55 protein-coding genes and 1 riboswitch (2 of these 56 running past the window's edge) are annotated in these 57,671 nt (G+C 66.8%); of the genes, 31 read left to right on the plus strand and 24 right to left on the minus strand.

Annotation, left to right across the window (positions count from 1 at the left end):
* A protein-coding gene (locus M1248_RS13860; protein ID WP_163728600.1) for a metal-dependent hydrolase crosses the window boundary here: on the minus strand, positions 1-368 show its start. It extends 526 nt beyond the left edge of the window; only the first 368 of its 894 coding nucleotides appear in the window; the start codon lies at positions 366-368; its stop codon lies beyond the left edge, outside the window.
* A gap of 121 nt (positions 369-489) precedes the next feature.
* Between M1248_RS13860 and M1248_RS13865 the strand changes: the two genes are divergently transcribed.
* A complete protein-coding gene (locus tag M1248_RS13865) occupies positions 490-1,335 on the plus strand; it encodes a lysophospholipid acyltransferase family protein (RefSeq protein ID WP_163728598.1) in 846 nt (281 codons plus the stop codon).
* Between the two features lie 55 nt (positions 1,336-1,390).
* Positions 1,391-1,825: an SRPBCC family protein gene (locus tag M1248_RS13870; protein ID WP_163728596.1), complete on the plus strand. Its 435-nt coding sequence runs from the start codon at positions 1,391-1,393 to the stop codon at positions 1,823-1,825.
* Here the strand turns inward: M1248_RS13870 and M1248_RS13875 are convergent.
* The 3 genes from M1248_RS13875 to lysA form a co-directional block, all read right to left on the minus strand.
* Positions 1,822-2,241, minus strand: coding sequence for a hypothetical protein (locus M1248_RS13875; protein WP_163728595.1), 420 nt, complete (start codon positions 2,239-2,241; stop codon positions 1,822-1,824). The two genes, M1248_RS13870 and M1248_RS13875, sit on opposite strands and share 4 nt — an antisense overlap.
* 93 nt (positions 2,242-2,334) lie before the next feature.
* Entirely contained in the window at positions 2,335-4,467 is a 2,133-nt protein-coding gene (gene malQ / locus M1248_RS13880; protein WP_163728593.1) for a 4-alpha-glucanotransferase, read from the minus strand.
* Between the two features lie 19 nt (positions 4,468-4,486).
* Positions 4,487-5,797 (minus strand): diaminopimelate decarboxylase, encoded by a 1,311-nt coding sequence (gene lysA / locus M1248_RS13885; protein WP_317148726.1) that lies wholly within the window; start codon positions 5,795-5,797, stop codon positions 4,487-4,489.
* A 77-nt stretch (positions 5,798-5,874) separates the two neighbouring features.
* Between lysA and M1248_RS13890 the strand changes: the two genes are divergently transcribed.
* Both M1248_RS13890 and M1248_RS13895 read left to right on the plus strand, forming a co-directional pair.
* On the plus strand, positions 5,875-6,492 hold the full coding sequence (locus M1248_RS13890; protein ID WP_163728590.1) for a TetR/AcrR family transcriptional regulator: 618 nt from the start codon (positions 5,875-5,877) through the stop codon (positions 6,490-6,492).
* Positions 6,489-7,442, plus strand: coding sequence for an SDR family NAD(P)-dependent oxidoreductase (locus M1248_RS13895; RefSeq protein WP_163728588.1), 954 nt, complete (start codon positions 6,489-6,491; stop codon positions 7,440-7,442). Before M1248_RS13890 ends, M1248_RS13895 begins: the two co-directional genes overlap by 4 nt.
* Here the strand turns inward: M1248_RS13895 and M1248_RS13900 are convergent.
* Complete coding sequence (locus tag M1248_RS13900; RefSeq protein WP_163728586.1) at positions 7,380-7,676, minus strand: DUF202 domain-containing protein; 297 nt, start codon at positions 7,674-7,676, stop codon at positions 7,380-7,382. The two genes, M1248_RS13895 and M1248_RS13900, sit on opposite strands and share 63 nt — an antisense overlap.
* A 2-nt stretch (positions 7,677-7,678) precedes the next feature.
* Positions 7,679-8,026 carry a YidH family protein gene (locus M1248_RS13905; protein ID WP_163728584.1) on the minus strand — a complete coding sequence of 116 codons (348 nt, stop codon included), beginning with the start codon at positions 8,024-8,026 and terminating at the stop codon, positions 7,679-7,681.
* Positions 8,027-8,069: 43 nt separating this feature from the next.
* On the opposite strand from M1248_RS13905, the gene M1248_RS13910 reads away from it, so the two are divergent.
* Positions 8,070-9,281, plus strand: coding sequence for an MFS transporter (locus tag M1248_RS13910; RefSeq protein WP_163728582.1), 1,212 nt, complete (start codon positions 8,070-8,072; stop codon positions 9,279-9,281).
* On the opposite strand, the gene M1248_RS13915 is transcribed toward M1248_RS13910, so the two are convergent.
* Genes M1248_RS13915 through M1248_RS13930 form a run of 4 tightly spaced genes read right to left on the minus strand, consistent with a single transcriptional unit; the run spans position 9,268 to position 11,547 of the window.
* Positions 9,268-9,588 carry a DMT family transporter gene (locus tag M1248_RS13915; RefSeq protein ID WP_163737196.1) on the minus strand — a complete coding sequence of 107 codons (321 nt, stop codon included), beginning with the start codon at positions 9,586-9,588 and terminating at the stop codon, positions 9,268-9,270. The two genes, M1248_RS13910 and M1248_RS13915, sit on opposite strands and share 14 nt — an antisense overlap.
* Positions 9,588-9,956: a DMT family transporter gene (locus tag M1248_RS13920; protein ID WP_163728580.1), complete on the minus strand. Its 369-nt coding sequence runs from the start codon at positions 9,954-9,956 to the stop codon at positions 9,588-9,590. Before M1248_RS13920 ends, M1248_RS13915 begins: the two co-directional genes overlap by 1 nt.
* A gap of 23 nt (positions 9,957-9,979) precedes the next feature.
* Positions 9,980-10,609, minus strand: coding sequence for a TetR/AcrR family transcriptional regulator (locus M1248_RS13925; protein ID WP_163728578.1), 630 nt, complete (start codon positions 10,607-10,609; stop codon positions 9,980-9,982).
* Complete coding sequence (locus tag M1248_RS13930) at positions 10,606-11,547, minus strand: oxygenase MpaB family protein (protein WP_163728576.1); 942 nt, start codon at positions 11,545-11,547, stop codon at positions 10,606-10,608. The genes M1248_RS13925 and M1248_RS13930 overlap by 4 nt, the downstream gene beginning before the upstream one ends.
* 87 nt (positions 11,548-11,634) lie before the next feature.
* On the opposite strand from M1248_RS13930, the gene M1248_RS13935 reads away from it, so the two are divergent.
* The 6 genes from M1248_RS13935 (at position 11,635) to M1248_RS13960 (ending at position 18,497) form a co-directional block, all read left to right on the plus strand.
* The gene (locus tag M1248_RS13935) at positions 11,635-13,224 is read left to right on the plus strand and encodes a carboxylesterase/lipase family protein (protein WP_163728574.1); all 1,590 of its coding nucleotides are present in this window, start codon (positions 11,635-11,637) and stop codon (positions 13,222-13,224) included.
* 146 nt (positions 13,225-13,370) lie between these two features.
* Positions 13,371-14,252, plus strand: coding sequence for a sterol desaturase family protein (locus M1248_RS13940; protein WP_163737193.1), 882 nt, complete (start codon positions 13,371-13,373; stop codon positions 14,250-14,252).
* A 29-nt stretch (positions 14,253-14,281) separates the two neighbouring features.
* Positions 14,282-14,764 carry a cation:proton antiporter regulatory subunit gene (locus M1248_RS13945; RefSeq protein WP_163685018.1) on the plus strand — a complete coding sequence of 161 codons (483 nt, stop codon included), beginning with the start codon at positions 14,282-14,284 and terminating at the stop codon, positions 14,762-14,764.
* A 3-nt stretch (positions 14,765-14,767) separates the two neighbouring features.
* A complete protein-coding gene (locus tag M1248_RS13950) occupies positions 14,768-15,949 on the plus strand; it encodes a cation:proton antiporter (RefSeq protein WP_163728572.1) in 1,182 nt (393 codons plus the stop codon).
* 260 nt (positions 15,950-16,209) lie between these two features.
* Positions 16,210-17,616, plus strand: a complete 1,407-nt coding sequence (locus tag M1248_RS13955; protein ID WP_317148727.1) for an FAD-dependent oxidoreductase — start codon at positions 16,210-16,212, stop codon at positions 17,614-17,616.
* Positions 17,617-17,813: 197 nt separating this feature from the next.
* Positions 17,814-18,497, plus strand: a complete 684-nt coding sequence (locus M1248_RS13960) for a hypothetical protein (RefSeq protein ID WP_317148728.1) — start codon at positions 17,814-17,816, stop codon at positions 18,495-18,497.
* Here M1248_RS13960 and M1248_RS13965 read toward each other — a convergent pair.
* Positions 18,494-18,934, minus strand: coding sequence for a nitroreductase/quinone reductase family protein (locus M1248_RS13965; protein WP_163728568.1), 441 nt, complete (start codon positions 18,932-18,934; stop codon positions 18,494-18,496). The genes M1248_RS13960 and M1248_RS13965 overlap by 4 nt on opposite strands.
* Before the next feature lie 101 nt (positions 18,935-19,035).
* Here M1248_RS13965 and M1248_RS13970 point away from each other — a divergent pair, with 101 nt between their 5' ends.
* From M1248_RS13970 to M1248_RS13990, 5 genes are read left to right on the plus strand one after another with little or no spacing between them, the layout of a single operon-like run.
* The gene (locus M1248_RS13970; protein WP_163728566.1) at positions 19,036-19,713 is read left to right on the plus strand and encodes a TetR/AcrR family transcriptional regulator; all 678 of its coding nucleotides are present in this window, start codon (positions 19,036-19,038) and stop codon (positions 19,711-19,713) included.
* A 42-nt stretch (positions 19,714-19,755) separates the two neighbouring features.
* Positions 19,756-20,103: an ArsR/SmtB family transcription factor gene (locus M1248_RS13975; protein WP_163728564.1), complete on the plus strand. Its 348-nt coding sequence runs from the start codon at positions 19,756-19,758 to the stop codon at positions 20,101-20,103.
* Positions 20,096-20,734 (plus strand): SRPBCC domain-containing protein, encoded by a 639-nt coding sequence (locus tag M1248_RS13980; protein WP_317148729.1) that lies wholly within the window; start codon positions 20,096-20,098, stop codon positions 20,732-20,734. Before M1248_RS13975 ends, M1248_RS13980 begins: the two co-directional genes overlap by 8 nt.
* A gap of 45 nt (positions 20,735-20,779) precedes the next feature.
* Positions 20,780-21,277: a VOC family protein gene (locus tag M1248_RS13985; RefSeq protein ID WP_317148730.1), complete on the plus strand. Its 498-nt coding sequence runs from the start codon at positions 20,780-20,782 to the stop codon at positions 21,275-21,277.
* On the plus strand, positions 21,274-22,761 hold the full coding sequence (locus M1248_RS13990) for an FAD-binding protein (RefSeq protein ID WP_317148731.1): 1,488 nt from the start codon (positions 21,274-21,276) through the stop codon (positions 22,759-22,761). The genes M1248_RS13985 and M1248_RS13990 overlap by 4 nt, the downstream gene beginning before the upstream one ends.
* On the opposite strand, the gene M1248_RS13995 is transcribed toward M1248_RS13990, so the two are convergent.
* The 3 genes from M1248_RS13995 to M1248_RS14005 all read right to left on the minus strand — a co-directional run bounded on the left by M1248_RS13995 (position 22,758) and on the right by M1248_RS14005 (position 28,306).
* Complete coding sequence (locus M1248_RS13995; RefSeq protein WP_163737188.1) at positions 22,758-24,674, minus strand: ABC transporter ATP-binding protein/permease; 1,917 nt, start codon at positions 24,672-24,674, stop codon at positions 22,758-22,760. The genes M1248_RS13990 and M1248_RS13995 overlap by 4 nt on opposite strands.
* Positions 24,675-24,720: 46 nt before the next feature.
* Entirely contained in the window at positions 24,721-26,631 is a 1,911-nt protein-coding gene (locus M1248_RS14000) for an ABC transporter ATP-binding protein/permease (RefSeq protein ID WP_163728555.1), read from the minus strand.
* Positions 26,632-26,713: 82 nt separating this feature from the next.
* Positions 26,714-28,306, minus strand: coding sequence for an FAD-dependent monooxygenase (locus M1248_RS14005; RefSeq protein ID WP_317148732.1), 1,593 nt, complete (start codon positions 28,304-28,306; stop codon positions 26,714-26,716).
* A gap of 20 nt (positions 28,307-28,326) precedes the next feature.
* Here M1248_RS14005 and M1248_RS14010 point away from each other — a divergent pair, with 20 nt between their 5' ends.
* The 13 genes from M1248_RS14010 to gcvP all read left to right on the plus strand — a co-directional run bounded on the left by M1248_RS14010 (position 28,327) and on the right by gcvP (position 42,574).
* Complete coding sequence (locus tag M1248_RS14010) at positions 28,327-29,985, plus strand: acetolactate synthase (protein WP_163728549.1); 1,659 nt, start codon at positions 28,327-28,329, stop codon at positions 29,983-29,985.
* A 142-nt stretch (positions 29,986-30,127) separates the two neighbouring features.
* On the plus strand, positions 30,128-30,964 hold the full coding sequence (locus M1248_RS14015; protein WP_317148733.1) for a GNAT family N-acetyltransferase: 837 nt from the start codon (positions 30,128-30,130) through the stop codon (positions 30,962-30,964).
* Between the two features lie 43 nt (positions 30,965-31,007).
* Entirely contained in the window at positions 31,008-33,332 is a 2,325-nt protein-coding gene (gene secA2 / locus M1248_RS14020) for an accessory Sec system translocase SecA2 (RefSeq protein ID WP_317148734.1), read from the plus strand.
* Between the two features lie 9 nt (positions 33,333-33,341).
* Complete coding sequence (locus tag M1248_RS14025; protein ID WP_163728540.1) at positions 33,342-33,926, plus strand: CDP-alcohol phosphatidyltransferase family protein; 585 nt, start codon at positions 33,342-33,344, stop codon at positions 33,924-33,926.
* Between the two features lie 16 nt (positions 33,927-33,942).
* Positions 33,943-34,842, plus strand: a complete 900-nt coding sequence (locus M1248_RS14030) for a DUF881 domain-containing protein (RefSeq protein WP_163728538.1) — start codon at positions 33,943-33,945, stop codon at positions 34,840-34,842.
* 21 nt (positions 34,843-34,863) lie between these two features.
* Positions 34,864-35,196 carry a small basic family protein gene (locus M1248_RS14035; RefSeq protein WP_006243660.1) on the plus strand — a complete coding sequence of 111 codons (333 nt, stop codon included), beginning with the start codon at positions 34,864-34,866 and terminating at the stop codon, positions 35,194-35,196.
* 4 nt (positions 35,197-35,200) lie between these two features.
* Positions 35,201-36,022, plus strand: coding sequence for a DUF881 domain-containing protein (locus M1248_RS14040; protein ID WP_163728534.1), 822 nt, complete (start codon positions 35,201-35,203; stop codon positions 36,020-36,022).
* Positions 36,023-36,142: 120 nt separating this feature from the next.
* Positions 36,143-36,538: a glycine cleavage system protein GcvH gene (gene gcvH, locus M1248_RS14045; RefSeq protein WP_083127248.1), complete on the plus strand. Its 396-nt coding sequence runs from the start codon at positions 36,143-36,145 to the stop codon at positions 36,536-36,538.
* Positions 36,539-36,702: 164 nt separating this feature from the next.
* The gene (gene garA / locus M1248_RS14050; protein ID WP_163728531.1) at positions 36,703-37,182 is read left to right on the plus strand and encodes a glycogen accumulation regulator GarA; all 480 of its coding nucleotides are present in this window, start codon (positions 36,703-36,705) and stop codon (positions 37,180-37,182) included.
* Positions 37,183-37,271: 89 nt separating this feature from the next.
* Positions 37,272-38,012, plus strand: coding sequence for a MerR family transcriptional regulator (locus tag M1248_RS14055; protein ID WP_317148735.1), 741 nt, complete (start codon positions 37,272-37,274; stop codon positions 38,010-38,012).
* A 48-nt stretch (positions 38,013-38,060) separates the two neighbouring features.
* A complete protein-coding gene (locus tag M1248_RS14060; RefSeq protein ID WP_006243655.1) occupies positions 38,061-38,555 on the plus strand; it encodes a bifunctional nuclease family protein in 495 nt (164 codons plus the stop codon).
* Positions 38,556-38,784: 229 nt separating this feature from the next.
* Positions 38,785-39,408: a MerR family transcriptional regulator gene (locus tag M1248_RS14065; protein ID WP_006243654.1), complete on the plus strand. Its 624-nt coding sequence runs from the start codon at positions 38,785-38,787 to the stop codon at positions 39,406-39,408.
* A 68-nt stretch (positions 39,409-39,476) separates the two neighbouring features.
* Positions 39,477-39,575, plus strand: a riboswitch (glycine riboswitch).
* 155 nt (positions 39,576-39,730) lie between these two features.
* A complete protein-coding gene (gcvP, locus tag M1248_RS14070; protein WP_163728523.1) occupies positions 39,731-42,574 on the plus strand; it encodes an aminomethyl-transferring glycine dehydrogenase in 2,844 nt (947 codons plus the stop codon).
* Positions 42,575-42,578: 4 nt separating this feature from the next.
* Here gcvP and M1248_RS14075 read toward each other — a convergent pair whose 3' ends face one another.
* The gene (locus M1248_RS14075) at positions 42,579-43,439 is read right to left on the minus strand and encodes a haloalkane dehalogenase (RefSeq protein ID WP_317148736.1); all 861 of its coding nucleotides are present in this window, start codon (positions 43,437-43,439) and stop codon (positions 42,579-42,581) included.
* 41 nt (positions 43,440-43,480) lie between these two features.
* Here M1248_RS14075 and M1248_RS14080 point away from each other — a divergent pair, with 41 nt between their 5' ends.
* Positions 43,481-44,350 carry an alpha/beta hydrolase gene (locus M1248_RS14080; RefSeq protein ID WP_317148737.1) on the plus strand — a complete coding sequence of 290 codons (870 nt, stop codon included), beginning with the start codon at positions 43,481-43,483 and terminating at the stop codon, positions 44,348-44,350.
* Here the strand turns inward: M1248_RS14080 and M1248_RS14085 are convergent.
* The 9 genes from M1248_RS14085 to M1248_RS14125 form a co-directional block, all read right to left on the minus strand.
* Positions 44,347-46,455 (minus strand): substrate-binding domain-containing protein, encoded by a 2,109-nt coding sequence (locus tag M1248_RS14085; protein WP_317148738.1) that lies wholly within the window; start codon positions 46,453-46,455, stop codon positions 44,347-44,349. The two genes, M1248_RS14080 and M1248_RS14085, sit on opposite strands and share 4 nt — an antisense overlap.
* A 38-nt stretch (positions 46,456-46,493) precedes the next feature.
* Positions 46,494-48,716 carry a malate synthase G gene (locus M1248_RS14090; protein ID WP_317148739.1) on the minus strand — a complete coding sequence of 741 codons (2,223 nt, stop codon included), beginning with the start codon at positions 48,714-48,716 and terminating at the stop codon, positions 46,494-46,496.
* Between the two features lie 49 nt (positions 48,717-48,765).
* Positions 48,766-49,725, minus strand: coding sequence for a 3-methyladenine DNA glycosylase (locus tag M1248_RS14095; protein WP_317148789.1), 960 nt, complete (start codon positions 49,723-49,725; stop codon positions 48,766-48,768).
* Positions 49,718-50,782, minus strand: coding sequence for a hemolysin family protein (locus M1248_RS14100; protein WP_163728510.1), 1,065 nt, complete (start codon positions 50,780-50,782; stop codon positions 49,718-49,720). Before M1248_RS14100 ends, M1248_RS14095 begins: the two co-directional genes overlap by 8 nt.
* Positions 50,782-52,143, minus strand: a complete 1,362-nt coding sequence (locus tag M1248_RS14105) for a hemolysin family protein (protein WP_317148740.1) — start codon at positions 52,141-52,143, stop codon at positions 50,782-50,784. Before M1248_RS14105 ends, M1248_RS14100 begins: the two co-directional genes overlap by 1 nt.
* 217 nt (positions 52,144-52,360) lie before the next feature.
* Positions 52,361-53,797 (minus strand): GuaB1 family IMP dehydrogenase-related protein, encoded by a 1,437-nt coding sequence (locus M1248_RS14110; protein WP_163728505.1) that lies wholly within the window; start codon positions 53,795-53,797, stop codon positions 52,361-52,363.
* Between the two features lie 12 nt (positions 53,798-53,809).
* Positions 53,810-55,270, minus strand: coding sequence for an NADP-dependent phosphogluconate dehydrogenase (gene gndA / locus M1248_RS14115; protein WP_083127258.1), 1,461 nt, complete (start codon positions 55,268-55,270; stop codon positions 53,810-53,812).
* 52 nt (positions 55,271-55,322) lie between these two features.
* Positions 55,323-56,243 carry a M56 family metallopeptidase gene (locus M1248_RS14120; protein ID WP_163728499.1) on the minus strand — a complete coding sequence of 307 codons (921 nt, stop codon included), beginning with the start codon at positions 56,241-56,243 and terminating at the stop codon, positions 55,323-55,325.
* 14 nt (positions 56,244-56,257) lie between these two features.
* Positions 56,258-56,674, minus strand: a complete 417-nt coding sequence (locus tag M1248_RS14125) for a BlaI/MecI/CopY family transcriptional regulator (protein ID WP_083127260.1) — start codon at positions 56,672-56,674, stop codon at positions 56,258-56,260.
* A gap of 239 nt (positions 56,675-56,913) precedes the next feature.
* Between M1248_RS14125 and M1248_RS14130 the strand changes: the two genes are divergently transcribed.
* On the plus strand, positions 56,914-57,671 hold the 5' portion of the coding sequence (locus tag M1248_RS14130; RefSeq protein WP_163728497.1) for an iron reductase. It continues 31 nt past the right edge of the window; the window shows 758 of its 789 coding nt (coding positions 1-758); the start codon lies at positions 56,914-56,916; its stop codon lies off the right edge, out of view.

Here is a 57,671-nt window from a genome sequence, read left to right on the forward strand (position 1 = left end):
GGCGCCAAGACCTTTCCGAACAGATACTCGACCATCTCGAGGATCGGCGCGAGGTCTACGCCGTTGCCGACGAGGAAGTCGCGAATCACGTCGTCGTGGGCGGCGGCATGCGTGGCTTCCTGGCCGATGAACCCGCGGATGTCCTCGGCGAGCTTGGGATCCTTGACCAACGGCAGCGCCTCGTTGAACGTCTCGACGAACCAATGTTCGGCGGTGGGCAGCACGACGTTGAAGAGGTTGATCATGGTGGACGCGACCGGGTGAGCGGGGATCCATTCGAGCGGAACCTCCGCGAGGTCGAACTGCACCTTGCGGGCCTGGATCTGTACCGGTCCCGGGTCGATCTCCGGAGCAGGCAACGCTGCCATGGCGGACTCCTTCACGAGAACGTGGTGCACGGGAGCTTACCGGAAGTAGGTGGGAACGCCGGTATCGGGTTCTTGGCGGATTTCGGGTTTCAACCGCCCGTCTGCGGTCAATAATGCCGCTATGGCGGTGCTAGGCGATGTACTGAACTGGACCCGGCACCAGGTTGCCTCCCGGGTGCCCAGGGCCGACCTCGACCAACGCGACCCCGACTACATCCGTGAGCAACTGCCCGGGCTGTGGCTGCTTGCGTCGCTGTACTTTCGTGCCGACGTCCGCGGTCTGGACCGGATTCCGGCCGACGGCCCCGTGCTGATGGTCGGCAACCACAGCGGCGGCAACCTCCCGCCGGACACGTTCGTCTTCACGCTGGCGTTCTGTTCGTACTTCGGCGTCGAGCGACCGTTTTATCAACTCGCCCACAATCTCGTCGTGTCGATGCCTGGACTCGGCTCGCTCCGCAAGTTCGGCACCGTGGCCGCCAACCACGAAAACGCCGAGCTGGCACTGAAGTCCGGCGCCGCGCTGCTCGTGTACCCCGGCGGTGATTACGAAGTGTTCCGACCGTCGTGGCAGCGGCACGACGTGGATTTCGGCGGCCGCAAGGGCTACGTCAAGCTCGCCCGTGAGGCCGGGGTCCCGATCGTCCCGATCGCCAGCGTTGGCGGCCAGGAGGCGGCGCTGTTCCTCGACCGTGGGCAGTGGCTGGCCAAGCTGCTGATGGTCGACAAGATGGCCCGGCTGAAGAGCGTTCCGATTCTGCTGGCGCCGCCGTGGGGTCTGACGGTCAGCGACATGGTGCCGCGGTTGCCCCTGCCGACGAAGATCGCGATCGAGGTCCAGGACCCGATCGAGCCCGACGACATCGCCGGCAGCGACGACGACGTCGTGCACGAAAAGGTGGAGGCCGCGCTGCAGGCAGGGGTGGACCGGCTTGCGGCGGAACGACGATTCCCGGTGTTGGGCTGATGTGGGCCCACGCCCGAAGGGCCGGGGACGCCTGCGCGAAGAAGAGACGGTTCTGATGAGGGTCCAACGGCAGTGCGTGGTCGACGCCGACCGCGAAGCGGTGTGGAAGGTGGTCAGCAGCCCCGACTGCTACCCGGAGTTCATGGCCAGCCTCGAACGGTGGGAAACAGTCGACGACGGGCCGGCCGGTCTCGGCGCCCGCTATACCGTGCATTGGAAGGTCGGGTCGGTGCCCATCGGCGGTGTCATCGAGGTCGTCGAGTTCGATGCGCCACGCGAATTGTCGTGGGTGGGGCTCACCGGCGTCTCACAGCGCGGACGTTTTCGGTTGCGCGAGACGGCCGACGGCCGCACGAAAGTCACCTTCCGGCTGGCCTATGAATCAGCGGGCAACGTCCTCGGGCTGATCGCGGACCGCGTGGCCGCCGGCCAGGTCGGCCGAAACATGGGTGAGACGCTGAAGAACCTGCGTCACCTGGTCGAAGGCTAGGCCGGTGGCGCGGGGGGAGCGCCTGCGCCAGGAGCGCCCTGGATCGGCACCACCGGCGTCGGGGTCACGGTCGTGACGCCGTTACCGCCCACAGTGGGGCCACCCGACGGGCCCATCTGCTCGAGTTGGTCGGCTGCGGCCTGACTGCAGTCCAGCATCAGCAGGATGCGACCGCCCGATGTCACCTTCTGGCTGTCGACGAGGCAGTTGGCCTGGGACAGCACGCTGCCGAATGATCCGCCGAAGTAACCCTTGTAGCCCTGGGACTTCAAAATTTGCAGCGCCTTGTTGTAGGGCTCGCCGACGACGTTCATGTAGTTCGAGCCGCCCGGCTGGGACATGGCGATTCCCGCTCCGACCAGCGCGGCGGAGCCGACCGCCACGAGCCCCCCGCTCAGCACAACGAGCTTCTTCACGTGAAATGTCTCCCTATGTCGATGCGGTGCGAACATATCGCAGACGTGACGAATGTGAAACCGGAGAAGAAGCGCTCAGTGTTACAGCTGGGATTACACCTGGGTGTTCACCGCGGCCCGCATCACCTGGCCCAACGCGGCCGCCCGCGGATCGGCGAAAACGTCCTCGAGCAGCATTTTCTTGCCGTCCGGGCCCGCCAGCGGCACTCTCCAATTCGGGTATTCGTCCGTCGTTCCCGGCTGATTCTGGGTGCGCAGGTCCCCTACGGCGTCGGCCAGCGAGAGCGCCAGGAGCCTCGACCGCGTCCGGCCCAGGTACTTGTACAGCGCGCTGACCACCTGATCGACTCCGACCTCGTCCAGATCGCCGCTCAACAACCCGACCCGGCGCAGCTCGTCGAGCCACGCGGCCTGCTGGCGGCGATCGGCGGCCAATTCCTCGTCGGCGGGCCGCGTCAGCAGCCCGAGCTCGTCGCGCAGCCGGACATGTTCGCCCGCGAGGTAGCCGGGGGTCGGGGGGAGGTCGTGCGTGGTCACCGAGGACAGGCAGAACTCACGCCAGCGCTCAGCCCGCAGCGGCGCGCCGTCACCGTCTCGGTCGAACTCGAACCACAAGATCGACGTGCCGAACAAGCCGCGCTCGCGCAGATAGTCGCGCACCCAGGGTTCGACGGTGCCCAGATCCTCGCCGACGACGACGGCGCCGGCTCGGTGGGCTTCCAGCGCGACGATCCCGATCATCGCCTCGTGGTCGTACCGCACGTAGGTGCCCTCCGTCGGCGGGGCGCCCTTCGGAATCCACCACAGCCGGAACAGTCCGATGATGTGGTCGATCCGCACGCCACCCGCATGCCGAAGCAGCGTGTTGACGAGCGCGCGGAACGGCTCGTAAGCCTGGTTCGCGAGTTCGTCGGGTCGCCACGGCGGCTGCGACCAGTCCTGGCCGAGCTGATTGAACTCGTCCGGCGGCGCGCCTGCGGTGACGCCCAACGCCAGCACGTCCTGCAGTGCCCATGCATCGGCCCCGTTGGGGTCGACCCCGACGGCGAGGTCATGCATGATGCCCAGCCCCATGCCCGACGCCACCGACGTCGCTTGCGCCGCGGTCAGCTGATCGTCGAGTTGCCATTGCAGCCAGCGATGGAAATCGACGGCCGCCGCGTTGTCGGCGGCGAACCGGGCGACGGCCGGGCTTTCGGGATGGCGCAGCTCCTCGGGCCACTCGTGCCAATCGCCGCCGTGTCTCTCGGCCAGGGCGCACCACGTCGCGAAATCGTCCAGGTTGCGGCCCTGCCGCTCGCGGTAGGCCTGGTATGCCAGTTCCCGGCCCGCGGATCGCGGCACACGGTAGACGGCCTCGAGCGCGGCGCGCTTGTATTTCCAGACGCGGTCACGGTCGACGAGGCGCGACTTGTGTGCGCGCGCCTGCGCATTCGCCCGGGCCTTGACGATGCGGCCCCGATTCTCGACGTACGCGAATTCGGGGATCGCCTCCACCCGCAGGTATATCGGATTGACGAAACGCCGTGAGGTCGGCAGGTAGGGCGACGGCTCCATCGGCGGGGTGGGCGCGGCGGCGTGCAACGGGTTGACGAGGACGAAGCCCGCACCGTGCCGAGACGCCGACCATACGGCGAGATCGGTGAGGTCGGTCAAATCGCCGATGCCCCAAGAGGTTCGCGATCGGACACTGTAGAGCTGGGTGGCCAGACCCCACGTACGTCCCGTCGGCGGCTCCAACGATGCGGGGGAGACGATGATCGGTGAACTGATGTCGGACGTTCCCAGTTGCAGATGCAGTTCGTGATAACCGAGCGGCAGGTCGGCGGGTAACTCGAAGCTTGCTTCGCCGACCAGTCGGCCAGCGAGATCATAAGGGGGACGGTTGTTTTCGAGCTGGCGCAGACCCGTCCGGACCGATCCGTCCTCGAGCCGGATCCACAACCTCACCGGATCGCCGTGTGTGACGTGTACCCAGAACGACGACGTCGATCCGGCGCGGCCGACGATCACCGGCGGCAGCGAGCGAGACCAGTGGTCACGATCGTGTTCTGCCAATGCCGCGGTTCGCCGAGAGTCGGTGGCGGCTGGCACGCCGAGGGCGTCGAGCACGCCGACCAGCGTGGATTCGGAGACCGTGATGCGCCTTCCGCTCCAGTCTTCGTATTCCGTTGCGACGCCGTACCGTCGCGCCAACTCGACGAGCGACTCGGGGAGTTCGGTCATGCGGCTATCTTGCCCGCAATCAGTCGACGTCACGCATCAGCAGGTCATCCCAGGTGTCGCGGCGGACCGCCAGCCGCGCCGCACCGGCGCGGGTGAACACCACCGGAACCCGGCGGGCGCCGTTGTACTGATTGGACATCGTGTAGCAGTAGGCCCCGGTGACGGGCACCGCGAGCAGATCGCCGATCGATGGTTCGCGCAGTGCGACGCCGTCGACGAGTTGGTCGCCCGATTCGCAGTGCCGTCCCACGACGCTGACGGTTTCGCCGCCACCGACCCGGTCGACGATCGTCGCCTCGAACCGCTGACCGGTGAGCGAGACCTCGAGGTTGTCGCCCATGCCGCCGTCCACCGCGACGTGCGTGACGACGCCGCGTTTGAGGGTCGTCACGCGATAAACCGTGCATGCGCTGTTGGCGACCATGCTGCGGCCCGGTTCGACGATGATGCGGCTGCCGGCGGGCAGCAGCGCCTTGGCCTGCCCCACCATCGCTTCGGCGTACTCGTCGAGTGACGGCGGATGCTCGTCGTAGGTGTAGCGCACCCCGAGGCCGCCGCCGAGGTCATACACCTCGAAGGTGCCCAGCTTCGCGATGGGCTCGACCGCCTGCGCGAGTTGTTCGATGTTGAGCAGCTGCGAGCCGACGTGGGTGTGCACGCCGTCGAGCCGCATCTTGGCGCTGCGCTCGATCCGCGCGATCGCGGAACGGGCGTCGTCGGGCATGAGGCCGAACTTCGACCCCGCATGCCCGGTCGCCTGCGAGGCATGGGTGGCGGCCTCCACGCCCGGGATGACCCGGACCAGGCACGGCTGCTGATGTCCGGCGGGAACGATGCGCTCCAGCCGGTCGATGTCGTCGAAGTTGTCAACCACCACGAGGCCGACGCCGTGCTTTACAGCCAGGCCGAGTTCGTCGTCGGATTTGGCGTTGCCGTGCAGCAGAATCCGGGCTGGGTCGGCGCCCGCCTTGAGAGCGGTCCGGATCTCGCCGCCGCCGGCGACGTCGAGGTGCAGACCCTCCTCGACCATTACCCGCTGAACCGCAGTGCACGGGAACGACTTCGAGGCAAACGCCACATCGCACCGCGGCCAGCGAGACCGGAAGGCGCCCAGGTAGTCGCGGGCGCGCTGCCGCAACGCGTCTTCGGATACCACGATTGCCGGCGTGCCGAATTGCGCGGCCACGTCGTCGAGCCGGCAACCGCCGACCACGAGGGTCCCGTCGCTGTCGGTGCGGGTGCCCGGCGGGAAGAGACCGACCAATTCGTCGGCCGTCGTCTCGGCTTTTTTCCGCTCTTCGCCCGAGCGCTCATCGCCGTCGATCGTCATCGCCCCAGCGTCTCACCGCGGGTGCGCGCGTGAACGCGGTCGACAAAGTTGGTGCCGTCGCCTACTGTATGTCTGTAATGATCCTTACAGAGCGAACCCCCACGAAGAAGCAGCAGCAGGGCGAGCAGTCCCGCGAGCAGATCCTCGACGCGACGGAAAAGCTGATGAGCTCACGCGGCTACGCGGCGACGTCGATCAGCGACATCCGCAAGGCCTGCGGTCTGCCGGCCAGCTCCATCTACTGGCACTTCGGATCCAAAGACGGCGTGCTGGCGGCTGTCATGGAACGCGGCGCCCAGCGGTATTTCGCGGCGATTCCCGTCGAGGCCACGGTCGAACGGCAGCTGGACGCGGTGATCACCCAGCAGTCGCAGCATCCCGATTTCCTGCGGCTGTTCCTGCTCCTGTCGCTGGAGCGCAGCGACGATCCAGCGGTCGCCGAAGTCGTTCGGCGGGTGCGCGATACCGCGATCGCGCGGTTCCGCGCCGCGATCGCACAACTCCTTCCCGCTGACCTCCCGGACCACACGGCGCAGCGCGTCCGCGATGAACTCGCCGCGGTGGCCGTCGCGCTGTCGGACGGCATCTTCCTCGCGGTCCATCTCGAGCCCGAGACCACCGACGTCGACCGGATGTATCGGCGGCTGCATCAGACCCTGACCGCCTTGATCCCAACTCTCTTGGAGGAGAAGTGACCGCAACCCCGAATAAGACAGCGATCATCACCGGTGCCAGTGCCGGGCTCGGATTGCAATGCGCGAGAGCGCTTCTCGCGAGTGACCCAACCTGGCACGTCGTGTTCGCGGTGCGCGACGTGGCGCGTGGCGCGCTGGCGGTCGAACAGGCCGGCCACCCGGCGCGGTGCACGGTTCTAAAAATGGACCTCGCGTCACTGATGTCGGTCCACGCCTTTGCCGACGACTTCCGCGGTCGCGGACTGCCGCCGCTGCACGCGATCGTCTGCAACGCCGGCGTTCAAGTGGTGTCGGGCACCGAACACACCGCCGAGGGCGTGGAGATGACGTTCGGAGTCAACCATCTCGGACACTTCGCCCTGGTGCGGGACCTGCTCGCGGACCTGGCCCACCCGGCGCGCATCTTGGTCGTCGCCAGCGGCACCCACGATCCGGCGAAGACCACCGGGATGCCCGCACCGCGCTACACCAAGGCTGCCGACCTCGCGCACCCCGCGGATGACGAACCGGTCGACGGCCGCCGCCGGTACACCACGTCGAAGCTGTGCAACGTGCTGTACGCATACGAACTCGACCGCCGGCTCGGCTGCGGCGCCAACGGTGTCACGGTCAACGCGTTCGATCCCGGCCTCATGCCCGGCTCCGGCCTGGCCCGCGATTACTCGGTGATCGGGCGGTGGGTGTGGCGGTACGTGTTCCCGCTGCTGCGGGTGTTGCCGAACGTCAACAGCACCCGCTCCTCGGGCGCGCATCTGGCGGCACTGGTGTGGGAGCCCCGGTTCGACGACGTCACCGGTACGTACTTCGAAGGGACGCGGCCGATCGCATCGTCGGCCGACTCCTACGACCGTGAGAAGGCGCTCGATCTATGGGAGACCAGTGAGCACCTACTGGAAAGCGCTGAATACCAGGATCAGCGCGGCGAATCCCGCGGTCGACCAGCCCAGTAGGGCGACTTCGGTTCTCGGCTCGACCATGAAATGCCGACCCCGCCGGCGTCCCAGATAGACGGCCAGTATCGCCAACAGGGCCCCTACGACTGGAAGCACCGCCCGCCCGTCGTCGAGTGGACCGGCGCCGAGCAACGGGAGGGCCCCCGCCACAAGAAAGCTGAGAGCGCTTCTTTCCCAAGCCAATTGGGTGCGCTCCGCCTGAAGGCCGGGTTTTTCCGATCGGGACGTCATGGCTAGGGCTGGACCGCGATCACGACGATCAACGCGATGGTCAGCGCCACGATGGCGCCGCCGAGCAGAACCGGCATCAGGGATCGAGGCAGTTCGGCACCCTTCTGCATTGCGGCCTGCACAGCACGCCAACGCAGAACCGCCAGGACCGCAAGGACGCCGCCAGATGTGGTGAGTGCCATCCCGAGGCCGTGGCGCACTCCGGGGATGGTCAGGGCCGGCACCAGCTGAACGACGGCGACACCGCCCGCGATGAGTGCGAGCGCGGTGCGGATCCACGCCAGGAACGTCCGCTCGTTGGCGAGGGTGAAGCGATAGTCCAGATCCTGGTCAGCCTCGTCCGCACCCACGAGCAATCAGCTTAGGTTCGGAGGGTCGGTAGTGTCACCGGACATGGCGCCCGAATCTCGGAATGGGGCCGCGGCGCAGCAGCGAACGGCGCGTCTTGCCGTCGCGGCGCTGTTCCTGAGCAACGGTGCGCTGTTCGCCAACCTGCTGCCTCGCTACCCCGAAATCAAGGCGGATCTGCAGCTGTCCAACACGGTTTACGGGATCGCGATCGCGGCGTTCTCCGCGGGCGCGCTGGTGGCAGGCCTCTCCGCGGCGGCGTTGATCCGGAGGTACCGATCGTCGCGCGTGGCGGTCGTCAGCACCCTCGGCCTCGCGGGATTCGTTGTCGCTGCGGCCCTGGCGGGGACCCCGTTGATTCTCGCCGCGGCGTTGTTCATGGCGGGAGCCTGCGATGCGATCACCGACGTGGCGCAGAACGCGCACGGGCTGCGGTTGCAGCGTAATTACGGCCGGTCGATCATCAACTCGCTGCATGCGGTCTGGGCGGCGGGAGCCATCATCGGCGGCGTGATGGGCGCCGCCGCGATCGCGCTCGACATATCTCGGCCCATACATCTGGCGTTCGCCGGGATCCTGTTCGGGGGCCTCGTGCTGATCGCTTACCCCTCTCTGTTGAAGGGACCCGATCACGACGACCATCCGTCGGCGCGCACCGGGAGCCGAGGAGACGCGGGATTCGCGGTGTACGGCACGTTGGTCGCGCTCGTCGTGCTCGCCGTGGCGGGCGCAACCGTCGAGGACGCAGGAAGTTCCTGGGCGACACTGTATTTGCGTGACAGCCTCGGTGCGCCAGGTGCCGTCGCGGTCTTCGGTTACGTGGCGCTGGTCGGATTCATGTTCGTCGGCCGGCTGATCGGGGACCGCCTTGTCGACAGGTTCGGCGAACGCGAGGTGGTTCGCGCCGGTGGCCTCCTCGCGGCCGCGGGAATGGGGGCGGCGCTGGCCTTCCCCTCGATTCCCGGCACCATCGCGGGATTCGCCGCGGCGGGATTCGGAGTCGCGACCCTGATCCCGGCGGCGATGCACCGCGCCGACCAGCTGCCTGGCCTGCGCCCGGGCAGCGGATTGACGGTGCTTACGTGGCTGATGCGGATCGGCTTCTTCGGCGCGCCCCTGATCGTCGGCGTCATCGCCGATGCGACGAGCCTACGAATCGGCCTGCTGTCCGTGCCTCTCGCGGGGCTGGTGGCGATCGCACTGGCCGGAGCGCTCAGTGCGCGACCCCGATTGAATCACCGGCTCAGCCGGCGGTGACCATCTCGATGGTGAGCACGCCGCCGATGATGAGCACGATGCCGAGCCCCATCATCGGAGTCAGGGGTTCTTTGAACAGGAACCGCGCGATGACGGCCACCAGCGCGATGCCGCACGCCGACCACACGCCGTAGGCGATTCCGACCGGCATGCCCAGTCCCAGCGACACATACAGCAGATAGAACGACAGGAGGTAGCCGGTGATGATCGGTGCGATCCACGCCTTCTTCCGAAATCCGTCCGACGCGCGTAGCGACAGGGTCGCGACCACCTCGACGAGTATGGCGCCGGCGAGCGCGAGCCACATCACCGAGCCGCCCCGGCGGGGACATCCGGTTCCGGCTCGGCGGCCGAGGCGCGATGCGAACCGAGCTCGATCAGCAGCACCCCGGCGATGATGAGCCCGATGCCCGCGACGATCGGCCAGGTGAACGGGTCACCGAAGAGCACGGCGGCCAGAACCGCAGTGACCGCCGTGCCCAGCGCGCCCCAGATTCCGTACGCGATGCCAACGGGTACGCCGGCGCGCAGCACCATCGTCAAGAACATAAACGAGGTGAGATAGCCGGCGACCACGACCGCGAGCCACGCCGAATGATCCTGGGCGGCACGCAGAGACAGCGTGGCGGCGACCTCGGTCGAGATCGCGCCCGCAAGCAGCGCCCACTTCAGCACGGCACCAAGCTATGCCATGGCCCTCAGACGGCGCGTTCGACCATGGGTGTGAGTACCTCGTGCGCGAACTGACGCAATTCGGCGTCGTCGCTGAAGTCGGGGTCGTCCGGCGGCATCGAGATATAGGTGACGAACAACCGGGCGAACACATCGGCGACCCAGCGGACCTGCCGTGGCGGTGTCCCCGGCGTGTCACCGTGGATGTAGTTGGCGATGAACGCCGACCCCATCTTCAACAGTTCCGCCGAATCGATCGGTGCGGGTTCGACGTGACCGGCGCGACGCAGCATCGGATGCTCGCGGGCGAACGTGACCGCGGCGATGAACGCCGCGGCCACCCCTTCGTTGGGATCGTCGGTGGCGTCGATGGCATCGGCGACAGCGCCGAGGAACCGTTGCGTCTCCCGGCGAACCAGCGCTTCCACCAGATCGTCGCGACGGGGATAGCGGCGGTAGGCCGTCATCCGTGACACACCAGCGCGGCGCACCACATCCTCGACCGTAATCCGTTGCAGCCCAACTGCTGCCGCCTCCTGAAGAGCGGCGTCGAGTATGCGTTGACTGGTCCGGTCGGCCGCTTCGTCCACGTTGCCGCCCGCTTTGCCGATGGACGCGGCGCCGCCGATGACCTCGATGAGCTGCGCGTCGATCACGACACCGCGACCTTCGGACGCGCACCTGCGGCACGTTCGCGGGCGAGCTGGGCGTAGCGCGGTGTCCCGAATGCCCACCGCAAGTGCCGGGCGTCGAGGTGCAGGGCGGGTTCGATGAGCCGGCGAATAAGCGCGGACGGGCGGTCATAGCCGATGAGCTCGCGTGCCCACGCCGGGGCGCGGCTCATGCCCGCGTGGATGGCGAACCGGTGCAGTTGCCGGTCCACCGGCCTTGGCAGGTCGGGGAAGAACGGCGACGTCGTCAAGAAGTCGATGAACTCACGCGTCTGCGCGTTCACGCTCAGCTTCGGTCGCATGGTCTCGACGTAATCGTCGAGTTCGGCGGCCGTCGTCGGCACCCAGTCGGCGCCGCCCAACCTGCCGATCACCGCCTGTTCGGTCAGATACCGGTCTTGCTCCTCGCGGCTCAGCGGGCGTTTGGTGTGTTCATAGGTCCGCAGAATCATCCACGGGATGCATGTGTGGACCCAGGCGATCAGCTCGGGATCCAGGGCGCGGTACGGCACGCCGTCGGGGCGAGTGCCGGTGACGAACGAGTGCACGTGCTTGACGCGTTCGATGACCCGGGTGGCGGCCTCGGTGTTGCCGAACGTCGTGGTCAGCACGTAGCCGAGGGTGGCGCGGGCGCGCTGAAATGGGTCTTCGCGGTAGTTGGACAGATCCTGAACGCCGGCCACCACGGACGGATGGAGGATCTCCAGCACGATCGCGGGCAAACCGGCCTGCGAGACGGATGCCAGGTCGGCGTTGATCTCCCACGACATGCTGCCGGGCCCGATCAGCCCGGGATCGCCTGGTGGCCCACCGTAGATCGCCGGATCATCATGACGACCAGCGCTCTTCTCGAAATCCTGCACGATGCGGTGGCGAAGCTTCTCGGCGGCGACGACCCGCTTCGGTATAAATGTGACACTCACACCACCAGGTATACCATCCGACCGCGGAGAGATGCGGTACGCGCGCGTACTGTGGAGTGGTTGTTTTCTCATCGAGGAGGTCAATCGGTGACAGCAGAGGCCAATACGCGACGCTCTGCCGACGACGGGTCGCCGGCGGTGCCCGCAGTCGAGCGGCCGGTCGTCGACACCAGCTACGGACCCGTTCGCGGCGTCGACAACGGAACGATCAAGGTGTGGAAGGGCATTCGCTATGCCGCGGCGCCAGCCGGCGACCTGCGGTGGCGGGCACCCCAGGCGCCCCAGCGGTGGTCGGAGCCGGCCGACGCGACGCGGGTGGGACCCGTCTGCCCACAGCCCACCGATCCGAGGATCCCGATCGACCTCGGCGCGCCGCAGGGTGACGACTGCCTGACGTTGAACGTGTGGGCGTCGTCGGATACCGAGGCGGGGGACGGCAAACCGGTGATGGTGTGGCTGCACGGCGGCGCTTACATCCTCGGCTCGTCGGCGCAATCGCTGTATCACGGTGCTGCACTGGCGAGCGGCGGCGACGCGCTGATCGTCACGGTCAACTACCGGTTGGGCGCACTCGGGTTCCTGGACCTGTCCTCCTTCGGCGACGGGTTCGATACCAATCTCGGCCTGCGCGACGCGCTGTTCGCACTGCAATGGGTGCGCGACAACATCGCCGGATTCGGCGGCGACCCCGCCCGCGTCACATTGTTCGGCGAGTCGGCCGGCGCAGGCATGGTGACCACGCTGCTGGCGAGCCCCGCCGCCGCGGGACTGTTCTCGGCGGCCATCGCCCAGAGTTCGCCGGCGACGTCGATCTACGACTCCGAGCGCGGCCGCCGCTTCGCCGAGTTGTTCCTCGATGCGCTGGACATCGGGCGGGGCGAAGCCCAACGCCTGCCCGCAGTTCCGATCGAGGCCGTGTTGGCGGCCTCCAAGAAGGTTTTCGACGAAGTGCCGGCCCGCTGGCCGGGGACACTGGCCTTCGCGCCGATCATCGACGGTGACGTCATTCCCGCGCACCCGGTGAAGCTGGCCCGAGAAAGTCGCACGCATCCAGTCCCGTTGATCATCGGCACGAACAAGCACGAGGCCGCGCTGTTCCGGTGGATGAAGTCGCCGTTGATGCCGATCTCGCCGCAGGCGCTGCGCGCGATGTTCACCGAGATCGCCGCCGAGCAGCCGGCGCTGCAGCTGCCCGATGAAGCGCAGATCCGCACCGCATACCGCGGCCGGCCCAAGACGATCGGCATGGGGGTGGCCCGCGACATCGGTTTCCGCATGCCGTCGATCTGGTTTGCCGACGGCCACCGGGAGGTCGCACCCGTCTACCTCTACCGGTTCGACTTCGCGCCCCCGATGCTGCGCCTGTTGCGCCTCGGCGCGGCGCACGCCACCGAGTTGCCGTATGTATGGGGCAACCTGGTCGGCGGCCCTAAGGACCCGACATTCAAATTGGGCGGCCTCAAGGCCGGCAAGACGGTGTCGGCGCGGCTGCGCAGGCGTTGGATGAGCTTCGCGGTGGACGGCACGCCGTCCGCGTCGGCCGGGGATCCCGAGTGGCGTCCGTACCGCAAAGAGGATCGGGCGTCGCTGATCATCGATGCATCCGAACGGGTGGTCGACGATCTGGACCGTGACCTGCGATTGGCCTGGGGGGACGAGGTGCTCAGCTTCCGCTGAGCCACTCCGAGTTCCCTTCGTCCCCTGCCCTTCGGGCGTGGGCCCAGCGCTCGCCCCGCTTGGTCGTAGACTTTCCCACCGGAGGTGTCACCTTGGACGTGAACGGGGCCTGGACACGTGTCTTCTCGGACGTGCTACCGCCGCTGATGCACGACCCGGTGACGTTCGCGATCCCGTTCTTCCTCATCATGCTGATCATCGAATGGGTCAGCGCGGGAAAGCTGGTACATGACGAGGCGGAACGGGCACCGGCGGGCGCCTATCTGAAGCCCGACGCGTGGGCGAGCATCAAGATGGGGCTGGTTTCGATCGCCACCAGTGGCGTCCTCAACGCCATCGCCCTGTTGGCCTATGCCGCGCTCTACGTCTACGTGGCCCCGTGGCAGCTGCCGTCCACCGCCTGGTACACCTGGGTGATCGCCATCGTCGGCGTCGACGTCCTCTACTACTTCTATCACCGGATCGCGCACCGCGTCCGCCTGATCTGGGCGACCCATCAAGCACATCACTCCAGCCAGTACTTCAACTTCGCCACCGCGCTGCGCCAGAAGTGGAACATCAGCGGCGACGTGTTCCTGCGGGCGCTGCTGCCACTGCTCGGTGTGCCGCCGTGGATGGTGTTCGCCAGCTTCTCCATCAACCTCATCTACCAATTCTGGATCCACACCGAGCGCATCGGAAAGCTCTGGCGGCCAATCGAATTCGTCTTCAATACGCCGTCGCATCACCGCGTTCACCACGGCATGGACCAGCAGTACCTCGACAAGAACTACGGCGGCATCTTCATCCTCTGGGACCGGCTGTTCGGCAGCTTCAAGGAAGAGAACGTGCGCCCGAACTACGGGCTGACCAAGCAGGTCGACACCTACAACATCTGGACGCTGCAGACGCACGAATATGTGGCGATCTTCCGCGACGTCCGGTGCGCGTCACGCTGGCGAGACAAGCTGGGCTATGCCTTCGGTCCGCCGGGTTGGGAGCCCGCCGGACGCCGCGTCGACGAGGGGTCTGCAAGGGTTCGCGTATAGATCGGCGCTCCACCCCGCAGTATGGAGCCATGGATGTCCGAGAGGTTTTGCTGCCCGGCGTCGGGTTGCGCTACGAATTCGACAATCGTGACGGCGACCGGATCGGCGTGGTCGCACGACGCACCCGTGACTTCGAAATCGTCGTGTACCCAAAGGAGGACCCCGACCAGGCACAGCACGTGTTCCGACTGACCGAGGACGAGGCAGAAGCCCTCGCTCAGATCCTGGGTGCGCCGCGAATCGCGGAACGATTCGCCGACCTCACCCGCGAAGTCCCGGGCCTCGATGCCGGACAAGTTGTCCTCGAGCCCGGGAGTCCATTTGCGAATCGCCCCCTCGGGGAGACCCGGGCACGGACGCGCACCGGCGCGTCCATCGTCGCGATCGTGCGCGACGACGCGGTCCTCGCTTCGCCAGGTCCGGCCGAAACTCTCCGCGCCGGTGACGTTTTGGTGGTGATCGGCACCGCGGAAGGCATCCTTGGCGTCGAAGACATCGTCGCCAGAGGCTGACCGGTGCAGATCTCGGCGACGTTGCTGCTGGAGCTCGGCGTCATCCTCACGGTGCTCACTGTGCTGGGCAGCGCTGCACGCAGGTTCGCACTGTCGCCAATCCCGCTGTATCTCCTGGTAGGCCTGGCACTCGGAGACGGCGGCGTCGCGCCGATACCCGCTGCCGGGGAATTCGTTCACGCCGGGGCAACCATCGGTGTGGTCCTTCTGCTGCTCGTGTTGGGGCTGGAGTTCTCGATCGGCGAATTCGCCAGCAGCCTGCGCAGACATCTGCCGTCGGCGTGGGTAGATCTGTTTCTCAATGCGCCACCCGGGGCGATCGCGGGCTGGCTGCTCGGGCTCGACGGCGTCGGGATCCTGGCGCTGGCCGGCGTGACGTACATTTCGTCGTCAGGCGTCATCGCCAGGCTGCTCTCCGACCTGCGCCGGCTCGGCAACCGCGAGACCCCGGCCGTCCTGTCAATTCTCGTGCTCGAGGACTTCGCGATGGCGGCCTACCTCCCCTTGCTGGCGGTCCTCGCGGCAGGCGGAACCTGGTGGCAGGCGATTCTCGGCGTCACGTTCGCCGTTGCCGCGTTGGTGGTGGCGTTCATCGCCTCCCTTCGCTGGGGACATCACCTCGGCCGCCTGGTTGCGCATCCTGACAACGAGCAGCTTCTACTGCGAATCATGGGCCTGACGTTGATCGTTGCCGCGCTGGCCGAGTTCGTGCACGCGTCGGCCGCGGTCGGTGCGTTCCTGGTCGGTCTCACGCTGACCGGTGACGCCGCGGACCGCGCGCGGATTGTGCTGAGCCCGCTGCGGGATCTGTTCGCGGCAATCTTCTTCCTGGCAATCGGCTTCTCCGTGAACCCTGCGGAGTTGATTCCGATGCTGCCCGCCGCTCTGGCGCTCGCGGCGGTGACAGCCGTGACGAAGGTGTTGACCGGCCGGTTCGCCGCCCGTCGTGACGGGGTGGGCAGGCCCGGGCAGTTGCGCGCGGGTATGGCGCTGATCGCCCGTGGGGAATTCTCACTCGTCATCATCGGCCTGGTCGCGATGTCGATCCCACAGCTCGGTGCGGTCGCGACTCCCTACGTATTCATCCTCGCGATTGTCGGACCCGTGTTGACCCGCTTCAGCGGAGGTGGCCTGCGCCCTGCCGTCAGGCAGATCGGCGAAACACCGGCGACCGATCGGCAATAAGGTCGCCATACCATCGCTGCACAGCGGACCCCGTCTCGCGCTCGGCCATCCGTTGACCCGCACGGTGTCGCGAATCGCCGGGCGGCGTCGAGGTGATGCAACCGGCGGCCTCGAAGGACGCCCGAGCTGTGCCGCGGCCGTCGTAGGCACCGTGGTATTGCGCCCGTTCGCGCCGAGACCACGAGCGCCACGCAGCCATCCTCACCGGCCCGGCAACGGATCCTCGACGCCGCCGCCATCGGCCCCGTAGTCTCCGCCGTGTGCACACAGTGTTCGATGCCCCCGTAGATCCCCGGTTGATCGAACGTTCGCTTGCGGCAAGCTCCTTCGGTTCGATGTGGCTGGACATTCCCCGGCCCGCCTACCCTCAGCTGACCGCATCGATCACCTGCGACCTGCTCGTGGTCGGCGGCGGCTACACCGGGCTCTGGACGGCACTGCATGCCGCCGAGCGCAATCCGGACCGGCGCATCGTCCTCATCGAGGCCAACCGCATCGCGTGGGCGGCATCGGGACGAAACGGCGGATTCGTCGACGCCAGCCTGACTCACGGAGCCGAGAACGGAAAAACACGCTGGCCCAACGAGATCCACACTCTGGACCAGATGGGCATCCAGAACCTCGACGGCATGCAGGCCGACATCGAGCGTCTGAGGCTAGATACGGAGTGGCAGCGCACCGGAATGCTTTCGGTCGCCACCGAACCGCATCAGGTCGACTGGCTGCGGGACGCCGCGGACGGGGGAGAGGGCCGCTTCCTCGACACGCAGCACGTCCGCGCCGAAGCGAACTCGCCGACCTATCTGGCGGGGCTGTTCAGTGCCGACACGTGCGCCATCGTCCACCCGGCCAAGCTGGCGTTCGAGCTCGCCCGCGCGTGCACGGACGCTGGCGTGCAGATCTACGAGCGCGCCAACGCCACCCGGTTGGAGTCCGAGAGCCGTGCGCTGCGCGTGCACACCGCCGCCGCGGCCATCACCGCGCGCCAGGTGGTGCTGGCGACGAACGTCTACCCGAGCCTGTTGCGCCGCAACCGGTTGCACACCGTTCCGGTTTACGACTACGTGCTGGCGACCGAGCCGCTGACCGACGCGCAGCTGGACCGCATCGGGTGGCGGAACAGGCAGGGAATCGGTGACTGCGCCAACCAGTTTCACTACTACCGGTTGACCGTGGACAACCGCATCGTGTGGGGCGGCTATGACGCGGTGTATCACTTCGGAGGCAAGGTCGATTCCACCTACGAGGATCGGCCCGACACGTATCAGCGCCTCGCCGCGCACTTCTTCATCACGTTCCCTCAACTCGACGACGTCCGGTTCTCGCACCGCTGGGCCGGCGCCATCGACACCAACACTCGCTTCTGCGCGCACTGGGGTCGGGCCCACGATGACCGGGTCGCGTATGTCAACGGGTTCACCGGCCTTGGCGTAGGCGCGGCGAGGTTCGCGGCCGACGTGTGCCTGGATCTGCTCGACGGAATTCCCACCCCGCGCACCGAGTTGGAGATGGTGCGCCGACGCCCGTTGCCGTTCCCGCCCGAACCGATCGCGAGCATCGGCATCCAGGCGACGCGATGGTCTCTGGACCGCACCGACCATTCGGCGGGGCGCCGCAACATCTTTCTTCGCACACTCGACGCGCTGGGTCTCGGCTTCGATTCCTGACGGCCCCTTGTCGATCGGGCCGAACGGCCGCCGTTGCCACTCTGTAACGCTTCTGTGACCCTTGCCGATGGGCTGAAGTAGGTACGCCAGTTGTGTGATTGCTCCTGGTCGGGCGCGGGTATCACTTCTCGCACTCGGCCTGTGGGCATCTCTTGACGCCGGTACCCTTTACACACTTGAGACCCAAGGGGGCGACGATGCGCCGACGATCGTTACGCGTTTTCGCGACAGTGGCAGCATCGCTCGGCGCGCTCGTGCTCCCCGGTGTGCCTGTGCAAGCCGATCCGGGCGTCATCGTGTTTCCGGGCATGGAAATCATCCAGGGCACCAACGCGTGCACATTGGGATTCGTCGACCCCGCCGCGCGCATCGCCTACACCGCCGGCCACTGCCGCGGCGACGGCACGGTGCAGGACAGCGGCCGCAGACACATCGGGCAGCAGGCGTCGTTCCGGGACAACACTCCCGACGGTGCCACCATCGACACCAACCATCAGATCACCGACTGGGAGGCGATCACCCTCGCCCCCGACGTCGCGATCAACAACGTGCTGCCGCGCGGCCTGGTGCTGGTGTCCGATCCCGGCGTCGTGCCCACACCCGGCCTACCGGTGTGCCACTTCGGCGTGGTGACGGGCGAGAGCTGCGGGAACATTCAGGCGGTCTACAACGGCTGGTTCACGATGGCCAACGGTGTCGTGAGTCAGAAGGGCGATTCCGGCGGCCCGGTCTACTTCATCACCCCCGACGGCAGGGCCGCGATGATCGGGATGTTCAACAGCACCTGGGGACAGTTCCCCGCCGCGGTGTCCTGGCACGTCGCCAATCAGCAGGCGAGCCAGGACGACGTCATCTCCGCGGCGTCGGCTCCGGTGCCCTAACGCAGGAGTTCGAACACGGGAATCGACGGCGCTGTCGCGCTCATCTCCGCGTCCGAGGATTCGGGTGTCAGTCCGTCGACATGTCCCTTCACCTCCCAGAACCACCGATCAAGGTAGCGCCGCAACAGATCCGGCTTGGCGTCGTCGGCGACCTCGGTGATGCGCACCTCGTGGCTGCGCCAGCGCGGACCCATCTCGATAGCGCCCGCCGCCCGCGCGTTGCGAACCCACTGGGTGGTGCCGCGCGGTGAAACCAGGTAGTCGCGGCCGTCGACGGTCAACAGATTCACGACCACACCGCGACGCTTTCCGGTCTTTCGGCCCCGGACCCGCACTGCCACCGTGCCCGCGACGCTGATGCCGGCCTCGGCGAGCAGGCGGAACAGTTCGTTGACGGCGCGGGCGGCGGGTGTGGGCTGGTCGTAGCGCACAGACATCGCATTCTCCTTCGTATCGAGAGCGGTGCTCTCTTTCGAGGGTGGCACGCTGCGGTGTGAAAATCAAGAGCAGTGATCTCGTTTTGTGTGACACTGGCGGCATGGGCAAGCGGCAGGACGCGCGCGACCGCATCGAACGCCAGATCATCGAGCTCGGCCGTCGTCACCTGGTCACCGAAGGTGCGGCCGGGTTGTCGCTGCGCGCCATCGCGCGCGATCTCGGCGTGGTGTCGTCGGCGGTCTACCGGTACGTGGCCAGCCGCGACGAGCTGCTGACGCTGCTGCTCGTCGACGCCTATTCGGAGCTGGCGGACGCGGTGGACGACGCAGGTGCTTGCGAGACTTCGTGGCGCGATCGGCTTCTCGTCATGGCGCAGGCCGCCCGGCAGTGGGCCGTCGATCACCCGGCGAGTTGGGCGCTGCTGTACGGCAGTCCGGTGCCGGGGTATCGCGCTCCGGCGGAACGAACCGTCGGCCCGGGCACGCGAGTCGTCGGCGCGCTGTTCGGCGCCGTCGCCGCGGGCATCGCGGCAGACGACATCTCGACCTCCGACGTCGCTGTGGGGCAGCGGTTGTCGTCGGATTTCGACCGGGTGCGCGAGGAGTTCGATTTCTCCGGCGACGACTCCGCGGTCGCCAAGTGTTTCCTGCTGTGGGCGGGGCTGATCGGGGCGATCAGCCTGGAGGTGTTCGGCCAGTACGGGGCGGACACGCTCACCGACCCGGGGGATGCCTTCGACCTCCAGGTCAACCTGCTGATCGAGATGCTCACCCGATAATTCATTATTGACTTATATAAGTGTCTACTTTAATCTAGGACCGTGCACGCGTTCGACGTCCTTGGTGACCCGGTGCGTCGGCGCATTCTCGAATTACTCGCCGAGGGCGAGCAGTCGGCGGGGACCATCGGTGCGCAGATTCAGGAAGAGTTCGCGATCAGCCAGCCGGCGGTGTCGCAGCACCTCAAGGTGTTGCGCGAGAACGGATTCACCTCGGTACGGCCGGACGGGCAGCGCAGGCTGTACGCCGTCAACGGCGCGGCGCTACGCGACGTCGATGAGTGGCTTGACGGCTTCCGCCGGTTCTGGGCGCCGCGACTCGACGCCCTGGCGACCGAGATCGCGCGCGGAAAACGACAACGCAGAAGCCAAGGAAGGCAACATGACTGACGTCGATATCGAGCATCAAATCAACGCCGTCGAGCGCAAGCTGGGATCGCGCATCATCGATGCCAAGGAAGCGCACGTCGTCACCATCAGCCAGTCCTACGACACCGATCAGAACGACCTCTGGGACGCCGTCACCAACATCGAGCGCATTCCCCGGTGGTTGATGCCCATTTCCGGCGACCTGACGGTCGGCGGTTCCTACCAGTTGGAGGGTCAGGCGGGCGGTACCGTCCTGACCTGCGATCCGCCCAAAAACTTCACCGCGACTTGGGAATTCGGCGGAGGTGTCAGCTGGATCGATGTCACCGTCAGCGCCGACGGCCCGGACCGCTCGCGCCTGGTGATCGAGCACATCGCCCACGTCGACGACCACTGGGACCAGTTCGGGCCCGGCGCGGTCGGGATGGGTTGGGATTCGATGGTGCTCGGGCTCGCGATCCACGTGGCGACCGGGGCGGCCATCGATCCGTCCTTCGGTGAGCAGTGGATCGTCACCGACGACGGTCGGCGGTTCCTCACCCTGTCCGTCGAGAGGTGGTGTGACGCGAACATCGCGTTTGGAACCGACCCGTCGACAGCGCGCGAGATGGCACAGCGATGCCTGGCGGCGTACCTCGGCGAGGAAAACTAGAACACGTTCTAGCCATCCGGGGCGGCCGGGGATATCCTCGACCCGATGCATGCCCAGACACCTGTCCAGATTGCGTGGGTGACGCGGGACCTCGATGTCACCGAAAAGGCGCTGACCACGATGTTGGGCGCCAAGAAGTGGGTGCGGATACCCGACGTCCACTTCGCGCCCGACACGTGCACCTTCCGCGGCGCGCCCGCCGACTTCACCGCCGACATCGCGTTCAGTTACGCCGGTGACACCCAGCTCGAGCTGATCGCACCGATCGGCGGCGGCCCGAGCGTGTACTCCGAGTTCCTCGACAGCTGCGGACCCGGTCTGCACCACATCTGTGTCGAGGCACCCGACTCCGCGGCGTTCGACGCTGCACTGCGCGACGCAGAAGCCAACGGGACCCCCGTCGTGCAGCAGGGGATCATGCCCGGCGGGATGCGGTTCGCCTACCTGTCGGCCGTCGAGGCCGGCGCCCCCTACATCGAGATCGCCGTCATCCCCGACGAGATCAAGTCATTTTTCGACTATGTGAAACAGGAGCAACAGTGAGCGCTCTCGACATTCCGGACACCGTCGACGCGGCCGATGTTCAGTCATGGTCTGACGAGGTCGATGTCCTGGTCATCGGCTTCGGCATGGCCGGCGGCTGCGCAGCCGTGAGCGCCGCGGCGGCGGGAGCCGACGTTCTGGTGCTGGAGAAGGCGCCCGCGGCAGGCGGCACCAGTGCGATGGCCGGTGGCCACTTCTATCTGGGCGGCGGCACAGCGGTGCAGCAGGCCACCGGACACGACGACAGCGCCGATGAGATGTACAAGTATCTCGTGGCCGTCTCGGCGGACCCGGATCTCGACAAGATTCGCCTCTACTGCGACGAAAGCGTCGAACACTTCGATTGGCTTGAGGCGCTTGGGTTTCAGTTCGAACGCAGCTTCTGGAAGGGCAAGGTGGTGGTGCCGCCCGGCACCGAGGGGTTGTCCTACACCGGTAACGAGAAGGTATGGCCGTACTGTGAGCAGGCCAAACCGGCGCCGCGCGGACATTCGGTTCCGGTTCCGGGAGAGTTGGGCGGCGCCGCCATGGTCATCGACCTGCTGGTGAAACGTGCGACCGATCAGGGCGTGCAGATCCGCTATGAGACCGGCGTGACCAATCTGGTGGTCGACGACGGCCGCGTCGTCGGGGTCCGCTGGAAGCACTTCGGCGAAACCGGGGCGATCAAAGCCAAGGCCGTCGTCATCGCCGCCGGCGGCTTCGCGATGAACGCCGAAATGGTCGCCGAGCACACTCCAGCGCTCGGTCAGAAACGGAAAACCAAACACCACGGCGAGGTAGAGCCCTACATCCTGGGCAACCCCTACGACGACGGAGTCGGCATCGCCCTCGGCGTATCGGCCGGTGGCGTGGCGGAGAACCTAGACGGGCTGTTCATCACCGCCGCCGCGTACCCGCCGGAGATTCTGCTGACCGGTGTCATCGTCAACAACCGGGGCGAGCGGTTCGTCACCGAGGATTCCTACCACTCCCGCACATCGGCGTACGTCCTGGAACAACCCGACCAGCAGGCATACCTCATCGTCGACGAAGCGCACATGCAGATGCCCGAGATGCCGCTGATCAAGTTCATCGACGGATTCGAGACGGTCGCGGAAATGGAGGAGGCGCTTGGCATTCCGGCGGGCAAGCTCGCCGCCACCCTCGACCGCTACAACGACAACGCCGCGCGCGGCGAAGACCCGGACTTCCACAAACAGCCGGAATACGTTGCGGCACAGGACAACGGCCCGTGGGCTGCGTTCGATCTGTCACTGGGCGTAGCGATGTACTCGGGATTCACCATGGGCGGTCTCGACGTGTCGATCGACGGACAGGTGTTGCGCTCCGATGGCAGCGTCATCGAAGGCCTCTATGCCGCGGGCGCCTGCGCGTCGAACATCGCGCAGGACGGCAAGGGCTATGCCAGCGGCACCCAGCTCGGCGAAGGGTCGTTCTTCGGCCGCCGTGCGGGTACGCACGCCGCTCAGGCCTGCACCTAGACCGGCGCGGGTTCCTCGCCGCCTACCCGGCCGAACCGCCACTCACCCTCGCCGAGCAGCTCGAGTTCATGGGTGTGATGCTGCTCGAGCGCCTTACGGTGGCTGACGCTCACCAGAATGGTGTCGGGCAGCTCGCTGCGAATGAGGGTGTACAGCAGGTACTCCAGACCTTCGTCGAGTGCCGACGTCGACTCGTCGAGGAACACGGCCAACGGCTTGGTCAATAGAATGCGGGCGAACGCGATGCGCTGCTGTTCGCCGGGGGAGAGCACCTTGGCCCAGTCCTCGACCTCGTCGAGTCGATCGACCAGGTGCGGCAGTGCCACCTGTTCCAGCGTGCGCTTCAGAGTCCTGTCGTCGATGTCGCCTTCCTCGGTCGGATAGCTGACGACCGCGCGCAGATTGCCGAGAGGAACGTACGGCATCTGGGACAGGAACATGGTCTCGTTGGGCCCACACGGCCGCGTCAATGTGCCGGTGGTGAACGGCCACAACTCGGCAAGGCTGCGCAACAGGGTCGTCTTGCCGGAGCCGGATTCGCCCTTGACCGCCAAGGTGTCGCCTACCTCGAGGCGCAAGTCGAGTGGTTTGACGAGCTGCTTACCGTCGGGGGTTCGGACTTCTATGTCCTTGAGTTCCACGGTGCCGTCCCTGCACGGCGTGGTGGTGATCTCGGGGAGCGCCCTGCCCTCTTCGTTCGCGGTGAGCAACCCGTCGAGGCGGATGATCGACGCGCGGTAGCCCGCGAACGCGTCGTATGCGTTGCGGAAGAAGGACAGCCCCGATTCGATGTTGCCGAACGCCGAAGCCGACTGACTCATCGCGCCAAGGGTGATCTCGCCGTCGAAGAATCTCGGGAACTGAAACAGATAGGGCGGCACGACGATGATCTGGCTCATCGACAGGTTCCAGCCGTAGAAGGCCATCATCCTGTTGATCCACCGCTTGTAGTTGGCGACGATCGGCGCGAAGAGCTTGCGCAATCCGGTGCGCTCGGCAAGCTCGCCGCGATAGAACGCCACGGCCTCCGACGCGTCGCGCAGCCGGACCAGCGCATAGCGAAACGCCGCGTTGAACTTCTCGTTCCTGAACGACAGCCAGATGATCGGCCGGCCCACCCAGAACGCAATGACCGATGCGAAGAGCACGTAGGCGATCAGGATCCAGAACATCGCCTTGGGCAGCTCATAGTTCACGAAGGGGAGCGTGAGCGTTCCCGACAGGTTCCAAAGAATCGCGGTGAACGAAATCATCGAGGCGATCGCATTGACCGAGCCGAACAGCAGCGTGGAGGTGGAGGTGTTCGCCGGGGTGTTCGGAAGGCCGCCGACGCCCGCGGTGAAGATGTCGATGTCGTACTGGATCCGCTGATCGGGGTTGTCGATCGTGTCGTCGATGAAGCGGCCGCGGTAGTACGCCTTGCCGTCGAGCCAGTCGCCCGTCAGCCGGTCGGTTAGCCACGCGCGCCAGGCGAGCATGAACCGCTGGGTGATGAAGAGGTCGAACATGATGCGTGCGACGTGCAGGAAGGCCAGCGCCGAGAACACGATCATCGACAGGTAGAAGCCGTCGCGTCCAGAGTTCTTTACTGCGTCGTCGCCCGCGGCGACGCCGGCCGCCACGACCTGGAAGCTGGTCATCATGTCGTTGCCCTGGAAGCTGAACAACACCGTGAGCCGGACGCCAAAGATCACCGACAGCAGGATCACCGCCAGCCACAGCCACACCTTGACGCTGTCCGGTCCTTTGAAGTAGTCGCCGGTGATACGCCAGAACTGCCTGCCCCACACCGTGTACTTCGCGATCAGGACACAGATCAACAGCGTCGCCACCGCGGCGATCAACCACGCCTGGCCGATCCACTGCAGCGACGTCAGGAGCTCTTGGCCCCAGTCCAGCGTGGGGACGAACATTCCCTCTTCCACTGTGGCAAGGTACCTCGCCAGCCTGTTACCGGCGTTACCAGTGGTCGCCAGTGCCGGTGGGGAGTCTGTCCAGCCGCCATTCGCCGTCGCCCGTCAGTTCCAGTCGCCGGCTGTGGAACCGTTCGACGGTGGCGCGGTGGCTCACACTCACCACGATGGCGTCGGGGAGTTCGGCACGCAGCAACTCGTAGAGCATCAACTCGAGGCCCTCGTCCATCGCCGAGGTCGACTCGTCCAGAAACACCACCGCAGGCCGATTCAACAGGATGCGGGCGAACGCGAGGCGTTGCTGCTCGCCCACGGAAAGCACCTTTGCCCAGTCCTGGGCCTCGTTGAGGCGGATCGCGAGGTGTGACAGTGCGACCTTGACGAGAGCCTCTTGGATCTCCCGGTCGTCCGGCCCCTTCTCGAGGGGATAGCACGTGATGGCACGCAGGTCGCCGAGCGGCAGGTAGGGCAGTTGCGGGACGAACATCGCGCCGGCACGGCCGGCGGGAGACCGGACGCTGCCCGTGGCGAAGGGCCACAAGCCGGCCAGGCTCTGCAGCAGGACCGTCTTGCCGACCCCGGACCGCCCGCTGATCAACAGCGCATCGCCCGGATCGAGCCGCAGCCCCAGCCCGCGCACGAGTAAGTCGCCGTTGGGCATGCGGACATCGACATCGTCGATCTCCAACGAATCGTCAATCGACCCCGCGGTGTCGACCGAAGTGAACATCCCCGCTCGCGAGTTCTGCTCGGCCAACCCGTCCAGCCGGATGATGACCGCACGATAGCTCGCGAATTGGTCGTAGGCGTTGCGGAAGAACGACAGCGAGTTGTGGATCTCGGTGAACGCGTTCGACGACTGCCATACATCGCCGAACGAAATCCGTTGTGCGAAAAGCGCTTGCGCCTGCACGATCCACGGAAGGGGATTGATCGCCTGACTCATCGTCACGTTGAAGCCGAAGAACAGCATCATCCGGTTCAACCAGCTGCGGTAGTTGCGCATGACGTCGGAGAGTCGCCCGTCGAGCAGTTTGCGTTCCGCATTCTCACCGCGATACAGGCCCACGGCGGCACCGGTATCGCGTAACCGCACCAACGCATACCGGAAGCCCGCGTTACGCAGTTCGTTGAAGTAACTCAAGCGAATCAACGGACGGCCGATGACGAAGGCGACGATCGTCACCACCAACACGTAGGCGATCACGATCCAGAACAGCGCCTTGGGCAGCACCATGCCGCCGACGGTGACAGGTTCGGACAGCCGCCAGAGAATCGCACCGAACGACAGCACCGACACCACGGCGTGCACCGCGCCGAACAACAGGGTGTTGCCCGAGTTGAAGATCGGGTTGTTCGGGTCGCCGCCGACGCCCGCGGTGAAGCTGTCGATGTCCTGCTGGATTCGCTGGTCGGGGTTGTCGATGGGCCGACGGGTGAACTGGGCGCGAAAGTAGGCGAAGTCGCTGAGCCAGTCGCCGATGTAGCGTTGGCTCAACCAGATTCGCCACCGCATCATGAATCGCTGGGTCACGTACATGTCTATGAGCAGTCGCACGAGGTAACACCCGGCGAGGATGCCGAACACCGCGATGGATGCCCAGAACCCGTCGATGCCCGAAGACCGCACCGCCTCGTCGGTACCGCCCTGAAACGCAATCTGTACCGCGGTGAACAAGTCGTTGACGTAGTAGGTGAGGAGCACGTTGATGCGCACCGAAACGATCGTCGAGAGCAGCAGGACGCCGACGACCGCCCACACCGACGCGCTCTGCCTGCCGGTGAAATAGCCCGACGTGATGCGCCAGAACTGGCGCCCCCACTCGGTCATACGGCCGAGGAGAACCAAGACCACGACGAGGCACACCGCCGTGATGACGAAAGTCTGCACAATCCAGATCGCAGAATTGCCGAGTTCGCGGCTCCAGTCGATGGACGACTCGAACTGTGAGTTCAAGCGGCGCCACCCCCAGCACACCAACCGGCGTGCGGCGAAGCGACCGCAGTGCGGACCGCGCGACGGTCCTCGCGGGCCGCGGTCAGTTGAACGTCTTCCGCAGGTGCACCGTCAGAGCGTCGACATCCTCGTGCGCACCGGCGAATCCGAGGTATCCGTCTGGCCTGACAAGGAAGCTGGAATGACCGGTCGCCGAGTACGCCGTCGCGAAATTCGACTCCGCATCGCGCACCAACGGCAGTACCGTGCCTGCGACGTCGGCGCCGGGCGCGGCGACCAGATACACGTTGAGATGACCGCCGGCGATCGCTGTCGCTGCGTCGGCGGCCCGCTCGAACTGCTCGACATCGGAGGGTCCGGCGCCGCCGTCCGCGTACAGCAGCAGCGTGTGCCCAAGCCCGAACAGTGAGAACAGCCGCAGCGGCCCGGTGACCGCGGCACGGGTCAGACCCGTCGCGTCGGGCGCCCGGGCACCGGCGTCGGTTCCCACGATGGGGGAGTCGGCGTAGTTGATCAGCAGCTGGGCCTCGCGACGGATCACGTAGTCGACGTCGGTGGAATCGGCGCCGATGCCCTCACGCGCACTGCGTACCGTCCGGCCCACAACCTCTTCGCCGACGGGGCGGCGCTCGGCGTCGTAGCTGTCGAGCAGACCGGGCGCCGCGCGGCCGGACACCGCGAGCGCGAGCTTCCACGCGAGGTTGTGCGCGTCCTGGATGCCGGTGTTCATCCCCTGGGCGCCCGTCGGCGGATGGATGTGCGCGGCGTCACCCGCGACGAACACCCGGCCCCGCCCGTACGCGTCGACGATCCGGTGACTGATCCGAAAGACGGAGGACCAGCGCATGTTTCGTGCCGTCGTCGGTTCCGGCGAGAGCCGGTCGAGCACCGCCTGCACATGGCTCAGCTCGGGTTTGCGCTCACCCTCGAACCCGTGCGCGATGCCCTGCGACGGTGCGGCGGACAGCTCGGGGGGCACGAGCATCGACATGCGGTACCGGCCGCGGCCCGGCAGGGGAATGCACACCAGCAGCTCGTCGGTCGCGCCGTCGGTCTGATGCATGGCGCGGATCGCGTAACCGCGGGGCGCCGACCAATCCACCTCGACGTCGCCGAGCATGTACTGCTCCTCGAACGCCGCGCCCTCGAACGTCAACCCAAGGGTCTTGCGCACGACGCTGTGCGCACCGTCGGCGCCGATGAGAAAACCGGCCTGCACGGTCTGATCGCCCCCGTGACCGGTCAGCGTGACGCGGACGCCGTCGCCGTCCTGCTCAAACCCGCCGACCCGCACCCCGCGCTCGACCTCGACGCCACGCAGGGCCAGTTCCTCGCGCAAAATTCGTTCGGTGGCGTACTGCGGTATCGCGATGAACCCGAAGGGCACATCGGACGGAATCGCGAACTCGACCTGGCCGACCTTCTCGCCGTTGACATATACGATCTGCCCGTGCATCTCGACGGCCGCGTCCAGAATGCGTCCCAACAAGCCCATCGATTCGAAGACTTCGAGCGTACGTGGCTGCACACCAACGGCTTTCGCATACTGCACCGGTTCCGGAAGCGGATCGACGATGCGGCAGTCGACACCGCGGCGCGCCAGCTCGATGGCCGCGGTGAGTCCGACAGGACCGGCGCCGGCGATGAGTACTTGCGTTTGCGAAGAGTTTGGCACGCGCTGATTATGCTGCCTCCATGAGCAATGACGCTCCCGCTTCCGATGCCTCTTCCGTCAACGCCGGACACCTCATCGCCCGGCGACTGCGAGCCAGCGGAATCGACACCGTCTTCACGCTGTCCGGCGGACATCTGTTCTCCATCTACGACGGCTGCCACGCCGAGAACATTCGCCTGATCGACACTCGACACGAACAGACCGCGGCGTTCGCCGCCGAGGGCTGGTCGAAGGTGACCCGCGTACCCGGCGTGGCGGCACTCACCGCCGGACCCGGCGTCACCAACGGGATGAGCGCAATGGCCGCCGCTCAACAGAACCAATCGCCACTGGTGGTGCTCGGTGGCCGCGCACCCGCGGCGCGCTGGGGACAGGGCTCGCTGCAGGAAATCGACCACGTACCGTTCGTTGCGCCGCTGACCCGATTCGCGGCGACCGCGCAGTCGCCGGACGCCGTCGGCTCGCTGATCGACGACGCGCTGCGCGCCGCGGCGGGAGTCGGCGGCCAGTCGACCGGGGTGTCGTTCGTCGACTTCCCGATGGATCACGTATTCGGCATCGCTCATGACGATGGCGCACCGGGCGCGCTGCCCGGTACGTCGGCGTCGGTGCCGCCTGACGCCAATGCCGTCGACGTGGCCGTCCGGCTGCTCAGCGAGGCCCAGCGGCCCGTCATCATGGCGGGCACCAACGTGTGGTGGGGCCATGGCGAGACCGCACTGCTGCGCGTGGCCGAAACGCTGCGTATCCCAGTGCTGATGAACGGCATGGCGCGCGGCACTGTGCCCGCCGATCACGACCTCGCATTTTCGCGAGCGCGGTCGAAAGCGTTGCGGGAGGCCGACGTTGCCGTCGTCATCGGCGTGCCGATGGACTTCCGGCTGGGCTTCGGCGGCGTGTTCGGACCCGACACCACCCTGCTCGTGGTCGACCGCGTTCAACCCGACCGACCGCATCCTCGCGAGGTCGCCGCCGAAATGTACGGGGATCTGACAACCACCCTGGCCGCGCTGGCGAGCGCGACGCGATCCGACCACGAGGCCTGGATCGCCGATCTGCGCACCACGGAAACCACCGCGCGGGCCGCAGAGGCCGCCGAGTTGGCCGATGACCGCACGCCGCTGCACCCGATGCGGGTGTACGCCGAACTAAGCGAGCTGCTGGACCGCGACGCGATCGTCGTCATCGACGCCGGCGATTTCGGCTCCTACGCGGGCCGGGTCATCGACAGCTATGTGCCCGGCGCGTGGCTGGACAGCGGCCCGTTCGGCTGCCTGGGGTCGGGACCCGGTTATGCGCTGGCCGCGAAGCTGGCCCGGCCCGACCGGCAGGTCGTGCTGCTGCAAGGCGACGGTGCATTCGGGTTCTCCGGGATGGAGTGGGACACGCTGGTGCGGCACGGAGTTCACGTGGTGTCGATAATCGGCAACAACGGAATCTGGGCGCTGGAAAAACACCCCATGGAGATGCTGTACGGCTACTCGGTGGTGGCCGAGTTGCGGCCCGGCACCCGCTACGACCAGGTCGTCACCGCACTGGGTGGCCACGGTGAACTGGTGGCGACGCCGGCCGACCTGCGGCCGGCGCTGGAGCGGGCCTTCGCCGCCGGACTGCCCGCGGTCGTCAACACACTGACCGATCCGACGGTGGCATACCCGCGCCGCTCCAATCTGGGCTGATCCCGGGCGTCCCTCCTCCTCGCGAGCGGCCGTGTCTGCACACGACACGCCGGGTCAATCCGTACAAATGCGGTCGGTCGCCGTGCACGAGCGCGCGGAAATTCACTCGACGCGCCGGGCGGCCGGCACACATGCTGGATAGATGGATGTGCGGCTTCATGATTCCGTCGACGAGTTCCGCGCCTTCGCGGAGCCGTTGTATCGACGCGACCCCGTCGCCCACACCATCGAGCTGACGCTGCTGCTTGGCGGAACCTTTCCGGACGACTCGCTGCTGCTGACTTTATGGCGGGACGGTGAACCGTTGGGTGCGGCTCTGCAGACGCCGCCCTATCCGTTGGTGTGCAGCGGAATTCCGCCTAGTGCTGTCGACGCCGCTACCGCGGAGCTCGTCGATCGGCGGCCCGGACTGCCCGGCGTTCGCGGTATGCGCACAACTGCGCTCACCTTCGCCGAAGCGTGGCAAGCCATGACCGGACAAACCGCGACCGTGAACACCGAGGAGCGGCTCTATCGGCTGGGAACGTTGCGCACTCCTGTCGGAGTCCGCGGCTCGGGCCGGCTTGCCACCGACGAGGACCGCGATCTGATCGTCGACTGGGTGGGGCAGTTCTTCGGTGAGGCCTTCAGCGGGGTGTCGAACGACGGAGCCGAGTTCGTCGACGCGGCGGAGCGCAAGGGAGACCGCTTCACGCTGTGGACCGTCGATGACGTCCTGGTGAGCATGGCGATGCTGCGCGCACCGGCGGCGGACGCGTCGCGGATCGGCCCCGTGTTCACGCCGCCCGACTGCCGCGGCCACGGCTACGGATCGGCCGTCACCGCCGCCGCCGCCGCCCAACTCGCACATCGCAGCGGAACCGCCGACGTGGTGCTGTTCGCCGATCTCGCCAACCCGGTTTCCAACTCCATTTATCAGCGAATCGGCTTCGAAGCCGTCGCGGACTGCGTGCGCGTCGACTTCGCGTCCGCCGGCTGACGTGTGGTCACGCCCGCCGAGGCGGGCCGCGTACCGTAAAGCTGTGGCGAAGACCAAAACCCGCACCTCAGGTCGTGTCAGCAGTCGGTTCTGGCGGATGCTCGGGGCGAGCACCGACAGGGACCAGGCGTCGTCGATGGCTCAGGTGAGCGACTCGGCAGAGTTCGACGCGAAGGCCGCTGACCTCGACGACGAGCAACTGCTCAAAGCCGCCAGGCTGCTGAATCTCGACGACCTCGCCGATTCCGCGGACATTCCGCAATTCCTGGCGATCGCGCGCGAGGCATCCGTCCGGACCACCTCACTGCGGCCGTTCGACGTGCAACTGCATGCGGCCCTGCGGATGCTTGCGGGCGATGTCGTCGAGATGGCCACCGGTGAAGGCAAAACCCTCTCGGGTGCCATAGCCGCAGCGGGGTATGCGATCGGCGGCCGGCATGTGCACGTCATTACGATCAACGACTACCTGGCTCGCCGCGACGCCGAGTGGATGGGCCCGCTGATCGAAGCGCTGGGCCTGACCGTCGGCTGGGTCACCGCCGAATCGACGGCCGACGAGCGGCGCAAGGCCTATGAGTGCGACGTCACCTACGGCTCGGTCAACGAGATCGGGTTCGACGTCCTGCGGGACCAACTGGTCACCGACGTCGACGATCTGGTGTCGCCGAACCCCGATGTCGCGGTGATCGACGAAGCCGACTCGGTGCTCGTCGACGAAGCCTTGGTGCCGTTGGTATTGGCGGGCACCACGCACCGCGAGACCCCCAAAGTCGAACTGATCCGGATGGTCGGCGAACTGACCGAGGGCAAGGACTACGAGACCGACTCCGACAGCCGCAACGTGCACCTCACCGAGAGCGGTGCGCAGAAGCTCGAAGCCAAGCTCGGCGGTATCAACCTGTACTCCGAGGAACACGTCGGCTCCACCCTGACCGAGGTCAACGTCGCGCTGCACGCCCACGTGCTGTTGCAACGCGACGTGCACTACATCGTTCGTGACAACGCCGTGCACCTCATCAACTCCTCGCGTGGCCGCATTGCCCAGCTGCAGCGCTGGCCCGACGGACTGCAGGCCGCGGTGGAGGCCAAAGAGGGCATCGAGACCACCGAGACCGGCGAGGTGCTCGACACGATCACAGTCCAGGCCCTCATCGACCGGTACCCGACGGTGTGCGGCATGACCGGCACCGCCTTGGCGGCCGGCGAGCAGCTACGCCAGTTCTACAAACTCGGTGTGTCGCCAATTCCCCCGAATACTCCCAACATTCGCGAGGACGAAGAGGATCGCGTATACGTCACTGCGGCTGCCAAGGCCGCCGCGATCGTCGAGCACATCGTCGAGGTGCACAAGACCCGCCAGCCGGTGCTGGTCGGTACTCGCGACGTCGCCGAGTCTGAGGACCTGCACGAGCGCCTGGTCAAGGCGGGGGTGCCCGCCGTCGTGCTCAACGCGAAGAACGACGCTGAGGAAGCCGCGGTCATCGCCGAGGCCGGCGCGCTCGGATCGGTGACGGTGTCCACCCAGATGGCCGGTCGCGGAACTGACATCCGGCTCGGCGGGTCCGACGAAGCCGACCATGACGACGTCGCCGAACTGGGCGGGCTGCACGTCATCGGCACCGGGCGGCACAACACCGAGCGGCTGGACAATCAGCTGCGCGGACGCGCCGGACGTCAGGGCGACCCAGGATCGTCGGTGTTCTTCTCCAGCTGGGAAGACGACGTGGTGGCCGCTCACCTCGATGCGAACAAGTTGCCGATGCAGACCGACGAAGACGGCCGCATCGTCAGCCCCAAGGCGGCCAGCTACCTGGACAGCGCACAGCGCATCGCCGAGGGCCGCATGCTCGACGTGCACGCCAACACGTGGCGCTACAACCAGCTGATCGCTCAGCAGCGCGCCATCCTGGTGGAGCGCCGCGACACCTTGTTGCGCACGCCGACCGCGCGCGACGAGCTGCGGGAGCTGTCGCCGGACCGCTACGACGAGCTGGTGGAGCAGGTCGGCGAGGAGAAACTCGAGAAGATCTGCCGCCTGATCATGCTCTACCACCTCGACCGCGGCTGGGCCGATCACCTGGCGTTCCTCGCTGACATCCGGGAGAGCATCCATCTGCGGGCCCTCGGCAGGCAGAACCCGCTCGACGAATTCCACCGGATGGCCGTCGACGCGTTCGCCTCGCTGGCCGCCGACGCGATCGAGGCCGCGCAGCAGACCTTCGACACGGCGGCCTCGATCGAGGACGAACCGGGCGTCGACCTGTCCAAGCTGGCCCGGCCGACCTCGACGTGGACGTACATGGTGCACGACAACCCGCTGGCCGACGACACCTTGTCGGCGCTGAGTTTGCCGGGGGTATTCCGCTAGGTTCTATCCATGCAGGAGCCGCGCGACCGGGTACTGACGGTGCCCAACGTGCTCAGCGCGCTACGTCTGGTGCTGGTGCCGGTTTTCCTCTGGCTGCTGCTGGTGGTGCACGAGAACGCATGGGCCGTGGCCGTGCTCATGTTCAGCGGCGTCTCGGACTGGGCCGACGGCAAGATCGCGCGGCTGGTCGACAATCAGTCGTCGCGGCTCGGAGAGCTGCTGGACCCGGCAGTGGACCGCATCTACATGGTCGCCATCCCGATCGCGATGGCCATTCACGGATCGGTGCCGTGGTGGATCGTGCTGACCCTGCTCGGTCGCGACGTCGTGCTGGCCGCCACGCTGCCACTGCTGCGCAGTAGGGGGCTGACCGCGCTACCGGTCACCTACATCGGCAAGGCGGCGACGTTCGCGCTGATGTCGGGGCTTCCGCTGATTCTGCTCGGGCAGTGGGATGCGTTGTGGAGCCGGGTGATTCTCGCGTGCGGCTGGGCGTTCCTGATCTGGGGTCTGGCGATGTACCTATGGTCGGGCGTGCTGTATCTGATCCAGGTTTCGATGGTGATGCGTCAAATGCCCAAAGTGGGCCGCTGAGGCCACCGGAGTGATGATGAGTCAGCTCGGCGGCTACGACCCGGAAGCCGGACGAAGCGCCCATGTGGCGAATCGCCCGACGTTGATTCCGGTGCCGTCGTTACTGCGCTCCCTGTTGTCGGACCATCTGGATCCCGGCTACCAGGCGGCCGCGGATGCGAAAGAACACGGCGAGCAGCGCAAGCGGTGGCAGACGTGGGCGTGGCAGATCACGGGCGCGGTGTTGATTGCGCTGGTATTCGTCGCCGCGGTCGGCCAGGCCCGGTCCACCGCACCCGGCGTGCGGGAGACCCAACACGTGCTCTCCGGCAGCGTGCGTTCCGCCGAGGCGGCGGTGGCCGACGCCTCGAGCCGACGCGATGCGCTGGCCGCCGAGGTGGACACCGAACAGCGCCAACGCCTGGAGGGTGACGCGCGCGGCCAACAACTGCTTGGCCAACTCGACGAATCGAACCTCGCCGCCGCGGCCACCGCCGTGATCGGGCCGGGTCTGCAGATCACCGTCAACGATCCGGGAATGTCGGTGGACCTGTCCGACGTGTCGAAGGAGCGGGTGCCCGGCAGTCAGCAGGTGATCCTCGACCGCGACCTGCAGCAGGTGGTCAATTCGCTATGGCTCAGCGGCGCGGAGGCGGTCTCGGTCGGCGGTGTGCGCATCGGGCCGAACGTGACGATCCGGCAGGCGGGCAGCAGCATCCTCGTCGACAATCAACCGATCAGCAGCCCATACGTCATTCTCGCCGTCGGACCGCCCCACGCGATGCAGGACATCTTCGATCGCAGTGCCGGACTGCACCGGCTTCGGCTGCTGGAAACGTCGTACGGTGTCGGAGTCCAGGTGAGCACCTCCGAGGCGCTCACCCTGCCGGCGAGTCCGATTCGGGAAGTCAACTTCGCCAAGGAGATTGGGCAGTGATCAGCAGATGAAGCCACAGTCGTGATCGGGATCGCCGCACTCGTCATCGGCATCGTCCTCGGGTTGGTGTTCCACCCGGACGTGCCCGAGTTCGTCCAGCCGTATCTACCGATCGCCGTCGTCGCCGCACTCGACGCCGTGTTCGGCGGTCTGCGCGCCTATCTGGAACGCATCTTCGATTCGAAGGTGTTTGTCGTGTCCTTTGTGTTCAACGTGTTGGTCGCCGCGCTCATCGTCTACGTCGGAGACCAACTGGGGGTCGGCACACAGCTGTCCACCGCCATCATCGTGGTGCTGGGCATCCGGATCTTCGGGAACGCGGCCGCGTTGCGGCGCAGACTGTTCGGCGCGTGACCCCTTGACCGACGACACCCCTGCCCACTCGGCCGAGCCCGATCAGCACGGCCGCCACGAATTGCCGCCGGATGCGCCGTCACCCGAGATCGGCGAGCTGCATCGCGGCGGGGTCGTCGGCGTCGCGGCGCGCGGTCGGTCGCAGATCGTGTTCGGTGCACTCGCCATGGTGCTGTGCGTGCTGCTGGGGCTGGCGATCATCACGCAGGTGCGGCAGACCGAATCGGGCGACTCGCTGGAGACCGCCCGCCCCGCCGACCTGCTGGTGCTCTTGGACTCCCTGCAGCAACGCGAGGCGGCCCTGAACACCGAAGTGGCCGAACTGCAGCGCACGCTGGCGCAACTGCAGGCCTCCGGCAGCAGCGATCAAGCGGCGATCGAGAGCGCGCAGGCTCGGCTTGCCGCGCTGTCGATCCTGATCGGCACGGTGCCCGCCACCGGCCCGGGCGTGACGCTGACCATCACCGACACCACCCCGGGAGTGCCGGCCGAAACGATGCTCGATGTGATCAACGAGCTGCGCAACGCCGGGGCCGAAGCGATGGAGATCCGCGGGGGAGGATCTGCGGTACGCGTGGGCCTGGACACCTGGCTTGTCGGGAGCCCCGGCGCGCTGGTCGCCGACAGTGTGACACTCAACCCGCCGTATTCAGTTCTGGCGATTGGTGATCCACCCACACTGGCTGCGGCGATGAACATTCCCGGCGGCGCGACGGACAGCGTCGAGCGGGTCGGCGGCTCGATGGACGTGCAGCAGTCCGACAGAGTGGACATCACCGCCTTGCGGCAACCGAAACCTCGCCAATACGCTCAGCCAGTCAAGTGAGCTGAGCGCGCGACAGCAACGAACCCGCGGAGACAACCGCGGTGAACCGCGAATGAGAACAATGCGGTGAACCGCGAATGACAACACCGCGGTGAACCGCGAATGAGAAGAAGGAGCGCCGTGAGCGAAATCCCAGCCGACCTGCACTACACCGAGGAACACGAGTGGGTGCAGCGCACCGGTGACGACACCGTCCGCGTCGGGATCACCGACTACGCGCAGTCAGCGTTGGGCGACGTCGTTTTCGTCCAGTTGCCGGACGTCGGCGCCGACGTGACCGCGGGCGAGTCGTTCGGCGAGGTGGAGTCCACGAAGTCGGTTTCGGACCTGTACGCGCCGCTCAGCGCGAAAGTCCTTGCGGTGAATGGTGATCTAGAGGGCAATCCCCAGCTCGTCAACTCCGACCCCTACGGCGCAGGTTGGCTGCTGGACCTGCAGGTCGACTCCGGTGCGCTGGCCGACGGCCTTGGCAAGCTTCTGGACGCCGACGGCTACCGCGCCACAGTGAGCGAATGACGGGTTGTTAGGGTTCTGCAGACCGGATAACCAACCAGAGGCGGATCCGGCGGTGGTGGACACAACGGAGTCCGCCTCGCGGTACGGTCGACACAAGACGAACTTTCGGCTGAGGGTTGGCCTGATATCGCCATATCGCCACAGCGGCCAGTGAGGAGCAGCGGGTGACGGACAAGGACCAGAATTCCGGGGCGGACCAGACGTCCGACGATGTCACCGTGGAAACGACATCAGTCTTCCGCGCGGACTTTCTCAACGAGTTGGACGCCCCGGCAGCGGCGGGCTCCGAAGGAGCGGTCACGGGGGTGGAGGGCCTGCCCGTCGGTTCTGCCCTGCTGGTCGTCAAGCGCGGACCCAACGCCGGCTCACGGTTTCTGCTGGATCAGCCCACCACGTCGGCGGGTCGACATCCCGATAGCGACATTTTCCTCGATGATGTGACGGTGAGCCGTCGTCACGCCGAGTTCAGGCTCGAGAGCAACGAGTTCCAGGTCGTCGACGTCGGCAGTCTCAACGGCACCTACGTCAACCGGGAGCCCGTGGATTCCGCGGTGCTCGCCAACGGCGACGAGGTGCAGATCGGCAAGTTCCGCCTGGTGTTCCTGACCGGGCCCAAGGGTGACGACGAAGGTGGGCCCGGCTAGTGGTCGATGAGCGCTTGCGCGAAGAGCGTGACCCCGATGAGCGCTTGCGCGAAGAGCGTGACCCCGATGAGCGCTTGCGCGAAGAGTAAATGAGTCAGCCCGACACCCCCGCTCTGACTGGGATGTCGATCGGAGCGGTCCTCGATCTGCTGCGACCGGACTTCCCGGACGTGACCATCTCCAAGATCAGGTTCCTGGAGGCCGAAGGACTGGTCACGCCAGAGCGCACGGCGTCGGGCTACCGTCGGTTCACCGCCTACGACTGCGCCCGTCTGCGGTTCGTCCTGACCGCCCAGCGCGACCAGTACCTGCCCTTGAAAGTCATCAAGGCGCAGCTGGACGCCCACCCCGACGGCGAGTTGCCGCACACCGGATCCGCTTACGGGGTACCGCGTTTGGTGCCGGTGTCGGGCGACGATCCAGACTCCGGCGCCGGGGTATCAGGCGTCGCGCCGACGCAGGTGCGGCTGTCACGCGAGGACCTGCTGAATCGCTCTGGCGTCGACGACGAACTCCTGACGGCACTGGTCAAGGCGGGCGTGATCACTCCCGGCCGGGCCGGCTTCTTCGACGAGCACTCCGTGACGATCGCCCAGTGCGCTCGCGCGCTGGCGGAGTACGGCGTCGAAGCGCGTCACCTCCGCGCGTTCCGATCGGCGGCCGACCGTCAGTCTGACCTGATCGCACAGATCGCGGGGCCTGTGGTCAAGGCGGGTAAGGCAGGTGCCCGGGACCGCGCCGACGATCTGGCGCGTGAGGTGGCGGCGCTCGCCATCACGTTGCACACGTCATTGATCAAGTCGGCGGTGCGCGACGTTCTTGATCGCTGAGGATTAGACTCAAATTTTGCAGGCTATCGGCGCGAAGGGCGGACACAGATGGGTGAGGTTCGTGTGGTCGGCATTCGCGTGGAGCAGCCCCAGAATCAGCCGGTGCTGCTGCTGCGCGAGTCCAACGGCGACCGCTACTTGCCGATTTGGATAGGTCAATCGGAGGCCGCGGCCATCGCACTCGAGCAGCAGGGCGTGGAACCGGCGCGACCGCTGACCCATGACTTGATCAGAGATGTCATTGGGGCCCTTGGCCATTCGCTCAAGGAAGTGCGCATTGTCGACCTGCAAGAGGGCACCTTCTACGCAGACCTGATCTTCGATCGGGACATCAAGGTGTCGGCGCGGCCGTCGGATTCCGTGGCGATCGCACTGCGGGTCGGCGTGCCGATCTACGTCGAAGAGGCGGTGCTCGCCGAGGCCGGCCTGCTGATTCCCGACGAGAACGACGATGAAGCCACCGGTGCGGTACGTGAGGACGAGGTCGAGAAGTTCAAGGAGTTTCTCGACAGCGTGTCGCCCGACGACTTCAAGGCCACGTAGCTTTTTGCGGCGTTTCCGAGTGGCGTTTGTCACGGAAGCGTCTCGTCGTCCTCGACACGCGGCGCGGGTTTCTTCAAACCGCCAATCGGGCAGCCATACTTTGGTGGTCGGACCTGCTGATGGGCAGTCGCGGGCCCGGCGGAAGCGTATGCTCGACACATTCGGGCTTGGGCAAACGTGCTGCCATGCAGGTCACAGACGCGAGTTCGACCGGCGAGAGGATTCGAAAGTGGGAGACACGCCACGTCAAGAGGAGTTCGATCTGTCCTCGACAAGCGGTCCCGCCGAATCGGGAATCACCGTTACCAGCGCACCCGTTCAGGGTGGTCTTTTCCCGGATGACTCGGTTCCCGACGAGCTCGTCGGATACCGCGGTCCCAGCGCATGCCAGATCGCCGGCATCACCTACCGGCAGCTGGACTACTGGGCCAGGACTTCGCTGGTGGTGCCGTCCATCCGCAGCGCTGCTGGTTCGGGCAGCCAGCGGCTGTATTCGTTCAAGGACATATTGGTCCTCAAGATCGTCAAGCGCCTGCTGGACACCGGGATCTCGCTGCACAACATCCGGGTCGCCGTCGATCACCTGCGCCAGCGCGGCGTTCGGGATCTGGCCAACATCACGCTGTTCTCCGACGGCACCACGGTGTACGAGTGCACCTCGGCCGAAGAAGTGGTCGACCTGCTCCAGGGTGGCCAGGGCGTCTTCGGTATCGCGGTGTCCGGCGCGATGCGCGAATTGACCGGTGCCATCGCCGACTTCCCAGGTGAGAGGGCGGACGGCGGCGAGTCGATCGCCGCGCCCGAGGACGAGTTGGCGTCACGGCGTAAGCATCGCGACCGCAAGATCGGCTGACTTTTCTCTCGGCTACGCGCAGTCTCGGCGTCGGTATGACGCCTGTCCCGGTAAACTCGTGAGCGCATCGCCCTTGTGCGGGAGAGTTCCGTAGCCGCCAGCCACGGACGCCGAAGGAGCAACACCTCTCCGTCAACCTCTCAGGCACCCAGGACCGCGCATGGCCCCGATGCCTCTGGAAAGTGGTAGGTCCACCCCTGCCCGCCCATGGGGAAAGGCACTTCTCGCGTGCAGCGCGGGTCGCCGAATCTCTCAGGCACCGACGACAGAGGGAGAGGAACCCAACGGTTCGTCAACCTTCACGCGTCTGGAGCAATCGCAGGTGTCTGACTCCGAGAACTTCACCTTCGCCGCACGTCACATCGGACCCGATGCGGACGCCGTCACCACAATGCTCGCGACCATCGGCGTGGGTTCGCTCGACGAACTCGCCAAGAAGGCGCTACCGGCCGGCATTCTCGACTCGCTGGACGCAGACCAGGTGGCACCGGGACTGGATCAGCTGCCGCCGGCCGCCACAGAGGACGAAGCGCTGGCGGAACTGCGCGCGCTCGCCGATACGAACACCGTCGCGGTGTCGATGATCGGGCAGGGCTACTTCGACACCCTCACGCCACCGGTGTTGCGCCGCAACATACTTGAGAACCCAGCGTGGTACACCGCCTACACGCCCTACCAGCCAGAGATCAGCCAGGGCCGGCTCGAGGCGCTGCTGAACTTCCAGACCATGGTCTGCGACCTCACGGGACTCGAGGTCGCCAACGCCTCGATGCTCGACGAGGGCACCGCGGCCGCCGAGGCGATGACGCTGATGCACCGCGCGGTCCGCGGATCATCGAACCGGCTGGTCGTCGACGTCGACGTGTACCGGCAGACCGCCGCCGTGCTGGCCACCCGCGCCGAGCCGCTGGGCATCGAGATCGTCCAGGCCGATCTCACGCAGGGCCTGCCGGAGGGTGCGTTCTTCGGAGTCATCGCGCAGTTGCCGGGGGCCAGCGGCGCGATCGTCGACTGGAGCGACATGGTCACCCAGGCGCACGACCGTGGCGCGCTCGTCGCCGTCGGCGCCGACCTGCTCGCCATGGCGCTCATCACACCGCCCGGTGAAATCGGAGCCGACGTCGCCTTCGGCAGCACCCAGAGATTCGGTGTCCCAATGGGATTCGGTGGACCGCACGCGGGGTATCTCGCCGTGCACGCCAAGCACGCCAGGCAACTTCCCGGCCGCCTGGTCGGAGTCTCGCTCGACGCCGACGGGGCACCGGCGTATCGGTTGGCGTTGCAGACCCGCGAACAGCACATCCGGCGCGACAAGGCCACGAGCAACATCTGCACCGCACAGGTGCTGCTCGCCGTGATCGCGGCGATGTACGCGAGTTACCACGGCGCGGACGGGTTGTCCGCGATCGCGCGGCGGGTGCACGGGCGTGCCCGCGCGATCGCCGCGGGGTTGACCGCCGGCGGTGTGGAGGTCGTACACCGCGCGTTCTTCGACACCGTGCTGGCCCGGGTTCCCGGCAGGGCGGCAGAGATCCGCGACGCCGCCAAGGCTCACGGTGTCAACGTCTGGCTGGTCGACGACGACCACCTGTCGGTGTCCTGCGACGAGGCCACCACCACACAACACGTCGAGGCCGTGCTGTCGGCTTTCGGGGCAGCGGCCGGTGACGCGTTCGACGGCCCGGACATCGCAACCCGCACCTCGGAGTTCCTGACCCATCCCGCGTTCACGAGGTATCGCACCGAGACGGAGATGATGCGATATCTGCGGTCGTTGGCTGACAAAGACATTGCGTTGGACCGCAGCATGATTCCACTGGGATCGTGCACGATGAAGCTGAATGCGGCCGCCGAGATGGAGCCCATCACGTGGCCGGAGTTCGCGCGCCAGCATCCGTTCGCCCCGGCATCCGACGCACCCGGGCTGCGCAAGCTGATCGCCGACCTCGAGACATGGTTGGTCGCGATCACCGGCTACGACGCGGTGTCCTTGCAGCCCAACGCCGGATCGCAGGGGGAGTACGCCGGACTGCTGGCGATCCAGGCGTATCACGCCGAACGCGGCCAGCCCGACCGTCACGTGTGCCTCATCCCGTCGAGCGCGCACGGCACCAATGCCGCATCGGCGGCGCTCGTGGGGATGCGGGTCGTTGTGGTGGCATGCCGGGCGAACGGCGATGTCGACCTCGATGATCTGCGCGCGAAGGTGAACGAACACGCGGATCGGTTGTCCGCGTTGATGATCACCTATCCGTCGACGCACGGTGTGTTCGAGCACGACATCGCCGACATCTGCGCCGCCGTGCATGACGCCGGTGGTCAGGTGTACGTCGACGGCGCCAACCTGAACGCGCTCGTCGGCCTCGCCCGGCCCGGCCGGTTCGGTGGCGACGTCAGCCACCTCAATCTGCACAAGACGTTCTGCATTCCGCACGGCGGCGGGGGGCCGGGTGTCGGGCCGGTCGCGGTGCGCTCCCACCTGGCCAAGTACCTTCCCGGCCATCCGTTGGCCGACGAACTACCCGACAAATACGCGGTGTCCGCGGCGCCGTATGGTTCGGCGTCGATCCTGCCGATCAGCTGGGCCTATATCCGGATGATGGGCGCCGGCGGTCTCCGTGCCGCGTCGCTGACCGCGATCGCGTCGGCCAACTACATCGCCCGTCGACTCGGTGAGCATTACCCCGTCCTCTACACCGGTGAGAACGGCATGGTCGCGCACGAGTGCATCCTCGATCTGCGGACCATCACCAAGGAGACGGGCGTCACCGTCGACGATGTGGCGAAACGGCTGGCGGACTACGGCTTCCACGCGCCGACGATGAGCTTCCCGGTGGCGGGAACATTGATGGTCGAGCCGACGGAAAGCGAGAGCCTGGCCGAGGTCGACGCGTTCTGTGAGGCGATGATCGCGATCCGCGGCGAGATCGATGCCGTCGCCGCGGGCACCTGGCCGGTGGACGACAACCCGATGCGCGGTGCCCCGCACACCGCAGAATGCCTGCTGGTGTCCGACTGGGACCATCCCTACACCCGAGAGCAGGCGGCCTACCCGCTGGGCAAGAACTACCGCCCGAAGGTGTGGCCGCCGGTACGTCGCATCGACGGCGCGTACGGCGACCGCAATCTCATGTGCTCGTGCCCGCCGGTGGAGGCGTTCGCCTGACCTCTCAGGCGAAGCGGTCGATGATCGCCTCGGCGATCTGTCCCGGCGCGTCCTCCTGCATGAAGTGGTTGGCCTCCGCCAACTCCACGACAACGTGATCGGGGAATGCCTCGCGCATGCGCGGAAGGTTCGGTCCGGGCCGGAACGCGAAATCCTTCATGCCCCAGACGAACAACGCCGGTTTCGATCCGAGTTTGGTGGGCACGTCGCGGCTGAGCCTTTCGAGCAGCGGACGGGCCGCTAGGATCTCCTTCGGCATGCGCGCAACCCCGGCCCGGTCCTGTGGCGTCGGTTGAACTCCGCGGTAGTGCTCCATCACCGCGTCGTCCAATGATGTGCTGGTGCCCGCCGGAATCATCCGCTCCACGAAGAAGTTCCGCTTGGTGATCGCCCATTGCATCGGCGGACTGCCCATCACCACGCTGAAAACCTTCGTGGACAACTCAGAGGTGGGCCAGAACCAGGTGTTGCCGAGTACGACTCCGCGCACCCGATCGGCGCGGTCGGTGCCGACCGCCATGCTGATCGGGCCGCCCCAGTCCTGGCCCATGCTCAGATAGCGATCGAGTTCGAGGTGGTCGACGAGTTCGCCCATCACCGAGACATGCTCGTCGATTCGATACGTGAACCCCGATGGGCGCTCGGAGAGCCCGAAGCCGAGGTAGTCGGGCGCGATGCACCGGAAGCGATCGCGCAACCCGGCGATGATGTTGCGGTAGAGGAAACTCCATGTCGGATTGCCGTGAAAGAACACGATCACCGGACCGGTACCTTCATCGATGTAGTGCACCCGGCCGCGTGAACTGTCGAACCATCGCGACGTGAACTGATACAGCTCAGGGTCGGGTGTGAACTCGCTCGGCAATTTCGATCCCTCCGCCAACGCCATTGATTACGGTTCGTCAGGTGTTACCCCCCAGCGTGACAGAGTGGCGCGACGGCGGCAGCTCGATGAACACGCCCGCCGGTCGGGTGTTCGTCCGCTCGGCGCCGGGCGAGGGCCCGACCATCCTGCTGCTGCACGGCTACCCGTCGAGTTCCTACGACTACCACCGGGTGGTGCCGCACCTGGGTGACCGGGCCTGGGTGACGCTGGACTTCCTCGGCTTCGGACTGTCGGACAAGCCGCGTCCGCACCGTTACAGCCTGCTCGAGCAGGCTGACATCGTGCAGACCGTGGTCGCGGAGACCACCTCGGGGCCGGTGGAGTTGATAGCGCACGACATGGGCACCTCCGTGGCCACCGAGCTGCTGGCGCGAGATCTGCAGGGGCGGTTGCCGTTCGAACTGCAACGCGCCGTGATCGGCAATGGCAGCGTGATCCTGCACCGGGCCAGCTTGCGGCCGGCCCAGAAGCTGCTTCGCGGCCCGCTGGGTCCGATCCTGAGCCGTCTCTCCAACGCATCGTCGTTCCAGCGCGCCTTCGGAAGGTTGTTCAGCGCCGAGCATCCTATGAGCGAACAAGAGGGGCAGGCGCAGTGGGCGCTGTGGTCCCACAACGACGGGCACCGCATCGCCCATCTGTTGATCGCGTATCTCGACGAGCGGGTGAAATACGCATCGCGATGGCACGGTGCCGTGCGGGACTGGCCCAAACCGTTGAGCTTCGTCTGGGCACTCGACGACCCGGTCGCGACCACGAATGTGCTCGACGGATTACGCGAGTTGCGCCCCGCCGCACGTGTGGTCGAGCTTCCCGGCGTCGGCCACTACCCGCAGGTGGAGGTGCCGGAGGAGTTCACCCGGGCCGCGCTGAGCCTGCTGGCGGCGCACTAGCCGACGAGGGTCGCGACCGCCGACGTCAACTCCGGGCCCGTCGAGCTGGCCAGGTTCTGATAGCTGCCGCCGCTGATCTCGGCGACCGCCTCCCAGGTGGCGCGGTCGGAGTCGGCGCCGAAGTCGATGATGTTCACCTTGACCGGACGGGCTGGGTCGACCGCTCCGCGGATGAACTGCTCGAGCCCCGGACCGTTCAACGACTGGTCGGTGTGCGGACCGGTGGTGATGACCAGGACCGAATTGCTTTGACCCGCACGGAAATTCTGCTTGGCCTGGTCGTACACGATCCGCAACGTGGTGAACGAGACGGCGCCGCCGTTCGATGCCGTCTGTCCGTCCAGCTCCGCGGTGAGCGCCGCGGACCGGGGCCTGCCGTCGACCTGATCCGACAGCGGACCCATCGGGATCTCCGAGCGACCCTCGACACCGTCGAACGTCCAGAGGCCAACCGCGGAATTCGGCGGCAGCGCCTGCAACCGGGCATTGAGTGCCGCCGCCACATTCCCCAGCCGCGATTCGCCGCCCTCGTCGGTGGGCATCGACTGATCCAGCATGATCGTGACCGCGGGGTTGGTCACCGGTGCGGTCAGCGAGTTGGCGAGCGCGACGCGCTCGGCGTTGTCACCCACCGACAGTGGGGCGCCCAGCGGTGCGAAGTCGGTGACGTCGCTGTCCGGCGGTGTGCTGCCTTCGGTGCGGAAGCCGGCCTTGGACAGCTCGGCGAGTTGTTCTGGCTTGCGCATGAACCGTGCGAACTCGCTGGCCGCGGACACCTGTTCCTGCGACAGCCAATCGCCGGCCAGCAGGGCCGTGGGGTAGTCCGCCATCGCCACCGGTCCCGGCGGCAGCCACGACGCCAACACATTCTTCGCATCGGGTAGTGCGGCGGCGCGCTGGAAGAGTTGCTGTTCGGTGGCGACGACGGCGTGCACCGGCGCGGCCGCGGGATCGTCGGCGTTCAGCAGCGCGTCCATGGCCGTCGACGCCTTCTTGTCGGCGAGTTTGGGCTGGCCTGCAACCAGCGAGTTCACCGCGCCGATACCGGAATTGGGGGGCGCCCCAGCGGGTGCGGATGCCGCTGCCACCGCCTCGGCCGCCAGATATGACGCATCGCTGTCACCGGACAGCGGTAGCGCCAACCGCAACGGACCCCAGCCCGGAAGCCCCAGCCCGTCCAGCGCGCTGGGGTTGGTTTGCAGCGTCGGCAACGAGCTCCAGTCCTGTTGACCCAGAGCGGATTTGAGCTGTGGCCGCATCGCCAGCACCACTGGAGTGGTGACCAGCGAGCGGCTGTCGCTGATGGTCTTCTCGCCGGCACTGGCCTCGAGGCGGGCCGCCGACATCGAACTCGCCGGGATCCACAGGGCAGGCCGCTCGCCGAGTTCGGCGGGCCATTGGCCGATGAATCCGTTGACGACCTGATCCGAATCGGCGGGCGTGACCCCGACCTTCACGCAGCGGTCACCCACCGGCGCAGCGGTGCGGTTGTAATTGTCCGCCAGGATCTTTATCTGGTCCGACACCGAGGGGTCGGCGACCACAGCGACGGCGAGTTCGCCGTTCACGCACCGGGCGGCGGCGACATCACTGCGATCGGACAGCGCATCGCCGAAGAACCGCCACAGGATGACCGCGCCGACGACCACGACGACTGCGACCAGGGCAGCGATCACGCTGATACTGACGCCTCGCCGGCCGGCAGTCACCGCGCGATGACTGCCCGTCCATTCCCCGCCGTCCCACTCACCGCCGTGCGCCGGGCCCGAGCGCGGACGACCGGGCGGCGGTGGGGTCGACGAACCGACGCGCTGCAGGCCGAAGCTGTCGGCAGGGTCGGCGTCTTCGTAAATCTCGTCGTCGTTGACATCCTCGCTGCGATAACCAGGGTCGGAGAAGCCCCGTGCGTCCTGTTCGGACTCGCGGTACAGCGGTGCGTCGTACTCCGGTTCGCGGTATTGCGGTGCGTCGTACTCCGGTTCGCGGTAGCCAGGACCAAAATCCGGCTGGTAGTCGCCAGACTGGCCGAAGCGTGTGGTCTCCGGTTCGTCGTGCTGCTCTTCGCCGGCCGAATCCTCGGGGTCGGGAATGCTATGCCTGCCCACGGAAGCCCTTGTGCTCGCTACGTCGACGGGTCATCGGATCAACCACCGTTATTTGCTGCTTTGAACTCTCGGCGCTTGCGGTGGAGGATCGGCTCGGTATAGCCGTTCGGCTGAGCCCCCCCGGCCAAGATCAGCTCCTGTGCGGCGGTGAACGCCACGCTGCCGTCTGGGTCTGGTGCCATGGGCCGGAATTCCGGATCTTTCTCGTTCTGCTGATCCACCACCGCGGCCATCCGCCGCAGGCTGGCCTTCACATCGTCCTCGGTGATGACACCGTGGCGCAACCAGTTCGCCAGCAGCTGACTCGAAATCCGAAGGGTGGCACGGTCTTCCATCAGAGCGACATTGTGGATGTCGGGCACCTTGGAGCAGCCGACACCCGCGTCGATCCAGCGCACCACATAGCCGAGGATCGACTGGCAGTTGTTGTCGACTTCTTCGCGGATCTCCTCGGGCGCCCACGCGAGTTCCTTGCCCAGCGGGATGGTCAGCAGCTCGTCGATCGTGGTCCGCGTCTTGCCCTGCAACTCCTTCTGCACGGCGAACACGTCGACCTCGTGATAATGCATCGCGTGCAGGGTGGCCGCCGTCGGCGACGGCACCCACGCGGTGGTTGCGCCTGCCTTCGGCTGACCGATCTTCTGCTCGACCATGTCGGCCATCAGGTCGGTCATGGCCCACATGCCCTTGCCGATCTGTGCGCGCCCGGAGAACCCGGTGGCCAGGCCGACGTCCACGTTCTGGTCCTCATAGGCCAGGATCCACGGCTGCGTCTTCATGGCACCCTTGCGGATCATCGGGCCGGCCTCCATCGACGTGTGGATCTCGTCGCCGGTGCGGTCCAGGAAGCCGGTGTTGATGAACACCACGCGGTCGCGTGCCGCTTTGATGCAGGCTTTCAGGTTGAGGGTGGTGCGTCGCTCCTCGTCCATGATTCCGACCTTGATGGTGTTCGGCGGCAGACCGAGCACGTCCTCGACCCGCCCGAACAGCTCGACGGTGAAGGCCACTTCGTCGGGCCCATGCATCTTGGGCTTGACGATGTAGATCGAGCCGGTGCGGCTGTTGACCTTCGGGCCGTTCTTCGTGACACCGTCTTCGTCGGCCTTCAGCCCGTGCATCGCGATCAGGCTGGTGAACAGCGCGTCCTGGATGCCCTCGGGGATCTCGTTTCCATCGACGTCCACGATCGCGTCGTTGGTCATCAGATGACCGACGTTGCGCACGAACATCAGACTGCGGCCGGGCAGCGTCAGCTCGCCCTCGCCGTCAGGTGTGGTGTAGGTGCGGTCCTCGTTGAGCACACGGGTGAACGTCTTGTCGCCCTTGGCCACCTCTTCGGAGAGGTCGCCGCGGTTCAGGCCCAGCCAGTTGCGGTAACCCAGCACCTTGTCGTCGGCGTCGACGGCGGCCACGGAGTCCTCGAAGTCCATGATCGTGGTGATCGCGGATTCCAGGACAACGTCTTTGATGCCTGCCGAATCGGTGGAGCCGACGGGGGAGTCCGGGTCGACCAGGATCTCGACGTGCAGGCCGTGGTTGCGCAGCAGCACCGACCAGGAGGGCGACCCGAGTTCACCGGTGTAGCCGACGAACTGCTCGGGCGTCGCAAGGCCGGTCGTCTGTCCGTCGCCCAGCTCGACGATCAACTGTCCGTCGTCGATCTTGATGCCGGTCGCATCGCTCCAGGCGCCGGTGGCCAGCGGGGCCGCGCCGTCGAGGAAGCGGCGGGCGTACGCGATGACCTTGTCGCCGCGGACTTGGTTATACCCGCCGTCGGTACCTGGTCGCACCTTCTCGGCCCCGTCGTCTTCGGAGATGACATCGGTGCCGTACAGCGCGTCGTACAGCGATCCCCACCGGGCGTTCGCGGCGTTCAGCGCGAAGCGTGCGTTGAGGATCGGGACCACCAGCTGCGGGCCCGCGGTCGTGGTGATCTCATCGTCGACGCCCGCGGTGGAGATCGTGAAGTCGTCAGGCGGAGGCAGCAGGTACCCGATCTCGGTGAGGAACTGCCGGTAGGCCTCGGGATCGATCGGCTCGATGACGCGCTGGCGGTGCCACTTGTCGATACGTGCCTGCAGATCGTCCCGGTAGGCGAGCAGTTCCTGGTTCTTCGGAGTCAGGTCGGCGACGACCTTGTCCACGCCCGACCAGAAGGTGTCGGGATCGAGGCCGGTGCCAGGAAGTGCCTCATCGTTGACGAAGTCGTACAGCACCTGGGCAACACGCAGGTTGCCCACTTTCACGCGATCGGTCATATTTCCTCCCTCGCCGCAAAGGCGCGTAACGCAGTGCCGTCGATCCAGCTTACCCGCGGGTAACGGCGCCTAATTCTGATGTCGCCGCCGAGGCGGCTCCGGTTCCCTCGTGCATCACGCCGGCGCCTTCCGCGGCGAGCAACTGCTCACACGCCATGGTCAGGCGCTTCCGCAGCGGTGCCGCCTGCTCGGCAACGTGCTGCTGGATACGAACGTATTCGGAACGCCCGGCGGGCGTTTCGATCGCGATCGGCTCGAATCCGTAGTCGCGAAGATCATAGGGACTGGCGCGCATGTCGAGCTCACGGGCTTGGGTGGCGAGCTCGAGACAATCCATCACCAGCGCCGAGTCCACGAGGGGTCCCAGCTTGTAGGCGAACTTGTAGCAATCCATGGCCGCGTGCAGACAGCCGGGCTGTTCGGACCCGATCTGGCCGTCGCGGGTCAGCTGCTCGCTGTTCCGTTCGGTGGCTGGCTTGGTGAAGAACCGGAAGGCGTCAAAATGGCTGCACCGCAACGGCATCGATTCGACGACCTCATCAGTTCCGGCGGCGCCGAGTCGCAGCGGGACGCGCTCATGGCGCACCCTCGGCGCCCGGTAGACCATTGCCCACTCGTGCAGCCCGAAGCAGTTCAGTCGCGCCGGGCGCGACGCCGTCGCGCGCAGCAGCCCGGCGATGAAGCGCACCGTGTCGGCGCGGCCGGTGAGGTATTCACGACTCACCGTCACACCGGCGGGGGTGCGCCCGTAACCGCTGCGAACCAGGTAGCGCGCCGCCGAATCCCCGGCGAGCGCCACGCCGAACCCTGGGTGCCACGTCCGCAGCTGCCGGGGACGCAGGCTGTAGTAGGTGAACAAGAAATCCCAGACTGGATGGGGCTCAGAGGCCGGTGCACGGAACGACCGCAGGAAACCGTCGACCCGTTCACGGTGACGCTGCTCCCGGCCGGTCCAGTCGCGCTCGTCGAGCACGAAATCGCAGGTGACGGTGTGCGCAGCCTCACACACGGTGCGTTCCGTCACGCACGGTGCCGACCAAATCTTCGACCAGGTCCTCCAGCGCCACCATCGCCGACACGCTGCCGTCGGGCGCGGTGAGAAGCGCCAAATGCGCGTTGTCCCGCCGCAGCCGCGACAGCGCGTCGGGCAGCGACATCGACGCCGGCACCCTCGGCAGGGGGCGCACCATCGAGGCGTCCAGCACCGCCTGTTCGTTGGCGGGGTCGTGGACCAGCGGCAGCACGTCCTTGATGTGCAGGTACCCGACGTAGTCGCCGGCCGGGTCGCTGACCGGGAACCTCGAGTAGCCGGTTTCGGCGAGGGCGTCTTCGATCGCTCCCAGGGTGGGGCCGGAGCCCGCGCGCGCGACCGGGACGGCGCGGATCTTGCTCAGGGGCATGGCGACGTCGTTGGCGACGCGATCGCGGATCTGCAGTGCGCGGGTGAGCCTGCCGTGCTCCTCCTGGTCGAGCAGGCCCTCGGATCGTGACTCGGCGATCATCTCCGAGAGCTCGACGGTCGAGACCGCGACGTCGAGTTCGTCCTTCGGCTCGACCCCGAACGATCTGAGCGTGATGTTGGCGCACCAGTTGTAGAAGGCAATGAACGGCCGGGCGAGCCGGATCCACACCAGGTACGTCGGGATCAACAGCATCGCCGACGATTCCGGCCCGGCGATCGCGATGTTCTTCGGCACCATCTCGCCGAGCAGGACGTGCAGCGTCACCACGACGCCGAGCGCGACGAAGAACGACACCGTGTGCAGCACGGTGTCGGGAATACCGACCAGCCCGAACGGCTTCTCCAGCAGGTGGGCGACCGCCGGTTCGCCGACACGGCCCAACAGGATCGAACAGATCGTGATGCCAAGCTGCGCGCCGGCCAGCATCAGCGACAGGTTCTCGCCGGCGCGGATGACCGTCACCGCGCTCTTCTTGCCCTGCTCCGCGAGCGCTTCGAGGCGGTCGCGGCGCGCGGAGATCAGCGCGAACTCCGAGGCGACGAAGAAGGCGTTGGCACCGAGCAGCAGAAAGGTCAGCAGCACGCCGAAGATATCGCCGCCCATCAGCCCTCATCTCCCGAGTTGTGGCGGCCTAGTTCGGTGAGCTCGAGCAGGTCGATGCGCCTGCCGTCCATGCGAACCACGGTCGCCAGCCATCGGATGGGATCTTCGAGCGCGGCACCGTCGGGATCGAACGCGGTGAGCTCAACCGACTCGGACTCGTCGGGAATGTGTCCCAGCTTTTCGAGCACCAGTCCGCCGATCGTTTCGTAATCTCCTTCGGGCGCACGGAAACCGGTGGCGTCGGCGACCTCGTCGATGCGCAGCAGCCCCGAGACCTGCCAGCCCCGGCCCGCGGGCACCACATCGGGCGGCTCGACATCGTGCTCGTCGCGGACGTCGCCGACGATCTCCTCGATGAGGTCCTCCATGGTGACCATGCCCGCGGTACCGCCGTATTCATCGACGACCAGCGCGGTCTGCAGCCCGTTCGCACGGATCTGGGTCATCACCGCATCCCCGTCGAGGGTGGAGGGCACCTTCGCAACGGGCAGCGCGAGGCGGGCCAGCGGCGTGGTGGCCCGCCGCTCCGGCGGCACCTCGAACACCTGCTTGACGTGCGCGATGCCGATGGTTTCATCGAGGTCGCCCTCGATGATCGGGAAGCGCGAGTACCCGGTTTTGATCGCCGCGGCCACCAGGTCGGCGGCGGTGTCATCGGATTCCAGCGCCTCGATCTTCGATCGCGGCGTCATCAATTCCTCGGCAGTGCGTTCACCGAACTGCAGAGAGCGGTCCACGAGCACGGCGGTGACCGGATCCAACGCGCCGCTGCGCGCGGAGCTGCGGACCAACGACACCAGCTCCTGCGGCGAGCGGGCCGAGCGCAGTTCCTCAGCCGGCTCGATGCCGAGGCGGCGCAGGATCCAGTTGGCGGTTCCGTTCGTCATCCGGATCAGTGGCGTGAACAGCGCCGAGAACAGCAGCTGCGGACCCGCCGACCAGCGCGCCGTCTGCACCGGCCGTGCCACCGCGAGGTTCTTGGGTACCAGTTCGCCAAACACCATCGAAAGCGACGTGGCGATCAGCACGGCGAAGAACAGGGCCAGCCCACCCACGAAACGGTCGGGCACACCGATCGCCTCGAGACCGGGCCGGACCAGCCGCCCGACAACGGGTTCGGCCAGATAGCCGGTGGCCAGCGTGGTGATCGAGATGCCGACCTGTGCGCCGGAGAGCTGGAACGACAGCGTCCGGTGGGCCCGTCGCACCATCTGGTCACGGCGCGCGCCACTGCGCGCATTGGATTCCACGGTGCTGCGCTCGAGCGCGGTCAGGGAGAACTCCGCGGCGACGAACACCGCCGTCCCGGCGGTCAGCAACACGATCGCGCCGATGGAGAGCAAGGACATCGTGAGGGTCATCGAGAGCTCACCGTCCACACCGATGGGGCGCCGGGCCTGTTGCCCGGCCGACTAGGGGAGGGCTCGGCGTCGTTCGGCTCAGCGTCTTTCAAGACGGTGCCCGGCCGCTCTGCCCCCAAGCTCGCGGCCTCAACGGGTGCCTGCGGCACAGGGTCCCTTTCGAGTAGACACGTCAAGAGTGGGGTCCATGTTAGCCGTTGGTGACCGGCCGGCGGATTCACCAGCCGGTCGGCAGTGGATGACCCTCGGCGAACCCCGCGGGGGACTGCACCCCCAGCACAACCTTCTCGGGTAGCTCGGCGAGATTGCCTGCGCCCACGTAGGTGCACGTGCTGCGCACCCCGGAGGTGATGTGGTCCAGCAGGTCCTCGACCCCGCCCCTGGACGGGTCCAGCCCCATCCGCGACGTGGAGATGCCCTCCTCGAACAACGACTTGCGGGCCTGGTCGAACGGGTCGTCGGCGGCGGTACGCGCCGCGACGGCGCGCTTGGACGCCATGCCGTAGCTTTCCTTGAACGGCCGATCCTCGCGGTCGCGCATGAGGTCGCCCGGCGATTCGTAGGTGCCGGCGAACCACGAGCCGATCATGACGTTGGAGGCGCCTGCGGCGAGGGCCAGCGCGACGTCGCGGGGATGACGGACGCCGCCGTCGGCCCACACGTGACCACCGAGTTGTCTTGCCGCCGCGGCACATTCGAGCACCGCCGAGAACTGTGGCCGGCCCACGCCCGTCATCATCCGGGTGGTGCACATCGCGCCGGGCCCGACGCCGACCTTCACGATCGACGCGCCCGCCGATATCAGGTCGCGGGTGCCTTCGGCGGACACCACGTTGCCCGCCGCCAACGGCAGCCCCAGATCCAGTGCGGCGACCGCCTTGACGGCGTCCAGCATCCGCAGCTGATGTCCGTGCGCGGTGTCGATCACCAGCAGGTCGACGCCCGCCTCGGCCAGGCTGCGCGCCTTCGCGCCCACGTCACCGTTGATGCCGACCGCCGCGGCGATCCGCAACCGGCCCGTCGCGTCGACGGCAGGTGTGTAGATGCCGGCACGGATGGCGGCGGTGCGGGTGAGCACACCGGCCAGGGTGCCGTCCGGTTCGGTCAGCACCGCGACGTCGACGGGCGCGTGTTCGAGCAGGTCAAACACCTTCCGTGGGTCGGTGCCCGCGGGCGCGGTGACGAAGTCGGCGATGGCGATGTCGCGGACCCGGGTGAACCGGTCCACACCCACGCAGCCCGCCTCGGTGACGAGGCCGATCGGCCTGCCCTCGAACAGCACCACCGCGGCGCCGTGGGCGCGTTTGTGAATCAGCGCCATCGCGTCCGACACCGAGTCGTCGGGGGAGAGCACGACCGGGGTGTCGACCACCAGGTCGCGACTCTTCACGAAGTCGACCGTCTGCTGCACCACGGAGATCGGAAGATCTTGCGGCAGAACGACAATGCCGCCACGACGCGCGACCGTCTCGGCCATCCGCCGACCCGCCACCGCGGTCATGTTCGCCACCACCACCGGGATCGTGGTGCCCGAGCCGTCCGACGTCGAGAGGTCGACGTCCATCCGGGACATCACATCGGAGCGTCCGGGGACGATGAAGACGTCGTTGTAGGTCAGGTCGAAGGCGGGCTGGTGGCCGTTGAGAAACTTCATGTCAGGCCAATTCTAGGCCTCGACCTCGCTGCGGTCTCCGCTCCACAGCGTGTGGAACCGCGCGGACGGATCGGCGTCGATGCGGCCGTAGGTGTGAGCGCCGAAGAAGTCGCGCAGGCCCTGGGTGAGCGCCGCAGGCAACCGTTCGGTGCGCAACCCGTCGTAATAGGACAGCGCCGAGGAGAATCCCGGAATCGGGATGCCCAGTTCGGTCGCGGTCACCACCACGCGGCGCCAGCTGTCGATCGCGGCCTCGATCGCTTCACGGAAATACGGGGCGACGATCAGCGACGGCAGATCCGGCGTCTCGTCGAACGCTTCCTTGATGCGGTTGAGGAACTTGGCCCGGATGATGCATCCGCCACGCCAGATGGTGGCCATATCGCCCGGGGTGATGCCCCAGTCGTACTCGGCGCTGCCCGCCTGAATCTGGTTGAAGCCCTGCGCGTACGCGATGATCTTGGAGGCATACAGTGCCTTGCTGACGTCATCGATGAATCGTGCTGCATCGCCGGGCTTCTCGCCGAGATCGCCCGACGCCAGACCCGTGGTGGCCTTGCGCTGCGCCACCGAACCCGACAGCGCGCGGGCGAACACCGCCTCGGCGATCCCGGTCACCGGCACCCCGAGGTCCAGCGCCGACTTCACCGTCCACCGTCCGGTGCCCTTCTGCTCGGCCTCGTCGAGGATGAGATCGACAAGCGGTTTGCCGGTCTTGGCGTCGGTCTGCCGCAGCACGTCGGCGGTGATCTCGATGAGGAAGCTGTCCAGGTCGCCGGAGTTCCATTCGGCGAAGACGTCGGCGATCTCGGGTGCGCTCAGTCCCAGCGCATCGCGCAGCAGCTGGTAGGCCTCACCGATCAGCTGCATGTCTGAGTACTCGATGCCGTTGTGCACCATCTTCACGAAGTGCCCTGCGCCGTCGGGTCCGATATGGGTGCAGCACGGCACGCCGTCGACGTGGGCGGAGATCTCCTCCAGCAGCGGGCCCAGCGACTTGTAGGACTCGGCCGGACCGCCGGGCATGATCGACGGGCCCTTGAGTGCGCCTTCCTCACCGCCGGAGATGCCGGCGCCGACGAAGTGGAGTCCGCGCTCGCGGATCGCCTTCTCGCGGCGGATGGTGTCGGTGTAGAGCGCGTTGCCGCCGTCGATGATGATGTCGCCTTCCTCCATCGCATCGGCCAGCTCGTTGATGACGGCGTCGGTCGGGTCGCCCGCCTTGACCATGATGATCACCCGGCGTGGCTTCTCCAGCGCGGCAAGGAATTCGGGGATGGTCTCGCTGCGCACGAAATTGCCCTCGGAGCCGTGTTCGGCGAGCAGCGCGTCGGTCTTGGCGACGGACCGGTTGTGCAGCGCCACGGTGTATCCGTGGCTGGCGAAGTTGCGCGCGAGGTTGGATCCCATGACCGCGAGGCCCGTGACCCCGATCTGAGCGGTGCCATTCGTGGGATTTTCAGACGAGCTCATTCGGGCAGCCTTTCGTTTTGGTCGAGCAGGGATGGCCTACTACACAGAAGCGCTACGCAGTGAACAAACGATTCAACTCGGTCAACCAGGGCAGGACCACCGCGACGGTGGGTACCACCAGAACGGCGGCGGCGGCCACGTAGGCGCATGCGGCCACACCGAGGCTGTTACCGCGGCCCCCAAGACGGCGTACGCGGGTCACGGTCGTGGGCCCGCCCGCGGCCAGCGCTCCCGCGGGTGTGCGGCCCGTGGCGCACGCGACCAGCGCGCGAGCCAACGGAGTGGGACCCGCCGCACGCACGGCGGCGTCGTCGGCCAGCATCTCGATCAGCAAGCGCACCGCATCAAGTGCGCTCGCGCTACGGACGAAACGCGGGAACGCGGCGTGGACGGCGGTGAACATCTCGAGCACCAGGTCGTGCCGGGCCCGCAGATGTGCGCGCTCGTGCGACAGGATCGCGGCGATCTCGTTGTCCGCCAGTGTCGTGAGAGTGCCCTCGCTGACCACCACGCGACTCCGCACGCCCGGCAGACAGTAGGCAAGGGGCTCGTCGACGTCGAGAATGCGCAATCCGGATTTATGGGACTTGCCGACGAGGTCGACAACCATCCGATGGTGTGCGCGCCTGCGCCGAGTCGCTATCGCGACCTGGACGACGGCCACCGCAAGACGCGCCCCCACCATCAGCGTCAGCGCGAATACCGCTACGTAGGTGATCCACAGTGGCCAGCCGAGCACGTCGATCTCACCGGCGAGCGTCGAGGTCGGCCTGCCGTCGGGTCCGGGCGCGAAAAGCCTGCTCGCGATGGCGATTCCGGCGGAGAAGGCCGAGAGTACGGCGGCCAGCGCGATGGCTTGCCACAGCACGATCGCGGCCCGCGGTGCCCGCGACGGCCACTTTGCCCGCGCCAGCATCGCCGGCACCGGTCCCGACAGGACCAGCGCCATGATGGAGAAGGCCAGCGCCGACACGCTGTAAGTGTCTCTCAGCCGGTGCCCGGCTCGCCAGCGGGTGGCGATATCCGGTGCTTGCTCTCCAACTCGGACAACGCGCGGCGCAGAGCCGCCGCCTCGTCCGCGTTGACGCGCTCGACGAAATGCACGAGCGCAGCCTCGCGGTCACCCGAGTCCGCAGCTTGGTCCAGGGCATCGACCATCAACCCGGCGACCAGTTCGTCGCGCCCGTGGGTCGGGGCGTAGCGATGTGCCCGGTCATCGCGGTGCTGGACGACGAGATTCTTCTTCGCCAGCCGTTGCAGGACGGTCATGATCGTGGTGTAGGCGAGGTCGCGCTGGGCCGCGAGTGCCTCGTGGACCTGGCGCACAGTTTGGGGCTCGCGCGTGGACCACAGGTGGTCCATCACAGCGCGTTCGAGTTCCCCCAGACGCGTCAACTTGGCCATCTTCGCTCATCTCCTAGAGACGGTAGGTCCAGCGTACTACGGGATTACTACCGTGTGTCGTATCGCGCACGGCTATCCCGTTCGGCGCGTTGTCGAGCACGCCCGACGGAATGTTCCGGCTTGGGTTCGTCCGAGGTCACCGTCCCCTTCGCCTGCCCTTGTGAGTCCAGTCACAGGGGGTGGCTCCAGCGGTCGGCCTGACTATAGTAAGGCTATCCTAAGTCAATACGGGAGGTCCCATGACGGTCGTGGTCGACGACCCGCTCATCTCGAGCATGGCCATTGCGCAGGCGATGCCATTGCACGAATCGAGCCGCCGATTGCGTGAGCTTTATCCCGAATGTCCCCGCGTCTACGGAGTCGCGGTGATCGGCGATCTGTCACGCCGGCGCTGGTGGCCGTTGACGCAGGCGCTCACGACCGATCGGCTGCATTCGATGTTCAGGCTGGCGGCCGAGGAGACCGAAAGTCGTGCGGCGGTGGCCCAGCAGCTCGCTGCGACCCTGGCGCACGTGGTCGTCGGACGGGTGGTGCCCCTGCTCGTGCTCGAGGGTCGCGCCTGGGACACCGGCCTGGAGAATCTGTGGGTGCACGTGGATTCCGAGGGCGCGATCGACTGGGTTGGCGTCGTCGACCCCACGCTGCGCGCACTGCCGAACGACCCGTTCTTCGGTGACCATCCGAATCCTCGGTCGCACAACGCCATCCGGGATGGAATCGTCGCCCTGCCGAACGAGGCCGCACTGACGACGTGGATTGCACACCGCAGTCATCGCACCCTCGCGCCGTTGTTCGGCAAGCTTGCCGAGGTCAGCGGCTCGGCGATCTCGATAGCGGCCATGTGGCACATCGTCGGCGCCGCGGTGGTGGGCGCGGCGACGCAGGTGCCGCTGCTGGCGGGGTCCAGCGAGCTCACGAGCATGCGTCGCGGCCAGGCCGTGCTCGACGCGCTGGTCGGATTCGGGCTGCCCGTGCGGGGCGCCACGAGAATTCCGTC

The sequence above is a fragment of the Mycobacterium sp. 29Ha genome (genome assembly GCF_032883055.1).
GTDB classification, from domain to species: domain Bacteria; phylum Actinomycetota; class Actinomycetes; order Mycobacteriales; family Mycobacteriaceae; genus Mycobacterium; species Mycobacterium gallinarum.

Excerpts from the sequence above, each read along its gene's own strand:
- lysA (WP_317148726.1), bottom strand. The coding sequence starts at position 5,797 with ATGACGATCGACGGCGATGAGCGCTCGGGCGAAGAGCGGAAAAAAGCC.
- M1248_RS13890 (WP_163728590.1), top strand. The coding sequence starts at position 5,875 with ATGATCCTTACAGAGCGAACCCCCACGAAGAAGCAGCAGCAGGGCGAG.
- M1248_RS13945 (WP_163685018.1), top strand. The coding sequence starts at position 14,282 with ATGGATGTCCGAGAGGTTTTGCTGCCCGGCGTCGGGTTGCGCTACGAA.
- M1248_RS13900 (WP_163728586.1), bottom strand. The coding sequence starts at position 7,676 with ATGACGTCCCGATCGGAAAAACCCGGCCTTCAGGCGGAGCGCACCCAA.
- M1248_RS14060 (WP_006243655.1), top strand. The coding sequence starts at position 38,061 with ATGGGTGAGGTTCGTGTGGTCGGCATTCGCGTGGAGCAGCCCCAGAAT.
- M1248_RS14025 (WP_163728540.1), top strand. The coding sequence starts at position 33,342 with ATGCAGGAGCCGCGCGACCGGGTACTGACGGTGCCCAACGTGCTCAGC.
- gndA (WP_083127258.1), bottom strand. The coding sequence starts at position 55,270 with ATGAGCTCGTCTGAAAATCCCACGAATGGCACCGCTCAGATCGGGGTC.
- M1248_RS14125 (WP_083127260.1), bottom strand. The coding sequence starts at position 56,674 with ATGGCCAAGTTGACGCGTCTGGGGGAACTCGAACGCGCTGTGATGGAC.
- M1248_RS13995 (WP_163737188.1), bottom strand. The coding sequence starts at position 24,674 with ATGTTCGTCCCCACGCTGGACTGGGGCCAAGAGCTCCTGACGTCGCTG.
- M1248_RS14030 (WP_163728538.1), top strand. The coding sequence starts at position 33,943 with ATGAGTCAGCTCGGCGGCTACGACCCGGAAGCCGGACGAAGCGCCCAT.
- M1248_RS13985 (WP_317148730.1), top strand. The coding sequence starts at position 20,780 with ATGCATGCCCAGACACCTGTCCAGATTGCGTGGGTGACGCGGGACCTC.
- M1248_RS13915 (WP_163737196.1), bottom strand. The coding sequence starts at position 9,588 with ATGTGGCTCGCGCTCGCCGGCGCCATACTCGTCGAGGTGGTCGCGACC.
- M1248_RS14100 (WP_163728510.1), bottom strand. The coding sequence starts at position 50,782 with ATGGGCGGCGATATCTTCGGCGTGCTGCTGACCTTTCTGCTGCTCGGT.
- M1248_RS13940 (WP_163737193.1), top strand. The coding sequence starts at position 13,371 with ATGCACGACCCGGTGACGTTCGCGATCCCGTTCTTCCTCATCATGCTG.
- M1248_RS13980 (WP_317148729.1), top strand. The coding sequence starts at position 20,096 with ATGACTGACGTCGATATCGAGCATCAAATCAACGCCGTCGAGCGCAAG.
- M1248_RS14110 (WP_163728505.1), bottom strand. The coding sequence starts at position 53,797 with ATGAAGTTTCTCAACGGCCACCAGCCCGCCTTCGACCTGACCTACAAC.
- M1248_RS13870 (WP_163728596.1), top strand. The coding sequence starts at position 1,391 with ATGAGGGTCCAACGGCAGTGCGTGGTCGACGCCGACCGCGAAGCGGTG.
- M1248_RS13960 (WP_317148728.1), top strand. The coding sequence starts at position 17,814 with ATGCGCCGACGATCGTTACGCGTTTTCGCGACAGTGGCAGCATCGCTC.
- M1248_RS13865 (WP_163728598.1), top strand. The coding sequence starts at position 490 with ATGGCGGTGCTAGGCGATGTACTGAACTGGACCCGGCACCAGGTTGCC.
- M1248_RS14055 (WP_317148735.1), top strand. The coding sequence starts at position 37,272 with ATGAGTCAGCCCGACACCCCCGCTCTGACTGGGATGTCGATCGGAGCG.
- malQ (WP_163728593.1), bottom strand. The coding sequence starts at position 4,467 with ATGACCGAACTCCCCGAGTCGCTCGTCGAGTTGGCGCGACGGTACGGC.
- M1248_RS13965 (WP_163728568.1), bottom strand. The coding sequence starts at position 18,934 with ATGTCTGTGCGCTACGACCAGCCCACACCCGCCGCCCGCGCCGTCAAC.
- M1248_RS14105 (WP_317148740.1), bottom strand. The coding sequence starts at position 52,143 with ATGACCCTCACGATGTCCTTGCTCTCCATCGGCGCGATCGTGTTGCTG.
- M1248_RS14015 (WP_317148733.1), top strand. The coding sequence starts at position 30,128 with ATGGATGTGCGGCTTCATGATTCCGTCGACGAGTTCCGCGCCTTCGCG.
- M1248_RS14010 (WP_163728549.1), top strand. The coding sequence starts at position 28,327 with ATGAGCAATGACGCTCCCGCTTCCGATGCCTCTTCCGTCAACGCCGGA.
- M1248_RS13910 (WP_163728582.1), top strand. The coding sequence starts at position 8,070 with ATGGCGCCCGAATCTCGGAATGGGGCCGCGGCGCAGCAGCGAACGGCG.
- M1248_RS14090 (WP_317148739.1), bottom strand. The coding sequence starts at position 48,716 with ATGACCGATCGCGTGAAAGTGGGCAACCTGCGTGTTGCCCAGGTGCTG.
- M1248_RS13970 (WP_163728566.1), top strand. The coding sequence starts at position 19,036 with ATGGGCAAGCGGCAGGACGCGCGCGACCGCATCGAACGCCAGATCATC.